51 protein-coding genes and 2 pseudogenes (1 of these 53 running past the window's edge) are annotated in these 57,485 nt (G+C 70.9%); 28 read left to right on the top strand and 25 right to left on the bottom strand.

All coding sequences use genetic code 11. The annotated features are described in order from the left end of the window. The 6 genes from VGW35_13070 to VGW35_13045 all read left to right on the top strand — a co-directional run. Positions 1-262, top strand: partial view of a peroxidase-related enzyme gene (locus VGW35_13070; protein ID HEV8308586.1) — the 3' portion only. The gene continues 332 nt to the left of window position 1, outside the view; the window shows 262 of its 594 coding nt (coding positions 333-594); its start codon lies beyond the left edge, outside the window; it ends in the stop codon at positions 260-262. Positions 263-285: 23 nt separating this feature from the next. Beyond that, positions 286-1,878 (top strand): ABC transporter substrate-binding protein, encoded by a 1,593-nt coding sequence (locus VGW35_13065; protein ID HEV8308585.1) that lies wholly within the window; start codon positions 286-288, stop codon positions 1,876-1,878. Positions 1,879-2,022: 144 nt separating this feature from the next. Further along, positions 2,023-2,949: an ABC transporter permease gene (locus VGW35_13060; GenBank protein HEV8308584.1), complete on the top strand. Its 927-nt coding sequence runs from the start codon at positions 2,023-2,025 to the stop codon at positions 2,947-2,949. Continuing rightward, positions 2,942-3,823 (top strand): ABC transporter permease, encoded by an 882-nt coding sequence (locus VGW35_13055; protein ID HEV8308583.1) that lies wholly within the window; start codon positions 2,942-2,944, stop codon positions 3,821-3,823. Before VGW35_13060 ends, VGW35_13055 begins: the two co-directional genes overlap by 8 nt. A gap of 3 nt (positions 3,824-3,826) precedes the next feature. Continuing rightward, a complete protein-coding gene (locus tag VGW35_13050; GenBank protein HEV8308582.1) occupies positions 3,827-4,930 on the top strand; it encodes a hypothetical protein in 1,104 nt (367 codons plus the stop codon). A 38-nt stretch (positions 4,931-4,968) separates the two neighbouring features. After that, the gene (locus VGW35_13045) at positions 4,969-5,814 is read left to right on the top strand and encodes a hypothetical protein (GenBank protein HEV8308581.1); all 846 of its coding nucleotides are present in this window, start codon (positions 4,969-4,971) and stop codon (positions 5,812-5,814) included. A 121-nt stretch (positions 5,815-5,935) separates the two neighbouring features. Here VGW35_13045 and VGW35_13040 read toward each other — a convergent pair whose 3' ends face one another. From VGW35_13040 to pqqA, 6 genes and pseudogenes are all read right to left on the bottom strand, one after another. Further along, entirely contained in the window at positions 5,936-6,967 is a 1,032-nt protein-coding gene (locus VGW35_13040) for an LLM class flavin-dependent oxidoreductase (GenBank protein HEV8308580.1), read from the bottom strand. A 32-nt stretch (positions 6,968-6,999) separates the two neighbouring features. Then, positions 7,000-8,100 (bottom strand): pyrroloquinoline quinone biosynthesis protein PqqE, encoded by a 1,101-nt coding sequence (pqqE, locus tag VGW35_13035; GenBank protein ID HEV8308579.1) that lies wholly within the window; start codon positions 8,098-8,100, stop codon positions 7,000-7,002. Further along, positions 8,097-8,378 (bottom strand): pyrroloquinoline quinone biosynthesis peptide chaperone PqqD, encoded by a 282-nt coding sequence (gene pqqD / locus VGW35_13030; GenBank protein HEV8308578.1) that lies wholly within the window; start codon positions 8,376-8,378, stop codon positions 8,097-8,099. Before pqqD ends, pqqE begins: the two co-directional genes overlap by 4 nt. Then, entirely contained in the window at positions 8,375-8,926 is a 552-nt protein-coding gene (locus VGW35_13025) for a pyrroloquinoline quinone biosynthesis protein C (protein ID HEV8308577.1), read from the bottom strand. The genes pqqD and VGW35_13025 overlap by 4 nt, the downstream gene beginning before the upstream one ends. Before the next feature lie 53 nt (positions 8,927-8,979). After that, positions 8,980-9,231 (bottom strand): annotated as a pseudogene (locus VGW35_13020) (MBL fold metallo-hydrolase). Between the two features lie 205 nt (positions 9,232-9,436). Further along, positions 9,437-9,535, bottom strand: coding sequence for a pyrroloquinoline quinone precursor peptide PqqA (gene pqqA, locus VGW35_13015; GenBank protein HEV8308576.1), 99 nt, complete (start codon positions 9,533-9,535; stop codon positions 9,437-9,439). Between the two features lie 221 nt (positions 9,536-9,756). Between pqqA and VGW35_13010 the strand changes: the two genes are divergently transcribed. After that, positions 9,757-10,896, top strand: coding sequence for an iron-containing alcohol dehydrogenase (locus tag VGW35_13010; GenBank protein ID HEV8308575.1), 1,140 nt, complete (start codon positions 9,757-9,759; stop codon positions 10,894-10,896). Here VGW35_13010 and VGW35_13005 read toward each other — a convergent pair. The 5 genes from VGW35_13005 to VGW35_12985 all read right to left on the bottom strand — a co-directional run bounded on the left by VGW35_13005 (position 10,893) and on the right by VGW35_12985 (position 15,618). Next, positions 10,893-11,828, bottom strand: a complete 936-nt coding sequence (locus VGW35_13005) for a DNA-formamidopyrimidine glycosylase family protein (GenBank protein ID HEV8308574.1) — start codon at positions 11,826-11,828, stop codon at positions 10,893-10,895. The two genes, VGW35_13010 and VGW35_13005, sit on opposite strands and share 4 nt — an antisense overlap. 74 nt (positions 11,829-11,902) lie before the next feature. Then, entirely contained in the window at positions 11,903-12,958 is a 1,056-nt protein-coding gene (locus tag VGW35_13000; GenBank protein ID HEV8308573.1) for a tartrate dehydrogenase, read from the bottom strand. 103 nt (positions 12,959-13,061) lie between these two features. Continuing rightward, positions 13,062-13,475: a VOC family protein gene (locus tag VGW35_12995; GenBank protein HEV8308572.1), complete on the bottom strand. Its 414-nt coding sequence runs from the start codon at positions 13,473-13,475 to the stop codon at positions 13,062-13,064. Positions 13,476-13,532: 57 nt separating this feature from the next. Next, entirely contained in the window at positions 13,533-13,919 is a 387-nt protein-coding gene (locus tag VGW35_12990; GenBank protein HEV8308571.1) for a carboxymuconolactone decarboxylase family protein, read from the bottom strand. Positions 13,920-13,974: 55 nt separating this feature from the next. Further along, complete coding sequence (locus VGW35_12985; GenBank protein HEV8308570.1) at positions 13,975-15,618, bottom strand: isovaleryl-CoA dehydrogenase; 1,644 nt, start codon at positions 15,616-15,618, stop codon at positions 13,975-13,977. Between the two features lie 490 nt (positions 15,619-16,108). On the opposite strand from VGW35_12985, the gene VGW35_12980 reads away from it, so the two are divergent. The 15 genes from VGW35_12980 to VGW35_12910 all read left to right on the top strand — a co-directional run bounded on the left by VGW35_12980 (position 16,109) and on the right by VGW35_12910 (position 31,517). Further along, positions 16,109-16,627, top strand: coding sequence for a gamma-glutamylcyclotransferase family protein (locus tag VGW35_12980; protein HEV8308569.1), 519 nt, complete (start codon positions 16,109-16,111; stop codon positions 16,625-16,627). Positions 16,628-16,725: 98 nt separating this feature from the next. After that, positions 16,726-16,926 carry a hypothetical protein gene (locus VGW35_12975; GenBank protein HEV8308568.1) on the top strand — a complete coding sequence of 67 codons (201 nt, stop codon included), beginning with the start codon at positions 16,726-16,728 and terminating at the stop codon, positions 16,924-16,926. An 86-nt stretch (positions 16,927-17,012) separates the two neighbouring features. After that, positions 17,013-17,444 (top strand): hypothetical protein, encoded by a 432-nt coding sequence (locus tag VGW35_12970; GenBank protein HEV8308567.1) that lies wholly within the window; start codon positions 17,013-17,015, stop codon positions 17,442-17,444. Positions 17,445-17,504: 60 nt separating this feature from the next. After that, positions 17,505-18,407: a hypothetical protein gene (locus VGW35_12965; protein HEV8308566.1), complete on the top strand. Its 903-nt coding sequence runs from the start codon at positions 17,505-17,507 to the stop codon at positions 18,405-18,407. 124 nt (positions 18,408-18,531) lie between these two features. After that, positions 18,532-20,037, top strand: a complete 1,506-nt coding sequence (locus tag VGW35_12960) for an ATP-binding protein (protein ID HEV8308565.1) — start codon at positions 18,532-18,534, stop codon at positions 20,035-20,037. Further along, positions 20,034-20,402, top strand: coding sequence for a hypothetical protein (locus VGW35_12955; GenBank protein ID HEV8308564.1), 369 nt, complete (start codon positions 20,034-20,036; stop codon positions 20,400-20,402). The genes VGW35_12960 and VGW35_12955 overlap by 4 nt, the downstream gene beginning before the upstream one ends. Positions 20,403-20,415: 13 nt before the next feature. Continuing rightward, a complete protein-coding gene (locus VGW35_12950) occupies positions 20,416-20,796 on the top strand; it encodes a response regulator (protein ID HEV8308563.1) in 381 nt (126 codons plus the stop codon). A gap of 9 nt (positions 20,797-20,805) precedes the next feature. Continuing rightward, positions 20,806-21,690, top strand: a complete 885-nt coding sequence (locus VGW35_12945) for an MBL fold metallo-hydrolase (protein ID HEV8308562.1) — start codon at positions 20,806-20,808, stop codon at positions 21,688-21,690. Further along, positions 21,687-22,490 (top strand): SDR family oxidoreductase, encoded by an 804-nt coding sequence (locus tag VGW35_12940; protein ID HEV8308561.1) that lies wholly within the window; start codon positions 21,687-21,689, stop codon positions 22,488-22,490. The genes VGW35_12945 and VGW35_12940 overlap by 4 nt, the downstream gene beginning before the upstream one ends. After that, positions 22,490-23,941 carry an amidase gene (locus tag VGW35_12935; GenBank protein HEV8308560.1) on the top strand — a complete coding sequence of 484 codons (1,452 nt, stop codon included), beginning with the start codon at positions 22,490-22,492 and terminating at the stop codon, positions 23,939-23,941. The genes VGW35_12940 and VGW35_12935 overlap by 1 nt, the downstream gene beginning before the upstream one ends. A gap of 87 nt (positions 23,942-24,028) precedes the next feature. After that, entirely contained in the window at positions 24,029-24,937 is a 909-nt protein-coding gene (locus tag VGW35_12930) for a peptidase U32 family protein (protein ID HEV8308559.1), read from the top strand. Between the two features lie 13 nt (positions 24,938-24,950). Next, the gene (locus VGW35_12925; GenBank protein ID HEV8308558.1) at positions 24,951-25,859 is read left to right on the top strand and encodes a peptidase U32 family protein; all 909 of its coding nucleotides are present in this window, start codon (positions 24,951-24,953) and stop codon (positions 25,857-25,859) included. A gap of 25 nt (positions 25,860-25,884) precedes the next feature. After that, on the top strand, positions 25,885-26,955 hold the full coding sequence (locus VGW35_12920; GenBank protein ID HEV8308557.1) for a U32 family peptidase: 1,071 nt from the start codon (positions 25,885-25,887) through the stop codon (positions 26,953-26,955). Positions 26,956-27,135: 180 nt separating this feature from the next. After that, positions 27,136-28,608: a radical SAM protein gene (locus tag VGW35_12915; protein ID HEV8308556.1), complete on the top strand. Its 1,473-nt coding sequence runs from the start codon at positions 27,136-27,138 to the stop codon at positions 28,606-28,608. Between the two features lie 1,736 nt (positions 28,609-30,344). Then, positions 30,345-31,517, top strand: coding sequence for a tetratricopeptide repeat protein (locus VGW35_12910; GenBank protein ID HEV8308555.1), 1,173 nt, complete (start codon positions 30,345-30,347; stop codon positions 31,515-31,517). A gap of 31 nt (positions 31,518-31,548) precedes the next feature. Here the strand turns inward: VGW35_12910 and leuD are convergent, their stop codons facing one another. Next, on the bottom strand, positions 31,549-32,160 hold the full coding sequence (gene leuD, locus VGW35_12905; protein HEV8308554.1) for a 3-isopropylmalate dehydratase small subunit: 612 nt from the start codon (positions 32,158-32,160) through the stop codon (positions 31,549-31,551). Then, positions 32,157-33,560 (bottom strand): 3-isopropylmalate dehydratase large subunit, encoded by a 1,404-nt coding sequence (leuC, locus tag VGW35_12900; protein HEV8308553.1) that lies wholly within the window; start codon positions 33,558-33,560, stop codon positions 32,157-32,159. Before leuC ends, leuD begins: the two co-directional genes overlap by 4 nt. 115 nt (positions 33,561-33,675) lie before the next feature. Between leuC and ald the strand changes: the two genes are divergently transcribed. Further along, entirely contained in the window at positions 33,676-34,785 is a 1,110-nt protein-coding gene (gene ald, locus VGW35_12895) for an alanine dehydrogenase (GenBank protein HEV8308552.1), read from the top strand. A 51-nt stretch (positions 34,786-34,836) separates the two neighbouring features. On the opposite strand, the gene VGW35_12890 is transcribed toward ald, so the two are convergent. The 9 genes from VGW35_12890 to VGW35_12850 all read right to left on the bottom strand — a co-directional run bounded on the left by VGW35_12890 (position 34,837) and on the right by VGW35_12850 (position 43,846). Next, on the bottom strand, positions 34,837-36,627 hold the full coding sequence (locus tag VGW35_12890; protein HEV8308551.1) for a glycoside hydrolase family 15 protein: 1,791 nt from the start codon (positions 36,625-36,627) through the stop codon (positions 34,837-34,839). Positions 36,628-36,775: 148 nt separating this feature from the next. Further along, positions 36,776-37,714, bottom strand: a complete 939-nt coding sequence (locus tag VGW35_12885) for an XdhC family protein (protein ID HEV8308550.1) — start codon at positions 37,712-37,714, stop codon at positions 36,776-36,778. Positions 37,715-37,787: 73 nt separating this feature from the next. Next, positions 37,788-38,366 carry an SRPBCC family protein gene (locus VGW35_12880; GenBank protein ID HEV8308549.1) on the bottom strand — a complete coding sequence of 193 codons (579 nt, stop codon included), beginning with the start codon at positions 38,364-38,366 and terminating at the stop codon, positions 37,788-37,790. 27 nt (positions 38,367-38,393) lie between these two features. Continuing rightward, complete coding sequence (locus tag VGW35_12875) at positions 38,394-38,828, bottom strand: type II toxin-antitoxin system VapC family toxin (GenBank protein HEV8308548.1); 435 nt, start codon at positions 38,826-38,828, stop codon at positions 38,394-38,396. Beyond that, entirely contained in the window at positions 38,825-39,079 is a 255-nt protein-coding gene (locus VGW35_12870; protein HEV8308547.1) for an antitoxin, read from the bottom strand. Before VGW35_12870 ends, VGW35_12875 begins: the two co-directional genes overlap by 4 nt. Before the next feature lie 61 nt (positions 39,080-39,140). Further along, on the bottom strand, positions 39,141-41,510 hold the full coding sequence (locus VGW35_12865; protein HEV8308546.1) for an aerobic carbon-monoxide dehydrogenase large subunit: 2,370 nt from the start codon (positions 41,508-41,510) through the stop codon (positions 39,141-39,143). Beyond that, on the bottom strand, positions 41,507-41,980 hold the full coding sequence (locus VGW35_12860) for a (2Fe-2S)-binding protein (protein ID HEV8308545.1): 474 nt from the start codon (positions 41,978-41,980) through the stop codon (positions 41,507-41,509). Before VGW35_12860 ends, VGW35_12865 begins: the two co-directional genes overlap by 4 nt. A 5-nt stretch (positions 41,981-41,985) precedes the next feature. After that, complete coding sequence (locus VGW35_12855; protein ID HEV8308544.1) at positions 41,986-42,861, bottom strand: xanthine dehydrogenase family protein subunit M; 876 nt, start codon at positions 42,859-42,861, stop codon at positions 41,986-41,988. Positions 42,862-43,072: 211 nt separating this feature from the next. Continuing rightward, the gene (locus tag VGW35_12850) at positions 43,073-43,846 is read right to left on the bottom strand and encodes an aldolase/citrate lyase family protein (protein ID HEV8308543.1); all 774 of its coding nucleotides are present in this window, start codon (positions 43,844-43,846) and stop codon (positions 43,073-43,075) included. Positions 43,847-43,903: 57 nt separating this feature from the next. On the opposite strand from VGW35_12850, the gene VGW35_12845 reads away from it, so the two are divergent. Genes VGW35_12845 through VGW35_12835 form a run of 3 tightly spaced genes read left to right on the top strand, consistent with a single transcriptional unit; the run spans position 43,904 to position 48,171 of the window. Continuing rightward, the gene (locus tag VGW35_12845; protein ID HEV8308542.1) at positions 43,904-45,019 is read left to right on the top strand and encodes an aminotransferase class V-fold PLP-dependent enzyme; all 1,116 of its coding nucleotides are present in this window, start codon (positions 43,904-43,906) and stop codon (positions 45,017-45,019) included. 28 nt (positions 45,020-45,047) lie between these two features. Continuing rightward, positions 45,048-46,589, top strand: a complete 1,542-nt coding sequence (locus VGW35_12840) for an ABC transporter substrate-binding protein (GenBank protein HEV8308541.1) — start codon at positions 45,048-45,050, stop codon at positions 46,587-46,589. 19 nt (positions 46,590-46,608) lie between these two features. Next, positions 46,609-48,171: an ABC transporter substrate-binding protein gene (locus VGW35_12835; GenBank protein HEV8308540.1), complete on the top strand. Its 1,563-nt coding sequence runs from the start codon at positions 46,609-46,611 to the stop codon at positions 48,169-48,171. Between the two features lie 9 nt (positions 48,172-48,180). Here VGW35_12835 and VGW35_12830 read toward each other — a convergent pair whose 3' ends face one another. After that, complete coding sequence (locus VGW35_12830) at positions 48,181-49,854, bottom strand: mucoidy inhibitor MuiA family protein (protein HEV8308539.1); 1,674 nt, start codon at positions 49,852-49,854, stop codon at positions 48,181-48,183. Positions 49,855-50,126: 272 nt separating this feature from the next. On the opposite strand from VGW35_12830, the gene VGW35_12825 reads away from it, so the two are divergent. Further along, the gene (locus tag VGW35_12825; GenBank protein ID HEV8308538.1) at positions 50,127-50,576 is read left to right on the top strand and encodes a DUF2214 family protein; all 450 of its coding nucleotides are present in this window, start codon (positions 50,127-50,129) and stop codon (positions 50,574-50,576) included. Positions 50,577-50,578: 2 nt separating this feature from the next. Beyond that, a complete protein-coding gene (locus VGW35_12820; GenBank protein HEV8308537.1) occupies positions 50,579-54,724 on the top strand; it encodes a tetratricopeptide repeat protein in 4,146 nt (1,381 codons plus the stop codon). Between the two features lie 30 nt (positions 54,725-54,754). Here VGW35_12820 and VGW35_12815 read toward each other — a convergent pair whose 3' ends face one another. Both VGW35_12815 and VGW35_12810 read right to left on the bottom strand, forming a co-directional pair. Then, complete coding sequence (locus tag VGW35_12815; GenBank protein HEV8308536.1) at positions 54,755-55,525, bottom strand: enoyl-CoA hydratase/isomerase family protein; 771 nt, start codon at positions 55,523-55,525, stop codon at positions 54,755-54,757. Further along, a pseudogene (locus VGW35_12810) lies at positions 55,522-57,165 on the bottom strand (thiamine pyrophosphate-requiring protein). The gene VGW35_12815 and the pseudogene VGW35_12810 overlap by 4 nt, the downstream one beginning before the upstream one ends. Positions 57,166-57,485: the final 320 nt, after the last annotated feature.

The following is a 57,485-nucleotide window of genomic DNA, read 5'->3' as shown; positions in this document are numbered from 1 at the left end:
CGGCCTCGAGCCGGCCGATGTGGCGATGCTCGACTTCGCCGTCAAGGTGACCGAGGCCTCGGACCGGGTCACCGCCGACGATGTCGAGGACCTGCGCCGGGCCGGCTTCGACGAGACCCAGATCCTGGACATCATCCTGGTGGCCGCCTACCGGAACTTCATGAGCCGCGTGGTCAACGCGGCCGGCCTCACGCTCGAGGGCCCGGCGCGGGCGCTCCCTGACACCTTCAAGGCGGCGCTCGCCACCGGGCGCCCGATCTGACCGGATCACACGAGGAGGAAGCCATGGGGCGACGGCCCTTCACGACGATCCTCGTCCTGCTCGCGGCCCTCGGCTCGTCCGGCCTCGCCTCGACGGCGGCGGCGCTGCCCGGCGTGCTGCGCGTCGCGATCTTCGGCGATCCCGACGCCTTCGACCCGCCGGTCGGCACGAGCCTCCCGGCCGACACGATCGTGAGCCACGTCTACGACAGCCTCCTGGCCGCCGACGCCCAGGGCCGGGACGTCGCGGCGCTGGCCGAGCGCTGGGAGGTCTCGCCGGACGGCAAGGTCTTCACGTTCGGCCTCCGGCGCGGGGTGAAGTTTCACAACGGCCGCGAGCTCACCGCGGAGGACGTCAAGTACTCCTACGAGCGGGCGCTCAAGCCGGAGCTCAAGGCGCCGGCCGCCTCGTATCTCCTCCCCATCGCCGGCGCCCAGGAGTTCCGCGACGGGAAGGCCAGGGACGTCACCGGCATCACGGTGCTGGACCGTGCCCGCGTCCGGATCGAGTTCACGCGGCCCAACCCCCTGTTCGTCAAGCATGCCCAGAGCGCCCGCCTCGCCATCGTGAACCGCGAGGCGACCGAGGCCGCCGGTGGCAAGATCACCGAGAAGAACCTGGTCGGGACCGGGCCGTTCGTGTTCAAGGGCGGGCGGACCAACTACCAGTGGCTGATGGAGGCGTTTCCGGACTACTACCAGGGGAAGCCCCGGATCAGCCGCCTCGAGCTCTGCGTGGTCCCGGACGAGAACACGCGGCTGGCCCAGTACGAGAACGGTGAGCTCGACCTGATCGAGCCGCCCGTCAGCGCGCTGGAGCGGATCCGCAAGGACCCCGCGCTCGCCCGGGAGCTTCTGGTGAAGCCCCGGGCCCGCTCGGTGGTCTTCGGCCTCAACTACGCGGTCCAGCCGGTGTTCCGTGATCGGCGAGTGCGCCAGGCGCTGGCCCTCGCCTTCGACCGGAAGCTCATCGCCCAGGTCATCCTGCAGGGAACCGTGGAGCCGGGACGGAGCATCGTCCCACCCTCCGTCTACACGATCGACACCTCAGCCCTCAGGGGTCCCGGCTACGAGCCCGACCGGGCCCGGAAGCTCCTGGCCGAGGCCGGGTTCCCGGACGGCAAGGGTTTCCCGTCCCTCGAGCTGGTCACGCGGCCTCAGACGGTCTACGTGAGGGCCTCCGAGGCGGTCGCCAACATGCTGCAGAAGAGTCTGGGCATCGCCGTCCAGGTCCGGAGCGTCGAGTTCGGCAAGTACATCAAGGACCTCAACGCCCGCAATGTGACGGCCTTCTTCCTCCATGCCTGGACGGCCGAGTATCTGAGCCCGCAGTATTTCTTCGGCGACCTGATCCACTCCCGGGGGCCCCGGAACCGATTCAACTACGCGAGCCCCCAGGTGGACGCCCTCCTCGACCGGGCCGACCAGACGGTAAACACGGAGGAGCGCCAGCGGCTCTACCTGGAGGCGGAGAAGCTCACCATCGACGACGTCGCCGTCCTGCCCTTTTACAACGACACCTACAGCTTCCTGGTGAAACCGTATGTGACGGGGCTCGAGTTCACGCCCACGGGGCCCGGCTATCTGCCGGTGAGCCGCGTCTCCGTCGAGCGCTAGGGCCGTGGCCGATAACCGTCGCAGCCCGTCGTCTTCAGCCGGCGCCCATCCTCGACGTACAAAGGCGTACGCCTCCGGTGGGCGCCGGCCTGCGTCCTAGGGCTGCCCGGTTCTCGGCCGCGGCCCGCAATCCTGGTTGAGCGCTTGCTCCGGTACGTCTGCCTGCGGCTCGGTCTCACCGTCCCCGTCCTGCTGGCGGCGTCGCTCGTCATCTTCGTCCTCGGCCGCCTGGCCCCGGGCGATCCCGTCGCGCTGATCCTGGCCGAGCAGCAGAGCAACCCCGAGATCGTGGATCGGATTCGGGCCGAGTTCGGGTTCGACGAGCCGATCCCGGTGCAGTACCTCTACTGGCTTCGGCAGGCCCTGCGCGGGGATCTGGGCATCTCGTTCTTCCGCTTCGGCCGGCCGGTGACGGCCATCCTCGCCGAGGGGCTGGCGACGACCGTCAAGCTCGCCGCCGTCGCGCTGGCCATCGCGGTCGTCTTCGGCGTGGGGCTCGGCGTCTGCGGCGCCGTGTGGCGCTGGACCTGGGTCGACAGCCTGAGCCTGCTGGTGGCCCTGCTCGGTGTGTCAGTCCCGCGCTTCGTGCTGGGGCCGGTGGGGATCCTCGTCTTCGCCCTCACCCTGCACGTGCTGCCGGTCGCCGGCTGGGGCCGGTGGGAGCACTACCTCCTCCCGGCGGTCGTCCTCTCGGCCCACGGGGTCGCCACGATCTGCCGCCTCACCCGCTCCTCGCTGCTGGAGACCCTCGGACGTGACTACGTCCGGACGGCCCGCGCCAAGGGGTGCCCCGAGCGGACGGTGATCCTGCGCCACGCCCTCCGGAACGCCCTGGTCCCCGTCGTCACGCTGGTAGGCACGTCCTTCGGCTTCCTCCTGTCGGGATCGTTCATCGTGGAGACCATCTTCAACGTGCCGGGCCTCGGTCGGTTGGGCGTCACCGCCATCTTCCAGCGCGATTACCCCGTGATCCAGGGCATCACCCTGGTCATGGTCTTCCTGTTCCTGCTCATCAACCTCGCCGTCGACCTCACCTACTCGGTCTTGAATCCCCGGGTCCGCTATGAGTGAGTGGGTCCTGGCGAGGACCGCCGCGCCCGGACGCAGCCGGATCCAGGCCGGTCTCGGCCGGCTACGTGGCAAGCTCCTCGTCTCGAGCCTGGTGATCCTGGCTCTCGCCGCGGTCGCCGGGCTGGCCCCGTGGCTCGCGCCGTACAGCCCGAGCGAGCAGGATCTCCTCCAGTCGAACCGCGCCCCTTCCGGAGCCCACTGGCTCGGGACCGACGTGCTCGGGCGGGACGTCCTCTCCCGCATGATGTGGGGCACCCGCGTCTCGCTCGCGGTCGGGGTCGCGGTGGTCGCCATGGAGATCGTCATCGGGGCCGGCCTCGGCCTCGTGGCCGGCTACCGGGGTGGCTGGCTGGACCTCCTCGCGCTCCGGATGGCCGACGTGACGCTGGCCTTCCCGCCGCTGCTGTTCGCCATCCTCACCGTGGCGCTCCTCGGCCCGAGCCTCCTGAACATCCTGGTGGCGCTCATGCTGGTGGGCTGGCCGGAGCTGGCGCGCCTGGTCCGGAGCGAAGTGCTGGGGCTCCGGGCGCTCGAGTTCGTGGAAGCCGCCCATGCGCTGGGAGCTCGCCCCACGCGGGTCCTCGGGGTCCACCTCGTCCCGAACGTGGCCAACAGCATCCTCGTCCAATCGAGCCTCCGCGTCGGCCAGGTCATCGTCGCCGAATCTGTCCTGTCGTTCCTCGGGATCGGCCTCCAGCCGCCGACGCCCTCCTGGGGCTCGATGATCAGCGAGGGCCTCGAGTACATCCGCACCGCGCCCCATCTCACGGTGTTCCCCGGGGCCGGGCTCGTCCTCATCGTCCTGGCCTTCAACTTCCTCGGCGAGGGGCTCCGCGATGCCCTGGACCCCCGGCTGGCCCGCACAGAGAGGTGACGCATGCCGGTGCCCTACGATTTCCAGACCGATTGGCCGCGGATGGCCAGGCTCATCGTGCACCAGGCGCTCCGGACCGCGCCCGGCGAGCGGGTGCTCATCCACGCCGACCCTACCTACTTCCCCGCCCTGACCGAGGCGGTGCGCATCGAGGTCAACCGGGCGGGCGCGGTCGAGCTGGCCACCGTGATGCTGCACCCCCCCGGGCTCGAGCAGGTCCGCCGCCAGCTCCGGCGGCGCGAGGATCCCGCGCTCAAGGCGCTCGAGGACCGGGCCGTGGCCGGGCTCTTCGACCTCGCCGACATCTATATCTGGCTCCCGACCACCTGGGCCTACAACGTGGGGCAGACGGAAGAGATTCTCGAGAGGTGGCGGGGCCGCTCGATCCACTTCCACTGGATCATGGACGCGGCCACCATGGACACCGGCCTCTTCCGCATCCTCTCCGAGACCTACGACGCGGCGCTCTACATCGACTACGCCGCGCTCACTGACCACCAGAAGCGCCTCATCGAAGCCCTGCGGAACCAGACGGTCGAGATCACGGATCCCCGGGGGACCCGCCTCCGCTTCGAGCTGCGGGACCCCCACTTCCACGTGGGAAACGGGGACGCCTCCCGGGCCTTCATCGACGGGTACGCGCGGCCCGGCAGCGCCCGCGACCGTGAGGTGGAGCTTCCCTGCGGGGCGATCCGGACCATCGACGTCTCGGATGCCGAAGGGGTCTTGATCACCCCCTCGGAGACGTTCGCCGGCCGCCAGGTCGGCAGCCTGCGTGTCGAGTTTCGCGCCGATCGGATCACGCGGATCGCGAGCGAGCACCACCAGGCCTACGTCGAGGCGGCCTGGAGCACCGAGACCGGCGACAAGGACCGGATCGGCGAGTTCAATGTCGGCGCGAACCCCAAGCTCACGATGCGGCCCGGGATCCCGTACGTCCCCTACTACGGCTACGGGGCGGGCATCGTCCGCTTGAGCCTCGGCGACAACGCGGAGTCGGGCGGACGGAACCGCTCCAGCTACCACCAGTGGCTCTTCCTCACCGACGCCACCGTGGCGGCGAACGGGCGGCGGATCATCGAGCAAGGCAAGCTCGTGCTCCCGTGACTCTCGGCTTCCCCGCCGCGCTCGGAAAGAGGTCTCGCATGAACAGCTGGCAATCCGGCTTCGGGTCGGTCCTGGCCGTGATCACTCTCCTGGCCGCACCCCTCCCCGCCGCGCCCGCTCAGGAGCGGACGCCCCGGACCGGTGGGGTTCCCCTGACGGTGAAGCAGACCCGGCATTGCAGCGCCTTCGCGCCGGCGGACTGGGCCTTCACCACGAATCCGCAGGGCTCGACCGCGGAGGCACTCAGCGCCGATCGAACGATGTACGCCGGCTGGGGCGTCGTCGCCATCAACCGAGCCCAGCAGCCCTTCTACGGCGACCTCTACGGCGATCCGGAAGCCTCGATCCGCTTCCTCACCAACCAGCTCCTGGCCCTTCAGATGGGCGACGCCAGCGGCCTGCGCTACACCGGGGCGCCCGAGCCCTTCCTGGGCTACTTCGCCTTGCGGCGCTTCGAGTCGGCCCGGCACGCGGGATTCGTCTTCTACAGGATCTACCCCGGACCGAACCCGGCGTCATACGTCGAGTCCGTCTACTTCGCGATCGCGGCGAAAGCGCAGTGGAAGACCAAGATCCGGACGGCCGCCGGCGTCGTGGTCTCGATTCGGTGCGTCACCCAGCTCGTGTCGACCGGCTCCGGCTCGGCCCGTCCCAAGCCCAACCCCGGCAGCTCGCCGCGCGCGGGGTGCGGCGCCGGCGGCGACCTCCGCGGCTACCAGAAGGAGCTGGGAACCCAGTACGCCTACTCGCGCAGCACGGGCCAGAACTTCCTGCTGGACCCGAGCACGGACTGGAACGAGAACGGCCCGCAGGGTCCCGGCTATTACCGGCGGGTCGGGACCGACTACGAGAAGCTCGAGCTGGGGCGATCCGACGACTGCTGAGTTCAATCGGAGGGGGTGTCGGAACACCCCCTCCGAGGCCTCCCCCAAGATCGTTGCGGCGGCAAAGCCGCCGCTCGGAGCGGAGTGCCGGCGGGCGCGCGCGGCGCCGTCGGAAACCTCCTCAGGGCCGCGTTGCCGGAACGTGCTCCCGCAGGGCGGGCAGGACCGTCTCCATCGCCCGGCGCATCTGCCCCATCGGGTCCCAGCTCGCGAAGCGCAGGATCGGGAGAGTGCATCCCGCGTCGAGGAAGCGGGCGATGCGCTCGGTCACCTCGGTCGGCGTCCCCGTCACCAGGCGCCACCGGAGATACTCCTCGGGGAAGCTGCCCAGGTGGTACGCCTCGTAGAACCGCCGGGCCTCGTCGAAGGCGGCCTGGCTCCGGTCCTGGACGTTCACGTAGAAATGGATCATCGACGTCGCCGGGAGCGGATGGCGCCCGGCCGCAGCCGCGTGGGCGAGGATGCGCTGCCAGCGCGCCCCGAACTCGTCGGGGGTGCTCATCTCCACCTGCCAGCCGTCGCCCACTTCGCCGACGCGCTTGAGCGCCCGCTCGATGGTCGCCTCGTCGGCGTAGGGCGCCTGCGGATTCGAGGCGATGGCGATGGGACAGGGGCGCTGGACCGGGGTGACATTGAGCCGGACGTCGTCGAACCGGTAAAAGCGGCCGTGGTGCGACACGGCTTCCCCCGTCCACAGGGCGCGCAGGATCTGGATGCCCTCCACCATCCGGCCCACCCGCTCGGCGGTGGTCGTGCCCATCGCCGCGAATTCGACCTCCCAGCGCGCCCCGCTCGGGGAGCGATGCCCCGTCTTCGTGCTCGGCCCGCCGCCGAGGCAGGCCACCAGGAGCGTGCGGCCCTCACTCAGCAGGTCCAGGGCCGCCCACTGGTTCGCGAGCACGATGGGGTGGCGAAAGATGAAGCTCGCCATGCAGGCGGTGCCGAGCGTCACCCGGCGTGTCCGGCCGGCCACCAGCGACAGGAAGACGATGGCGTCGAGGCGGGGCTTCGAGATGAGGTTGTCACCCGTGAACACGGCGTCGAAGAGCTCCGAGCGGTCGGCCAGCTCGCACATGGCCACGAGGTCCTTCGGGTCGGCGGCGCCGATCACGACGCCCCGGTTCGGGACGCTCAGCCCCCAGCGGATCCTCATCGCGGGTGCCGTCGAGCCTTCAGTTCGACGCTTCACGTCCGCGCCGGCGCCCGGGCGGCCCGGTACACGAGGGGGACGTCTCCCTCGACCGCCTCGGACTCCCGGCGGGCGGTCTCGATGAGGCCATGGTCGGGTGACAGCGAGCACGCGGGATCCGTCGCCGCGGCCCCGCCGGTGAGGTGGAAGGCCTGGCAGCGGCAACCGCCGAAGTCGATTCCGCGTCGCTCGCAGCTCCGGCAGGGCTCCGGCATCCAGGCCTCGCCCCGAAACGCATCGAGCGCCGGGGAGTCCCGCCAGATCTCCCCGAGCGCTCGGGCGCGGATGTCGTCGAAGGTGAGGCCGGGCAGCGTGTGGGCGGCGTGGCAGGGCAGCACGAGCCCGCCCGGGCTCACCACCATGAACCGCCGCCCCCAGCCCTCCATGCAGGCCTTGGGGAATTCCGCGTAGTAGTCCGCGGTGACGAACAGGACTTCCATTCGCCCGCGGAGCCGTCGCCGCGCCTCGGCGGCAACCGCCCGGACCCGCGCGAGCTGCTCCCGCGTGGGCAGCAGCGCCCGCCGGTTGACCAGCGCCCAGCCCACGTACTGCGTGTTGGCCAGCTCCAGCCGATCGGCGCCGAGCCGCTCGGCGAGCGCGACGACGTCGGCGATGCGGTCGAGGTTCGCCCGGTGCAGGACCGTGTTGAGCGTGAGCGGAAAGCCGAGCTCCTTCACCCAGGCGGCGACCTCGAGCTTGCGGTCGAAGGATCGGAGCCCGGCGATTCGATCCGACGGTGCGCCGGCGACGTCCTGGATCGAGAGCTGCACGGCGTCGAGCCCGAGCTCCCGGAACGCGCGCAGGCGCTCGCGAGTGAGCGGGATGCCGCTGGTGATGAGATTGGTGTAGAGGTCGAGGCCTCGGGCGCGGGCGATCATCGTCTCGAGGTCCTCCCGGACGAGCGGCTCGCCACCGGTGAGGTTGAGCTGGACGACGCCGAGCTCCTCGGCTTCGGCGAAGACGCGGAGCCAGGTGGCCGTGTCCAGTTCCTCGGCGTGGCGCGGCCAGTCGAGCGGGTTCGAGCAGTAGACGCAGCGCAGCGGACACCTGTAGGTCAGCTCGGCGACCAGGGTGTAGGGCCGATAGTGATCGGTCATCGCGCGTCGCGCACGAGCCCCCGGGCGGCCATCGACGCGAGAAACTCCCGCACCTGGCGCTCGACGACCTCTCGAGGTTCCGTCCCGTACTTCGCCGCCAGATGATCGACGATGGCCTCCACGGTGTGCTCGCCGGTACAGAGCTGGAGAATGTCGCTCGCCGTCGCGTTCAGGACGAGTCCCCGCTCCGGGTAGAGCAGCATGTACTGGCCCGACTTCCGGTCGAAGCGGAGCCGCGCCTTGGGGGCCAGCCGGGGACGCGTGTCGGCCGACGTCACGCCACGCCCCCGGCCGGCCCCCAGCCCGGCTCGACGTACGCCGCGTAGAGGCAGTCGAGGAGGTGCCCGAGGATCTCCGTCTTGCGGATCAATGCCGCCACGCACCGGGCCTGCAGCTCGTAGGTCGTGGCCTGGCGCACGACGAAGTCGATCGCTTCCTCGGCGTCGCGCCGGGCTCGCGGCACCCGCGAGCGGAAATACTCCAGCATGTCCTGGCTGACCCACGGGTAGTGCCGCTCCCAGGCCAGCACGCGCTTTTGCATCAGGTCGGGAGCGAAGAACTCGGTGAGCGACGCGGCCACCGCCTCGACCAGACTCCGCCGGCTGACCAGCTCCACGTAGCCGTCACAGGCGAACCGCACCCCGGGGAGCACCGAGCGGCAACTCGCCACCTCGTCGCGATCGAGCCCCACGCCCTCGGCCAGTCGCAGCCAGAGCTCGAGACCTCCCTCGCCCGGCCCGTCGCCGTCGTGATCGCGGATGCGATGGATCCACATCCGGCGGAAGGCCGGATCCTCGGACCGGGACAGGATGATGGCATCCTTGATGGGAATACGTGTCTGGTAGTAGTACCGGTTGAGGACGGGAACCGCTCGAGCGTGCGGTAGAGCACATTCCCTTCCGTGAAGCCACGCCGCACGGCCTCGGTGGCGTAGATCACGAGCGGATGCGACTCCCGGAGGGACAGCAGCCCCAGGCAGTGGTCGAGATCCCCGTTGGTGAGGACGATGCCCGCGATCGGTGAGTGGCGCGGCCCGCGAGGGTGGAGCGGCGGGAAGCTCTCGATCTGAGTCCGGACCTCGGGAGACACGTTGAGGAGAAACCAGGTCCGGCCATCCGCGCTCAGGGCCACCGACTCCTGGGTGCGGGGCCTCGCCCGGATCGCCCCGTCGCGGACTCCCCGGCAGTTGCCGCACCCGCAGTTCCACTGCGGAAAACCGCCCCCGGCGGCCGAGCCCAGCACTCGGATCAGCACGATCGACCCCCGGAGACGGCGCAGCCCTTCCCGTCGGCCCGGGGCCGATCAGAAGGGCCGTCTCTCGATGCGCGCTTGGCGGTTAGGAGCCGTCGAGATCGTCCCGGTCGAAGTCGTCCTGATACGAGTTGATCTCCGCGTCCATCTTCACTTCTTCGAAGGCCGGGGTCTCCCAGGTCATCGCGCTCACCTCCCGTCCCACGTGAAGCGGTTGGGTCAACCTGGGCCGGAGTGTAAGAAGTCCCGGGCGACCCTGTCAAGGGTCTTGCCGGTCACCACGGAGCCCTTGCCCGTCCGCCCGGGTCGGCGGGGCATCGGGGCACCGGCTCTTTCTCACGGACCCCGGTTGATCTCCACGGCGGCCGGCCCCATCATAGGGCGCTGGACGCAGAGCCCGAGCCGATGCCGCCATCGTGGGCGCCCTTCACGTGGTTTCACCCGACCCGGATCGTTTTCGGGGTCGGCGCACTCTCGCGGCTGCCTTCCGTCATCGACGACGCGGGGGAACCCGGCGCGCGCGTCTTCTTGGTGACGGGCCGGCAGAGCCTGCGGGCCCGGGGTGTGCTCGACCGGGTGCTCGAAGCCGTCGGCCCGCGGCGGATCACCCTGTTCGACGCGGTCCCGCCCTTCCCGGCGCCCGGCGTCGTCGATACCGCAGTCGACGCCTGTCGGCGCGGCGCGGCCGAGGTGATCGTCGGGATCGGCGGGGGCAGCGCCCTGGACGTCGCCAAGCTCGTGGCGCTCCTGGCGATCCACCCGGGGACGGCGCGGGATCTGGCGGCGCGGCTGGCGACGATCGGGCAGCCGGGACTCCCCGTGGTCACGGTGCCGACGACGTCCGGGAGCAGCAGTGAAGTCACGCCGTTCGCGACGCTCTGGGACATGGCAGGGAAGCGCTCCATACATCACGCGAGCACCTTGCTGTTCCCGCGAGCGGCCATCGTCGACCCCGACCTCGCCATGGCGATGCCGCGGCGCCTGGCGGCCGTGACCGGCCTGGATGCGCTCACCAGCGCCATCGAGTCCTACTGGTCGCGGGAGGCGGCGCCGGTCTCCGACGCGCTGGCCCTGACGGCCATCCGGATGCTCGCCGAGAACCTCGAATCGTCGTGCAACGGCGGCGACGCGGACGCCCGGTCGGCCTGCGCCCTGGCCGCCACGGTCTCCGGCGTCGCGTACACTCACAGCCGCCCCAACGTCTGTCACGCCGTCGGAAGCCCCCTCACGCTCTTCTGGGACGTGAGCCACGGCCAGGCCGTCGCGATCACACTCCCGTCGTTCCTCCGGTGGACCGCCCCCGCAATTCCCGAAAAGCTCCCGGCGCTCTGGCGCGCCCTGGGAGTCTCCCACCTGGACGACGGCGTCGCCCGCCTCGCCGACCTCATGGAGCGCTGCGGTCTCGACACGCGCTTGCGCGCGCTCGGTCTCGGTGCCCCCGATGTCGAGACCGTGCTCGAGCACACGCGTTGGGAGCGGGTGGCCATGCTTCCTCGTCCGCTCGGGCGCGACGAGGCGCGGGCAATCCTCCAGGCCCTGCTTTAGCTCCGACGCGTTGGGGAGGCCGCGCCCGACGGCCCGCCCCCGCGCAGCTCATCCTGCTCCTCGAGGGTTCGCGGCCAGTCCTGCTTGAGGAGGCGCGAGAGGGCGCGGTCGGCGAGGAGCCGGCCGCCGGTCTGACAGCGCGCGCAGTAATTGGTCTCGTTCTCGGCATAGACGATCCGCTGCACGGGCGGCCCGCAGTTCGGCCACGGCTGGCCGTAGCGGCCATGGACGGCCATCGCCGGGTGGAATGCCGTGACGTGCTCGGGAAAGCCCTGCCCGGCCTCGCGCCGCAGGCGCTCGGTCCACTCGGTGAGCGTGGACCGCGTGGCCTGGAACAGCCGTGCGATCTCGGCCTCGGTGAGCTGCCGGGTCAGGCGCACGGGCGAGAGCTTCGCCCGGTGAAGGATCTCGTCCGAGTAGGCATTGCCGATTCCGCTGAAGAGCCGGGGGTCGGTGAGCACGCGCTTGAGCGTGTGGCTCTCGCGCGTGAGCGCGGCCCGGAAGGCAGGAAGGTCCGCCTCGAGCGCCTCGAGGCCCCCGGGGTCGTGTTCTCGGAGCCCGGGCTCTCCACGCACGACGTAGAGGGCCGCCCGCCGCGTCGAGCCCGCCTCCGTGAGGAGGAGGGTGCCCGAGGAAAAGTCGAAGGCGGCCAGACCGATCCTGGCCGGCACCTTCGCGGCGGCCGGCTTCCAGTGGAGGCGCCCGGCGATCATCAGGTGGAGGATCAGGAAGAGCTCGTCCTGGAAGCCGATGGCGATGCGCTTGCCGAGTCGGCGGAGGCCGCGCACCGTCTGCCCGACGAGCGCCGACCAGGGCGGATCGACGGAGCGGAGGACGAACGGGCTCACCAGGCGGACCCGCTCGAGCCGCCGGCCGACGATCCGCGGCGCGAGAGCCTCGATGTAGACGGTGACGTCCGGCAACTCGGGCATGGCGGCTCCCCGCGAGAGGTTCCGGACGAGCGGGACCTTCCGCGGGTCGCGTGACGAAGTCGGTTGGGCCCGCCTTACAGGAGGGCCGCGATCGCCTGCCCCACCTCGGTCGTCGAGGCCTTGCCACCCAGGTCGCGCGTCACGACCTTCCCGTCCGCCACCACCTGCTCGATCGCCTGCACGACGGCGCGGGCGGCGTCGGGGTGCCCCAGGTGCTCCAGCATCATGGCGCCCGTCCAGATCTGCGCGATCGGGTTCGCGATGCCGCGGCCGGCGATGTCCGGCGCCGAGCCGTGTACCGGCTCGAACATCGAGGGGTACTGCTTCTCCGGGTTGATGTTGCCGCCCGGCGCCAGCCCGATGGAGCCGGCGATCGCCGGGCCGAGATCGGAGAGGATGTCCCCGAAGAGATTCGACGCCACCACCACGTCGAACCAGTCCGGGTGCTGAACGAAGTGGGCGGCCAGGATGTCGATGTGATACTGGTCGGTTCGGACGTCCGCGTACTCGCGCCCCATGGCGGCGAAGCGCTCGTCCCAGTACGGCATGCTGTGGATGATGCCGTTGGACTTGGTGGCCGAGGTCAGGTGGCGAGCCGGCCGGGTCCGGGCCAGCTCGAAGGCGTAGCGCATCACGCGATCGCACCCCTTGCGGGTGAAGATCGACTGCTGTACGGCCAGCTCCTCCTCCGTGCCACGATAGAGTCGCCCCCCGATCTCGGAGTACTCCCCCTCGTTGTTCTCGCGCACGATGACCATGTCGATGTCGCGCGGCGTGCGGCCGGCCAGCGGCGAGCGGACTCCTTTCAGGAGCCGCACCGGCCGCAGGTTGACGTACTGGCGGAAGGTCCGCCGGATCGGAATCAGGAGGCCCCACAGCGAGATGTGGTCGGGCACGCCGGGGAAGCCGACGGCGCCGAGGAAGATCGCCTCGACGCCCCGGAGCTGGTCCAGCCCGTCCTCGGGCATCATCCGGCCGGTCTTGGCGTAGCGCTCACAGCTCCAGTCGAAGTGCGTCCAGCTGAGCTCGAAGCCGAACCGGCGGGCGGCCGCCTCGAGGACGCCGATCCCCTCGGGCACGACCTCCTTGCCGATCCCGTCGCCGGGGATCACCGCGATGCGATGTGTCATGGTCCTCTCCTCACGGCGCCGGGCCCGGCTGGCAGTGTGTCCGAGTAACCCGGCGCCGACCCCCGAGCATCGGGGGGGTCTTCCGAGACCACCCCGAAATGACCTAGCACGCGCCGCCGGCCTGCTTGACCGGCTGGATCAGCTCGATCCGCGTGTCGTCGGGCGCCCGCAGGAATGCGATGAGCGGGCCATTCGGCACCTGGATGGGCCCCTCGAGGAGCTTGGCCCCGAAGCCTTCCAGCCGCCGGATGTCCGCCCCGATGTCGGTGGAATCGAAGCCGAAGTGCTCGAGCCCGTGGTGCGGGGTGGCGTCCCCCGGGCCGAGGTGCTCACCGGTCCGCGCGCCCGAGATGTTGACGAACATGCCACCGTCCTCGCTGGCGCAGCGGATGAAACGGTCGCCGAAGACGCGCGTCTCGTCGCTGAGGATCCTGAAGTTGAGGGCGCGCACGTACCACTCCGCGGTCTTCCGCGGATCGGGCGCCTTGAGGTGGATGTGATTGATCCGGTATGGCATGAATTCCCTCCGTCGAGACATCGCTCCCGGGGGGGCCGCCGAGGCCCCCTCCGGCTGTTAGTCGGTCCACTCCCCACGCTCGATCAGCACCTCGCGAAGCGCCACCAGGCCGTCGACCACCACCGGCATCCCGCCGTAGGTGACCATCTGGAAGATCACCTCGGCCACCTCCTGGCGCGTCGCTCCGACGTTGAGGGCGGCGTGGAGGTGGGCTCGGAGCTCCGGCCCCCGGCCGAGCACCGTGAGGGCCGCCACCGCACAGAGCTCGCGCTGGCGCTGGGGGAGCACCTCCCGGCTGTAGAGCTTCCCGGTGAAGAACATGGAGAGCTCCCGGGCCAGCTCCTTGTCGAACTTCCGCCACAGCTCGTAGCCGACGCCGCCCTTGACCGAGTGGAAGAGCATCGCCGCCGTGCGCCTGGTCGTCTCCTTCAGATCCTCGCTCATGCTCGCCTCCCCGGCCGCCGGTCGGCGCGGCCTCACGTCCTCTGGCGCGCGTCGATCAGGGCCGGGCGCGGTCGATGATGGCCTTGGCGTCGGCCCCGGCGGGCAGCGTCCCGAACGCGCGCCCCCAATCCCCCGCGAGCCGGGAGGCGCAGAACGCGTCCGCCACCGCCGGGTGGCCGTGCCGCACCAGGAGCGAGCCCTGCAGAGCCAGGGCGAGCCGCTCGACGAGCCGGCGGGCCCCGGCCTCGGCCTCCTCACCGTCGGCCCGGGCGGCCCGCAGCTCGGGCTCCAGCACGGCCGCGTAGGCATCGAGGCGCCGGTCGGCCCCGAGGCTCCGTCGTACCTCGGCCCACACCGCCTCCACCGTCTCCGGCTGCCGCGTCATCGCCCTGAGCACGTCGAGACACATGATGTTCCCGCTGCCCTCCCAGATCGAGTTGAGCGGCGCCTCGCGGTAGAGCCGGGGCAGGGCCGATTCCTCGACGTAGCCGTTTCCGCCGAGGACCTCCAGCGCCTCGACCACGGCGCTCGGGGCGCGCTTGGTGACCCAGTATTTCGCGACGGGGGTCGCCAGCCGCCGGAAGGCCGCCTCCTCGGGTTCGGCCAGCCGGTCATACGCCCGGGCGAGCCGCAGCGCCAGCGCCGTCGCCGCCTCCGACTCCACGCCGAGGTCGGCGAGCACGTTCCGCATCAGCGGCTGATCCACGAGGCGTCGCTGGAAGGCCGAGCGGTGCGCGGCGTGGTGAATCGCCTGGGCGACGGCATGCCGGACCAGGGCGGCCGAGCCGAGGGCGCAGTCGAGCCGGGTCAGGTTGCCCATCTCGATGATCGTCGGAACTCCTCGCCCTTCTTCTCCGACCAGGCGTGCCCAGGCGCCGTCGAACTCGACTTCGCTGGAGGCGTTCGACCGGTTCCCGAGCTTGTCCTTGAGTCGCTGGAGGTGGAAGCGATTCTTCTCGCCGTCGGGCGTGAAGCGCGGCAGCAGGAAGCACGAGAGTCCGCCCGGGGCCTGGGCCAGGACCAGGAAGGCGTCGCACATCGGCGCCGAGCAGAACCACTTGTGACCCGTCAGGCGGTACTCGGCCCCCGGCCCGCCACCGGCCACCGGGACGGCGCGCGTGGTATTGGCGCGAACGTCCGAGCCGCCCTGCTTCTCCGTCATCGCCATGCCGAGGAGCACTCCCGCCTTCTCGGGCGCCGGCCGGCAACGGGCGTCGTAGATCGTGGTGAGCATCCGGGGTTCCCACTCGGCCGCCAGCTCCGGCTGGCGGCGCAAGGCGGGAACGGCCGCGTAGGTCATCCCGATGGGGCAGCCGACGCCCGCCTCCACTTCGTTCAGCAACATCATCGCCGCCGCCCGAGCCACGTGGGCGCCCGGCCGGGGCTCGCGCCAGGGGCCACTGTGGAGCCCCTGGGCGACGCCGAGCCCCAGGAGCGCGTGCCAGGCCGGGTGGAACTCCACCTCGTCCCGCCGCCGGCCGAAGCGGTCGAAGGCCTGGAGGACGGGCGGATGCCGGTGGGCCTGAATGCTCCAGTCGAGCACCTCCTGAGAGCCCACGCGCTGCCCGAAGCGTTCGAGCGCCGCCGCCGCCCAGCCGGCGCCCTCCCGGTGGAGGGCCTCGACGAGCGCCCGGTCAGTGGTGAACAGGTTGACGTCGACGAGCGGCGGGGGCTGGTTCTGCACCTCATGGGTCGCCATGCCGGCAGCATAGGGTACCGGCCGGGCGGCTGCAACACCCCGTCTCACGCCCGTCGCGGAAGTCGCCGCCAGTCGTGCTACGGTATTGGAGGCCATGCGGCTTGCCCTCGAGATCTTCCTGGCCAACTCCCTGGTCATCCTGATCACATCGAGGCGTACTCAGAAGGCGGAGGACACGGAGAGGAGAACTTCGCGACTGCCTGTAACAAATGCAACCTACGCAAGAGCAATCGGCGGGCAGAAGAGTATGCGGAGGAGAAGCCCGGTCGGCCGGTCAAAGGAAGGTACGGGGAGCCTAAGTACTGGGATGCCTTCGCGTCGCTTTTCGTGGTGCTTGCCGACAAAGAGCCAAGCGCCCTCACCGTGAACGAGAACGCCTGGCGGCAGGCCCTCTGGGCTCACCTTGGGCGTGAGCACCCCGAGCCGTCGCAGCAGCCGGGCGGCTCCCGCGCCCGCAGCTGAACGGCGCTCGTTAGCTGCCGAGGGGGCGATGACCGGCAGAACGAACGAGAAGTTCCTCTACTTCGCCTACGGCTCGAACATGCTCTCCCGACGGCTGCTGTCGCGGACCCCTTCTGCGATTGCTGTCGGAGTTGGCTATACGACCGGTCGGCGTCTCACGTTCGATAAGGTGAGCTCCGACGGATCGGGGAAATGTGACATCGAGCCCACGGCGAACCCTACTGATCGTGTCTACGGCGCGCTATTCGAGATTGTGTCCGCTGAGAAGCCGGCGCTCGACGACGCCGAGGGCCTCGGAAAGGGCTATCGCGAAGCGAGAGTCACTGTCTTCACCTCTGGCGCTAACCGCGAGGCGCTCGCGTATGTCGCCACAGCTAAGGAACCTGCCCTGCGTCCCTACCATTGGTACAAGGCTCTTGTAGTTGCCGGGGCGACCGAGCATGCTCTCCCACGGCCGTACGTCGAGTGGCTTAGAACGGTCGAGTCCAAGCAAGATCCGAAGGCAAAGAGGCGTGCCGAGAATGAAGCGCTGCTGTTTGGCAGCTAACCCCGCGCTCGGGCGGACACGTTTCGCTCGCCGCTTACCGCGCGCGTTAGCCGACACCGATCTCGAAGGTGCTATAGTGACCGGACAAGGAGGGGGGAATGGGAAAGATCGAAAACCTCGAGGAACAGATCCTGGCGCTATCCTCCGAGGAGCTAACCAGGTTTCGAGAGTGGTTCGCGCAGCTCGATGCCGAGGCATGGGACCGGCAGCTAGAGGCTGACGCGAAGGCTGGGAAGCTCGATCGACTCGCCGAACGTGCCCTCCGGGCACATCCGGCGGGACAGTCTACCGAGCTTTGATCCAGCCGCACTAAGCGCGCGCGCCAGCGGACTGGAGGCTCGCGGTCCTCGCACTCCGGTCGCTGACCCCCATCGTTGGACTCGGTATGAGACGAGACATTCACGGATCCATCGCCGCTGGACTCGCGATTCTCACGTTCAGCGCTGCCGCCGCGGCCGCTGAACTCTTCCAGGCGGACTCCAAGTGGCTGGTCAATGCGAAAATGGACGTCGTCGTGAGAGAAGTCGAGCGACGACCGAGATCTTCGGTGGTCGAGATCGAGGTCAACTCACGCGGCTCCTCGGTAGGCGGGTCGTTCTTCATCATGTGTAGCCTTCGCCAACTCGCCCGGCTGCGGGGTGACTACCGCCACATCGTGAAGGTCGACGACCAGCCGAAGCCAGGTCAGATGCTCGTCGGCTTTCTCCGGAGTCCCGACGATGATCTGCGGCAGGTCGGCCCCGAGTTCCAGGTCCTCGCGTCACGCGACATCCTTCATCTGGACCAGTTCGCCGAGCTCTGCGCCTCGATGAAGTAGACGGTCCGTTCACGAGTCTCGGGGCTCCGGCACCGCCGCGGGTCTGCGTCAGGACAACGCATGGTTTGGTCGAGGCTCGGTGACGTCGTCGGCGCTCTGGCCGCGGCCGGCATCCGCCTGTGGGTCCGGCTGACGGGCCGGCGCGTGTCGAAGCATGCGGCGCCCTGGTTGCAATGCCCGATGGGGCCGCGCGGGCGCATCGGCGCGGAGTTCTACGAGCACCTCGCCCACCGAGAGCACCTTCAGGTCCGGCGGTCGCCCGCCGCGGGGCTGCTGACCGATTTCGATGCCCTGAAGGGAAGCAGCTTCGATCCCGCCTCCGTCCGCCCGGCCATCCGCGACTTCTACGAGCATACTTCCTGTTACCACCTGGAGGCCTGGAGCGAGGCGGGCCTCTTGACCCGGTTCTTCCTGTGGGCACTGACCGAGTTCGTCAGCCGGCGCATGGATCAACTGAACTTCCCGGTGTCGTCCCTCGAGCTGGCCGGGGGGATGACGAGCAGCGTGCTCCCCATGTTCGATGCGTCTGGGCGATGGGTCTACACCGGCTGGCTCCGGCGGCTCGTGGCGGCCGATCGGGTCATCTACACGGGCCTCTATTCCACGGAACGGCCGGCCGCCTTCCCGGACCCGTGTGTCAAAGTCAGTTTCCCGTTGCCCCTGGGGAGCGCGACCGTCTTCCTGCGGCCGGAGGCCCAGCCCGACGGCTCCTTCAAGCTGATCTCGTCGGGATCGCGCTTCGGCGAGCCCGGCTTCTACCGGATGGTCGAGGTGGACGCCGATCATTGGAAGGTGCGCTATATCCGTACCTTGCGCGAATCCTTCCATGTCTACGTCGATCGGGAAGGAACCCTGCGTACCGAACACATGGTCCGATTTCTCGGTCTCGCGGTGCTCCGGCTGCACTACAAAATGGAACGGGCTCGTCAAGGCCTCCCGGCACCGCCGAGACCGGGAGCCTAGGAGCTTCACCCGTGCTTCCGGGCACCCGGCCGGCGGTACCGCCGTCACGACCACCGAGCGAGAGCCCCCCGGAATGACCTAGCCCTGCCGGCCGCCGGCCAGTCGTGCTAGGGTATTGGACGCCATGCGGCTCGCCCTCAAGATCTTCCTGGCCAACTCCCTGGTCATCCTGATCCTGGTAGGAGTGGCCGCCTGGACCCTCACCGAGGTGGCCCGGCTGATCGCCGCCGACCGGCAGATTGCGATCCGCGGGGCCGATGCCCTGCGCCTCGAGGCGTCGCTGCGCGAGCGGGTCGGCCAGGCGCACCGCCTGGAGATGCGGCATCTGATCTTCGGGGACCGCGAGTACGCGGAGGTCTCGAGCCTCGAAGCGCTCCGCATCCAGAAGGGACTCGAATTGCTGGGAAGCCTCCTGGCCACCGAGCCCGAGCGAGCCCAGTGGCACGAAGCGGTGCAGGCGTTCGGACGGTATCGCGCGGCCGTGGCCAGGGGTCACGAGCTCCGCGCGCGAGGCAACCTGCCTCGGGCGACGCGGGTGCTCGAGTCCGAGGCCGGGCAGGCGGCCGACCGCGTGATCGCCGCGCTCGACCGCCTCATGGACCTGACGCAGGCGGCCCTCAACGAAGGCCAGCTCCAGGCCACCCTCGCCCTGGGCCAGGTGCAGAGCGACGTGACCCGGTTTCGCGAGCACACCTGGACGGCCGTGGTCGTTGCGCTCATCGTGGCCGTCCTCGTCGCGCTCCTCGGCACGGCGGCCATCGCCGTGCGCATGACGCGCTCACTCCGCCGCCTGGCCGCCGCCACCACCGCCCTGGCCGAGGGCTCGTTCGGGGAGCCGGTGCCCGTCGAGACGGGTGACGAGATCGGCGCCCTGGCCCGGTCCTTCAACAGCATGGCCGCCCGGCTCCGCGAGGTCGACGCCCTCAAGGAACAGTTCTACGCGACCATGTCACACGAGCTCCGGTCGCCGCTGACCTCGGCCCGGGAAGCGGCCCACCTCCTCCAGCAGGGCGGCCCCGGGCCACTCACGGCGAAGCAGGAGAAGCTCCTCGCCATCATCCACGGGAGCGCGGACCGCCTGCTCCGGCTCGTGAGCCAGGTGCTGGATCTCTCCCGGCTGAATGCGGGGATGCTTCCGCTCGACCGCCGTCCGTTCGACCTGGAGCGGACCGTCCGGCACGCGGTGAAGGAGCTGCGCATCCAGGCCCGGGAACGCGGGGTCGCCCTGATCCACGACAGTGGACCGGGCCCGTTCGAGCTGTTCGGGGACGAGGACCGGATCGTCGAGGTCCTCGTCAATCTCATGGCCAACGCGATCCGCTTCACCCCGACCGGCGGCACGGTCGCCGTGCGGCTTCAGGACGCCGGACCCGAGATGCGGCTCGAGGTGGAGGATACCGGGGTCGGCATCCCGGCCGACGCGCTGCCATTCGTCTTCGACCGGTACCGGCAGGCTCACTCCGGCCGCGGGGGCACCGGGCTCGGCCTCGCCATCGTCCGGGGCGTGGTCGAAGCGCACGGCGGACGGGTCGGCGTGGAGTCGGAGGAAGGCAAGGGCTGCCGCTTCACCGTCATGCTCCCCCGGCACGCCGCCAGCAGCGTGCCGGGGGAGGGGCCGGGACACCCATGAACACTCGGGTTCCGTTGATCGCCGTCTGGCTGCTCGCGTGGGGGTGCGCCGCCGCCTCCGGCCCGCCGGCCTCCTCCCCCGCCGCGTCGGCGCTTCTGGCGCGGGCCGACGACCAGCTGGTGGCCGGCCAGTACCGCGGGGCGGTGAGCCTCTACGACGAGCTCCTCCGGGCCCATGTCGCCGATCCGGCCACGGCCCGCGCCCGGGCGACGCGGGCGGTCCTCGACCGGCTCCTCCTGGCCCAGGGCGAGATCGAGCGCCTCCACCGCGAGCTGGCCTCGCGCCAGGTCGAGATCGACCGGCTCCGCGCGGACCTGGACCGCCTGCGGAGCATCGACCTCCGCCAGCCCCCGCGCACCCGCTGAACGGACGACCGACGTGGCCAAGTCGATCCTCATCATCGACAACGACGCGAGCCTGGTCGCGTTCCTGGCCTTTCTCTTCGAGGAGCAGGGGTTCACCGTCTACACGGCGCTCGACGGCGACGAGGGCGTCACCCTCGCCGCCCGGCACAAGCCCTCGGTCATCATCTCCGACATGATGATGGGGCACATGCATGGCTTCGAGGTCTTGCAGCGGATCCGCTCGGACCCCGAGCTCAACCGGACCGTGGTGATCGCGATGTCCGCGAAGTCCTTCAAGCCCGACATCGACCGGGCCCGTGAGCTGGGGGCGACCGAGTACGTCGTCAAGCCGTTCAAGACCGAGGAGCTCGTGGCCCTCGTCGCGCACCACCTCTCGGCACCAGGGCTCGAGTAGATGCCCGCCATGAGGGCCACCTTCTGGGGCACGCGCGGCTCCATCGCGACCCCGGGCCCGGCCACCGCCCGATACGGGGGCAACACCTCGTGCGTCGAGGTGCGGTGCGGGGAGAACATTCTGATCTTCGACGCCGGCACCGGCGTCCGGGAGCTCGGCCTCACCCTCCTGCGGGAATTCCTCGGCAACCCCCTGACGCTCCACCTGTTCATCAGCCACACCCACTGGGACCACATTCAGGGATTCCCCTTCTTCATGCCGGCCTACGAGGCCACCACGACGCTTCACGTGTACGGGTCCCCCGGGCAGGGCCGCTCCCTGGAGAAACTCCTCCGCGGCCAGATGGATCCCGACTACTTCCCGGTGGCGTTCGGCGACCTGGAGTCTTCGATCCACCTGCACGAGTTCCGCGGCGCCGACTTCCACATCGGCGACACGACGGTATCCGCCATGTACCTGAACCATCCGGGCATGAACCTCGGCTACCGGGTGACACGGGCCGGCAAGTCGCTCGTCTACGCCACCGATCACGAGCCCTACCGCTCGACCTTGCCGTATGTCGGCCAGCGGGGCGAGGAGGGCTGGGAGTACGGGCAGGTGCTCGATGAGGAGCTCGTGAAGTTCACGGCGGCGGCCGACCTCTACATCGGCGAGGCGCAGTATACCGACGAGGAGTACCGCGGGCGCGTCGGGTGGGGGCACTCGTCGCTGAGCACGACGGTGGGCGTCGCGCTGAAGGCCAGGGTCAAGTCGCTGGCGCTCTTCCATCACGATCCGATGCATTCGGACGCGATCGTGTCGGACATGGTCGACAAGGCGCGGCGGCTCATCGCCGCCCAGCGGTCGTCGCTCCAGTGCGTGGCGGCGGCGGAGGGCGACCTGATCGAGCTGTGAGCGCACGGGCGATGGCCGTGCGCGAGAGGGGTGGCGGGATGAAGCTCAAGGACAAGGTCGCGATCGTGACCGGTGCCGGCTCGGGTATCGGGCGCGCCTCCGCCCTGCTCTTCGCTCGCGAGGGCGCCAGGGTCGCCGTGGTGGATCTCCGCGACGACGCCGCCAAGGACGCGGCCCAGGAGATCGAGGGCGGGGGAGGCCAGGCTCTGGCGATCAGGGCCGACGTCTCCCGGGCCGCCGACACCGAGGCGGCCGTCAATCAGGCGGTCGCCCGATGGGGGCGGCTCGACATCGTCTACGCCAACGCCGGGGTGCCGCAGTGGCCTACCAGCGTGGAGAACGTGGACGAGGCCACGTTCGACCGGATCATGGCGGTCAACGTCAAGGGCGTCTTCCTCGCCGCCAAGTACGCGGCGCCGATCATGAAGCGGCAGCGGAGCGGGGTCATCCTCATCACGGCGTCGACCTCCGCCGTCCGGCCGCGCCCGCGGGTCCAGTGCTACTCGGCCTCCAAGGGGGCGGTGATCACCCTGACCAAGAGTCTGGCCCTCGAGCTGGCGCCCTTCGGCATCCGGGTCCTGGCCGTCGCGCCGGTGGCGACCGACACCCCGATGCTGCCGACCTTCATGGGCAAGCAGGCCATCGACGACGAAGGCCGCGCGCGCTACGTCGCGACGATTCCCCTCGGGCGTCTCAACACGCCGGAGGACATCGCCCGGACCGCCCTGTTCCTGGTCTCCGATGATGCCGCCATGCTCACCGGCACCTGCGTCGAGATCGACGGCGGCCGGTGCATCTGATGGACCTCCCCTACCTCGGCATCGCGGACCTCGGGCCGCGCCTCAACCGGAGGGAGCTCTCGCCCGTCGAGCTGTGCCGCGCGCTCCTGGCGCGCTGCGAGGCTCTCGAGCCGCGTCTCAACGCCTTCATCACGCTCGCCCCCGACCGTATCCTGGCGGAGGCGCGAGCCGTGGAGCAGGAGCTGACAGCGGGGCGAAGCCGGGGTCCGCTCCACGGGGTGCCGATCGCCGTCAAGGATCTCTGCCGGACGGCCGGCGAGCGGACGACCGGGGGCTCGAAGGTGCTCGCCGACTCCGTCCCCGCCGAGGACGCGAGCGTGGTCGCGCGACTCCGGGCGGCGGGGGCCATCGTCTTCGGGAAGACGAACACGCCCGAGTTCGCCTACGGTCCGCTCAACGAGTATCACTACGGGCCCTCCCGCAACCCGTGGGACCTCGATCGTTTCACCGGCGGGTCGAGCATGGGGGCGGCGGCGGCCCTGGCGGCCGGGCTCGTCCCCGGCGCGATCGGCAGCGACACCGGGGGCTCGATCCGCGGCCCGGCCCACTGGTCGGGAGTCACCGGGCTCAAGCCCACGTATGGCCGGGTGCCGCTGCGCGGCGTGATCCCCCTGGCCACGTCGCTCGACCACGTCGGGCCCATGGCCCGCTCGGCCGAGGACGCGGCGCTGCTCCTCGGCGCCATCGCCGGCTACGATCCGGCCGATCCGACGTCGGCCGAGGTGGCGGTGCCCGCCTACATGGCCGAGCTCGGCCGGCCGGTCCGCGGGCTCCGGGTCGGCGTGCCGCGCCCCTATTTCTGGGACGCGCTGCCCGCCGACATCGCCCGGGCGGTGGAGGCGGCGCTCGACGGTCTGCGGGGACTCGGTCTCGTTCAGGTCGACGTGGCGATTCCCGAGTGGCCGGCCGCCGCCGACGCCAGCCACGTCCTCGTCCGGTGCGAGGCTGCGGCCGAATACCGCGCGGTGCTCGCGGAGCGCGCCGCCGACCTGATCCCCCAGGTCCGCGAGCGCCTCGAGGCGGGCGCGGCCACCCCGGCGCCCGACTACGTCGACGCGCTGCGAGCCGCCGGACGCCTGCGCACGGCGCTGGGGCCGCTCTTCCGGCGGGTCGACCTTCTCGCCCTGCCGGGCCGCGATCAGCCCGCCCCGCGGATGGACGCGGGTGGAAAGCTCCTCGAGCCCTTGTCGAAGCGGAACTACATGGCCCCCTTCAATCTGGTGGGGCTGCCGGCGCTCACCATCCCGTGCGGCTTCGACCCCGGGGGCCTTCCGATCGGGCTTCAGCTCGCCGGGCGCGCCTGGGGGGAAGGCACGCTCTTCGCCGTGGCCCACGCCTACCAGCAGGTCACGGACTGGCATCGGCGCCGTCCGATCCTGCCGGCGGTCGAATCGGCTCGGGCCGGAGTCCGCGTGTCAGGGGGCGCCGGGCGGCCGCGCCCGTCTCGCTGACCCGCGGCCGCGGGCGCGGCAGGCCGTCCCCGGGGCAGCCAGTCCCTCTTGACTTCTCGCGGCCTTTCCCCGAGTCTGGCGGGCAGGATGGCCATCCTGCTGGCGCCTGCCGGTAGCCCCGAAGCCCTGAACGCCACGCTCGAGGCGGGCGCGGACGCCGTCTACGTCGGCCTCAAAGGCTGGAGCCGCGGCGGCGCCCGGGGAGAGCTCGACTGGGACGAGCTGGCCGGTGCGGTCCGCCTGGCCGCGACCCGTGGCGCCGAGATCCAGGTCGCGCTGAACACGATCCCGAAGCCCCGCGAGCGGGCGGCCCTGCTGGCCGAGATCCCGCGCGTCGCCCGGATGGGGGTCCGCACGCTCATCGTCAACGACATCGGGATCCTCGACACCCTGCGCCGGCGCTTTCCGGAGCTCGCCCTCACGGCCAGCATCGGGTGCGGAGCCCAGACGGCGGCCGACGTCGCCTTCCTCGCGGAGATCGGCGCCGCCGCCGTGGTGCTGCCCGGGACCCTCGACTCCGACGAGGCCGCTGCCTGCGTGGCGGTGGGCGGCGTCACCATCGAGATCATGCTGCACATGGTCGAAGAGTTCGTGCTCCTCGGGAAGTGCTCGATGCCGAGCTACGTCCACCTCAGGCCGACGGCGATGCCCGGTGGCCTCCCCGAGGCCACGCGGCAGACCGGCAGCATGAAGCGAGGCGGCGTGGGCGCCTGCTTCCGGATCTGCCAGCAGCCGTGGGTGCTGGAGGACGGCGCCGGGCGGCGCGAGACCCAGATGTTCCCGAGCCGGCAGCTCGCGCGACTGCCGGAGGTCGCCGGCTACGTGGCGGCCGGCGTCGGCGTCCTGAAGCTCCAGGGCCGGAGCCTGCCTCCCGAGCGGCTGGGGCCGCTGGTCGGACGCTACCGCCGCGCGCTCGACGCCGCTCAGGCCGGTGAGCCGGCACCCGAACAGCCGAGCCTCGGCCTGCCGCCCTCATGGACCGTGGTGGGCCGGTAGGGATGCTGGTCACGTGACGGCGACCTTCGAGCTCAACACCTCCGTCTCGAACCTCCGGCATCTCGCCGCGTCCGACCTCGCGCCCTACGACGCCGTCTATCTCGGGAACATCTACTGCCGCGCCTACGAGGGGAACCTCCTGGAGCGGCCCGTCGAGCTGCAGGACGCGATCCGGTTCGTCCGCGACCGGGGGAAGCGTCCGTACCTCACGACCTACGCGGCGCCGCGAACCGACGGCCTGGCCGCCCTCCGCCGGGCGCTGGAGGTCGCGGCAGCCGAGGGCGTCGAGGCCGTCGAGGTCCACAGCCTCGGTCTCCTCAAGCTGGTCCACGACGCCTTCCCCGGCCTGGCGATCCACGTGGGCAGCTTCGGCAACGTGTACACGGATGCCGGGGTCGAAGTGCTCAAGGCGTTCGGCGTGCGCCGAATCACGCCGAGCCACGAGCTGACGCTCGACGAGACCGACGAGATCGCGCGCGATACGGGCCTGTCCGCCGAGCTCCTGGTCCATGGCAAGATGCCGCTCGGCGTCTCGGAGTTCTGCTTCTTGCTCGACTACGAGGCGAAATGGGATGCCCGGTGCCCGGATCTCTGCCAGCAAGACGTCTTCCTGCGGAGAGAGGACTGGGGCCTGAAGTCCGTGGGCAAGGGGATCCTGAGCGGGCGGGACGTCTGCATGCTGGAGCACCTCCCGCGGCTCGTGAGCCGGGGCCATCGCCACTTCCGGATCGAGGCGGCGTCGGAGAGCCCGGCCTATCGCCAGGGAGTCGCCGCCGTCTATCGCGAGGCCCTCACGCGGGCACTGGCCGGAGAGTACGCCATCGAGCCCGCCTGGTGGCGCACGCTGCGCGCCCACGCCCGACTCGGGTTCTGTAACGGCTTCTACTTCGGCAAGAGCGGGATGCAATACCTGAGCGCCTGAACCCCCCACCAGGATGGAGAGCCTTATGACCGAGCTATTGTCGCCGGGCGGGTCCCTGGAAATGGTCCGAGCGGCCGTGCGGGCGGGCGCCGACTCCGTCTACGTCGGCCCCCTGGGCTGGAGTCGACGGGACCCGGCCTACGAGCTGGCCCACCATGACGTGCTGGCGGCGCTCGAGCTGGCCCATGACCACGGCACCCGGCTGCGGGTGGCCCTCAACACGGACATCGACCCGGCCGACCACGCCGACATGCTGCGGAAGGTGGAGGGCTATGCCGAACGGGGCGTCGACGGCTTCATCGTGCGCTCTCACGACGCCATGCGCCAGATCCACGCCCGGTTTCCCGAGATCACCATTCACGCCAGCGTCGCGTGCAACATCCGCGATCGAGCGTCGATGGAGCAGGCCCGGGCCGCCGGCGCCACCCAGTTCGTCGCCTCCACCGCCCTGAACACCTACGAGCGCATCGCCGCGCTCAAGCACACCGCGGACGAGGTCGGAATCGGCGTCGAGCTCCTGATCCACTCGAACCGCTGCGTGACCGGGGTCGGGGGCTGCAAGCTCTTCGACTACTTCGCCCCTTACTTCGAGGAGCAGGTCGTGCAGGACTCGGACGGGAGCCGTCGAGTCAGGCTGGTCGGGAACCCCGACAAGGGTGGTGTCTGCTACCGGCCCTGTCTGGGCAACCACGTCCCCCAGATCGCCGAGAGGTTCCCGGCCAAGGTCCTGACCTACCTGGAACGGTCCAACAACGAGATCTACCACTTGCTCGAGGACGTCCCCCGCTACCTCGCGCTCGGGGTGACGACGCTGAAGATCCAGGGACGCGAGTATCCCGCCCCCCTCATCGCGGAGCTGACGCGGATCTACCGCCGTCTCATCGATCAGACCCGCGACGGGGCGCCCGACATCGAAGGAGCGCGGGCGGCGCTCGACCCCGTGCTGGCCGAGCGGAACGGCTGCCGGACTGCGACGACCCAGCGCCTCCACGAGCGCCTCCTCGGCCGGATGGCGGCGGTGGGCGCGGCGCGGACGACCGACTGGGATCCGCACGCCGAGGAGGCGCGCTTGCGGCGCGCCGAGGCGACGGGCTAAGCCCTGGGAGGGGGCCTCGACGGCCCCCTCCCACACCCACCCCCCCGGGAGAGGTTGCGGCGGCACAGCCGCCGCTCGGAGCGGCGCTCGACGCATCCCCGCGCTCGGGGCGAGCTGCCGGGTTACTCCGACACCCTGTTCGGAGGGGGCCTCTGCGGCCCCCTCTGAGACCTGCGGCCGGTGCTACAATTCCAGTACGCGATGCCGAAGCACGTCTACCTCCAGACCTACGGCTGCCAGATGAACGAGCGGGATTCCGAGGAGATCCTCGGCCTGCTGACGGCGCAGGGCTATGCGCTCGCCGAGCGCGAGGACGACGCCGACGTGATCCTCCTCAATACCTGCTCGGTGCGGGAGCATGCCGAGGAGCGCGCCTTCGGGAAGATGGGCGCGATGCAGCGGCTCAAGCAGACGAGGCCCGACCTCGTGCTCGGGATCCTCGGCTGCATGGCGAAAGCTCAGCGCGAGGAGATCTTCCGGCGGCTCCCCCAGGTCGACCTCGTGGCCGGCCCGGCCGAGATCTACGATCTGCCCGATCTCCTGGCCCGGGTCGCCGAGAAGCGGCAGCGCCCCGGGCCGGCGGCGGTGGGCGGCGCCCAGGTCATGGCCATCGACCGGAAGGTCCGGCCTCTCGACATGCGGCCACCGGGGGACTTCCGCCGGGGCGGCGCCACCGCGTTTGTCACGATCATGGAGGGCTGCGACAAGAAGTGCGCCTACTGCATCGTGCCGACGACCCGAGGCCAGGAGGTCTCGCGTTCGCTGCCGGAGATCCTCGAGGAGGTGCAGCAGCTCGCTCGCACCGGGTACAAGCAGGTCACCCTTCTCGGACAGAACGTGAACTCGTACGGCAAGCGCTTCCCGGATGGCTCGGGATACCAGGGCCCGGGGATGCGGCGCCGACTGCTCGCGCTGGCCGGCGAGCGGGAACCCGCCGACCCGGGCGTGGCGGATCCGGACGGCGAGCGGCCACGGCTGATCGATTTCACCGTCCTCCTCCGGCAGATCGACGCCAGGACATCGATCGACCGCGTGAAGTTCACGACGAGCCACCCGTTCGATGCGCATGAGGAGCTCTTCCACGCGATGGCCGAGTGCCGGTCGGTCTGCGAGTTCCTGCACCTGCCCGTGCAGTCTGGCTCGAACCCGGTGCTCAAGGCGATGCGCCGAGGGTACACCGTGGAGTCCTACCTGGCCAAGGTGGGCTGCCTGCGCGAGGTGGTTCCCGGGGTCGCGCTCTCCACCGACATCATCGTCGGCTTTCCCGGCGAGACCGACGAAGACTTCGAGGCGACGCGGGCGCTGATGGCCCGGGTCGAGTACGACAGCGCGTTCATCTTCAAGTACTCACCGCGGCCGGGCACCGAGGCGGCCCGGGGCCCGGACGACGTCCCGCGGACGGTGAAGGAGGCGCGCCACCGAGAGCTCCTCGGGCTCCAGACGGAGATTTCCCGCCGCAAGCTCGAGAGATGGGTGGGGCGCGAGGTCGAGGTGCTGATCGAGGAGCGGAACCGGCGCGGCCAGCTCGCCGGTCACACCCGGGGGCACGTGAACGCCGTGTGCGACGGCCCGGACGCCTACCTCGGGGAACTCGTCGCGGTCCGCGTCCAGCGGATCACGGCAACCACCCTGATCGCCGACCCCCTGCCCTAGGCATCCCCGGGGACTCCTGGCCCGTTCGAAGCACCGAGGCGCCGCTGGGCGAGCCGGCCGGTGGCGCGCCGCGGATCTGCTTGGGAGTGGACCGTGCCGCGGTTCCCTCCCCCTCCTCCGCCGTGGGACGCCCGGCCGTGCGCTGCTCGGCCGTCCGTCGCTCGGCCGCCTGGCGCTCGGCCGCGGCCCGCCGCTCCGCCTCCTGCTGCTCGGCCGCGCGCTGCTCGGCCGCCTGGCGCTCGGCCGCGGCCCGCCGCTCCGCCTCACGCTGTTCAGCCGCGCGCTGCTCGGCTCCAGTCTGGTCCACGGTCGGCGCGGTCACCTGACCTGGCGCCCTCCCCTGCCCCTGCAATGCCGGCAACGGTGGCGCCGGCATGACCGGAGCGGGCGCGCCATCGACCGAAGCCACCGCATCCTCGGACGTGTGCCCGTCCCTCGGCGACGAGGCGCTGCCCACCGCAGCCGCCGGGGTGACCGGTGCCTCAGCGGAGGAGGCGTTCCCGCTGCCCTCCGGCGTCCGGGTCGGCGGAGCGGCCGGCGCTGATGCCAGCGGTGCGCGCCGGGCCTCCGGGTCCTCGGACGGCCGCCCGCGTGTCTGGGCGCGTGCCGTCACAGCCGGGCGCGCAGCCGGGTCGGCCGCGGCCCGCGCCCGAGCCGGCGGCGACTGCGTCACGGGTGGCGCAGGGCGTGTCTCCGCTTGCCCCGACTCGGCCACTGGCGCAGCCGGGCGGGCCTTTCCCCCGGTGGAGACGGTAGCCGCCTCCTGCGCGCGAGGAGCCGAGAGCTTGTTCTGCGACGAGCCCGCCGGCAGCGCCGCCGGGTCCTGCCCGACTCGACGTGCCGGTTGCGGCGTGGACGCGAGCCAGGCGATGGCGAAGGCCGCGAAACCGGCCATGATGACTGCCGCGCCGACCCGCGACCAGCGAGAAACGACCTCCCGGCTCCCCTCTTCCCGAGCCGGAGGAATGAACCGTATCATCTGGTCGACCTCGTCGTCATAGCGAACGCCCTCCGCTGCGCCGTCCGGGGCGCCGCCTGGTGTCCAGGTTGAAACAATGCCGCGCGATGCCTTCGAATTCGGGAGTAGCCACGCCCCATACGCTCATGCAAGACAACGGCCTGACGCGCGCGGGCCCGGACCCTAGGCGGCATCTGGCTTGCTCCTCGCCATAACTGCGCCACGGTCTCGTCCGTTCGCGGTCGTGACGGAGAGTCCGAGCGAGACTTGGGAAGGAGGGCGCCGCATGTCGTCGAGCCGACCCTGGCTGAATGTCGTTCTGGTGCTTTCGGTTGCGGTCTATTTCGGCACCGTTGCCGATCTGCACGTCCCGTTCGGTGCTGATTCGGCACTGGCCGCGGGCGGCGGGGATGGCGGCGGGAAGGGCGATGGCGGAAAGGGTGACGGCGGCGGGGGAAAAGGCGACGGCGGCGGCGGAAAAGGTGACGGCAAGGGTGACGCCGGCGGGGGGAAAGGCGACGGCGGGAAAGGCGACGGCGGGAAAGGTGACGGCGGGAAGGGCGACGCCGGGAAGGGCGATGCCGGCAAGGGGGATGGCGGGCAAGGCGGTGGCGGTTCCGGCGGCGGATCCAACTCGGGTGGCGGCGGGAGCGCCGGCTCTGGGTCCGGCATCGGTTCCGGGAGCATAGGGAGCGGCGGCAGCTCACAAGGCGCCGGCTCCAGCATCGGCGGGTCGGCCGGAGCGTCGTCGGGGAGCAGCGCGCGTGGCGCCGGGGTCGTGGCCGCTGAATCCGAGGGCCATGGCAGCATGGTCGCGGCCGTCTCGGGCTCCGATCGGGAGCTGCCGCGCTCGCCCTCGGCCCGGCCCGCGATCAGCGCCCGCGAGCTCGAGCCCGACGCGGCCGCCCGGGCGGCAGAGGAGGCGGCCCGCGCGGCGACCCGCGCCGCCGCTGACGCGACCCGCTCGACAGGGCCACCCCGCGAGCCCACGGCGCGCGCGGTCGCCGAGGCGGCCCGCGACGCGGCCCGGGTCGCGATGGATGCCGCCCAGGAGGCCAGGACGGCGGCCGACGAGACGACAGCCGTCGCGGCCCGTGCGGCGAAGAGTCCTACGCCCGAAGCCGACGCGGCCGCCAGGCGCGCCGCCGACATTACCCGGGCCGCCGCCGAGCGGGCGCGCGAAGCCGCCGAGGAGGCGAGCGACCGGCCCGAGGACCCCGTGGCGCCGAAGGAAGCGTCGGGGGGGCTCTTCCAGGGATTGCGTCGTGGCAGCCGGGCTCAGGCGGCCTTCGAGCAGGGCAAGGCGCTCTACGAGACCCGTGACTACTCGGGAGCTCGCGCGCGCCTCGCGAACGCGGTGAGCCTGGACCCCGATCACGACGACGCCCGGGCCCTGCTCGGCTGGTCCGAGTACTTCCTGGGACACCACCGCGCGGCGATCATCGTCTTCAAGACGACGCTGCGCCGCCAGCCGATGTGGGAGGGCCTGTACGACGGCCTCGGGTGGAGCCGTCTGCGCCTCGGTCGGCTCCATCTCGCCGGCCAGGCGTTCCTCAGCGCGCTTTACCGGAATCCGAGCTACGTCGACGCGCTCATCGGTCTCGGCATCGCCCGGTTCGAGCTCGGCCGATACGACGAGGCCCTCGGACCGCTCGGCAGCGCGCTGGAGCGCCTCGAGCGCCAGGCGGCGGACACCTCTCCGGAGCTCCCTGCCGTCCGCGTCAAGGTCGCGTGGAGTCTCTATTACGTGGGGCGCTACCACGAGGCGCTCGGCATGTTCGAGAAGGCCATTCAGGCCCGGCCCGACTGGTACGGGCTCTACAACGGCGTCGGGTGGGTCCACCTGAACCTCGGACAGAAGACGGAGGCGCGCGCGGCGTTCGAAAAGGCGCTCACGCTGCGGCCCGGCTATGCCGACGCGCTCGAAGGACTGAAGCGGACGAGCGGCTGAGCCCGGTGGCGTCCCGGCTCAGAAAGTCGACTCAGAAGCCGGCGACGTAGGGAAGACGGCCGGCCACCTGCTCGATCGCGCCGCCGGCCTCCAGGAGGACGCCGGTCGCGTCCCAGGTGCCGCCGAGGAGCTGCTGCCGGGCCCCCTCGGGCATCCGGACGGGAATCGTTCGCCCGCCACAGCGGACCTCCAGGCGCTCCAGATCGAGCACGATCTCCTGCCCGGGCTCCCGGCCGACCGTCTTCATGAGACCGTCGATGTCGGCCATGTCGGCGGTGACGCACGGGATGCCGAGCGCCGTGCAATTCCCGAAGAAGATCTCGGCAAAGGACCCTCCCACGATCCCGCGAATGCCCCAGCGTCGGAGCGCTTCCGGCGCGTGCTCGCGCGAAGACCCGCAGCCGAAGTTCAGGCCGGCGAGGAGGATCGCGGCGCCTTCGTAGGCCGCCTGGTTGAAGGGGTGCTCGGGGTCCTGGAGGCGGGCATCCCCGAAGACGTGCTGCTCGAGCCCCTCGAAGGTCACGCTCTTCAGGTAGCGCGCGGGGATGATCCGGTCGGTGTCGAGATCGTTGCCCGGAAGCGGGATCGCGCGACCGACGATCTGGCGCCGGATGTGGCCCGCGGTCACGGGTGTACCGCTCACCGGAGCATCTCCCGCACGTCGGTGACCGCGCCGGCGATGGCCGCCGCCGCCACCATCGCGGGGCTCATCAGGAGCGTCCGCCCGGTCGGGCTCCCCTGCCGCCCGATGAAGTTGCGGTTCGACGAGGACGCGCACACCTCGCGCCCCTCGAGCTTGTCCTCGTTCATGCCGAGGCACATCGAACAACCCGCCTTCCGCCACTCGAAGCCGGCCGCCTGGAAGATCTCGTGGAGCCCCTCGGCCTCGGCCGACTTGGCGACCGCTTGGGACCCGGGCACCACCAGCGCGCGCACCCTTCTGGCCACCCTCCGGCCGCGCGCGATCTCGGCGGCCGCCCGGAGATCGGACAGCCGGGCGTTGGTGCACGAGCCGATGAAGGCCACGTCGATGCGGGTTCCGGCGATGGGCTGTCCCGGGCTCATGTCCATGAAGGCCAGGGCCTCGCGCCACGTCGCGCGCTCGGACTCCGGGGCCCGGGTCGGCTCGGGAATGAGCTCGCCGACCCCGACCGACTGGCCAGGGTTGATCCCCCACGTCACGACCGGCTGGATGGCGTCGGCATCCAGGCGGACCACGTCGTCGAAGTGGGCGTCGAGGTCCGTCGCCATGCTCCGCCACCACGCGACGGCGCGGTCGAACGCGGATCCCGGCGGCGCGAAGGGGCGGCCTCGGAGGTACTCGAAGGTCGTCGCATCGGGGTTGACATAACCCGCCCGTGCCCCGCCCTCGATCGACATGTTGCAGATCGTGAGGCGCTCCTCCATCGACATCGCCTCGATGGCCGACCCCGCGTACTCGTAGGCATACCCGACGCCGCCCTTCACGCCGAGCCGTTGGATGATCGTCAGGATGACGTCCTTGGCGTACACGCCGCGGGCCAGTTTTCCCTCGACCCGGATCTGCCGGAGCTTCGGCTTGGTCATCGCCAGGCACTGGGTGGCCAGAACGTCCCGCACTTGGCTGGTGCCGACGCCGAATGCGAGGGCCCCGATGGCGCCGTGGGTCGAGGTGTGGCTGTCCCCGCAGGCGATGGTCATCCCCGGCTGGGTGAGTCCGAGCTCCGGGCCGATGACGTGGACGATCCCCTGCCGACCGCTCTCGAGATCGAAGAGCGGGATGCCGAAGTCCCGGCAGTTCCGGACGAGATGGACCGTCATCTCCTCCGCCAGGGTGTCGCCGAAGGGGCGGCGCTGGGAGGCGGTCGGGACGATGTGGTCGACAGTGGCGAACGTCCGCTCGGGCATCCGGACCCGCAGCCCCGCCTCGCGAAGCATCTGGAAGGCCTGAGGACTCGTCACCTCGTGGACGAGGTGAAGCCCGATGAGGAGCTGGGTCTGTCCCGAGGGAAGGACACGGACCGTGTGGGCGCGCCAGACTTTGTCGAGCAGTGTGTCAGCCATGGTAGGGGCCATTTTGGCAGATCGCGGCGTAGCGCGCAATCCTCGGGGCCCGCCGGCCTCGGTCGGCGTGGATTTCCGAGCCCCTCAGGAGTAGAACAGGTGAGGAGGGAACGGTATGGTCGTCGGGGTGCCGCGCGAGATCAAGCCTGGCGAGCAGCGAGTCGCCCTCACGCCGGCCGGCGCCCGCGTGCTGGGCGAGGCCGGGCACCGCGTCGTGGTCGAGCGAGGGGCGGGCCTCGGCAGCAGCATCCGCGACGAGGACTACGCCGGCGTCGGCGCTTCCCTCGGCGACGCCGCCGAGGTCTGGGGCGCCGAGCTCGTGGTCAAGGTCAAGGAGCCCGTCGCCGAGGAGTACCCCCGCCTCCGCGCCGGCCAGGTCCTCTTCACGTACCTGCACCTCGCCCCCGCCCCGGAGCTCGCGGACGCGCTACGGCGGGCCCGCATCGTGGCCATCGCCTACGAGACCGTGGAGCGCGCGGACGGGAGCCTTCCCCTGCTGACCCCGATGAGCGAGGTCGCGGGCCGCCTGGCCGTCCAGGAAGGCGCGTTCTATCTCGGGAAGGCCCACGGGGGCCGCGGGATCCTCCTGTCCGGCGTGCCCGGCGTCCCCCGCGGCAACGTCGTGGTCCTGGGCGCCGGAACGGTCGGCCTCAACGCCGCCAAGGTCGCCGTCGGGCTGGGAGCCGACGTTTCGGTCCTCGACGTGAATCTGGATCGGCTTCGCTACGTGGACGACCTCTTCCGGGGGCAAGTGGTGACGATCGTGTCCAACAGCTTCAACATCGCCCAGGTCGCCCAACGGGCGGACCTGCTCATCGGCGCGGTGCTGATCGCGGGGGCCCGAGCGCCGGTCCTGGTGACAGAGGCGATGGTGGCCCGGATGAAGGAGGGAGCCGTGATCGTGGACGTCGCCGTCGACCAGGGAGGGTGCGTCGCCACCATCCGGCCGACGACGCTGCTCGAGCCCGTCTACCGGGTGGACGGCGTCCTGCACTACGGCGTGGCCAACCTCCCCGCCCTCGTCCCGCGCACCTCCACCTTCGCCCTGGCCAACGCGACGCTGCCCTACATCATGGAGCTGGCGGACAAGGGCGTGGCGGCGGCGGCGCGCGAGAACCGGGCCCTGGCGAGCGGCGTCAACGTCTGCGGCGGGAAGCTCACGCATCCCGCTGTCGCGGAGGCGCTCGGCGAGGCCCCGACCCCCCTGGCGGCGTGCCTCCCGTGACGGCCGCCTCGGCGCCGAGCTGCGCCGGAGGCCGCTGAAGGCTCTGGCGGCTCAGCTCTGGGGTCGCCGCTCGGCCGGGCCGGCGGCGGCGGAGAGATTACAGGCGGTGTTGATGAGGGAGACGTGAGAGAAGGCCTGGGGGAAGTTGCCCAGGAAGCGCCGCCCCTCGGGATCGTATTCCTCGGAGAGGAGCCCCACGTCGTTCCGCAACGCCAGGAGCCGCTCGAGGCACTCGCGCGCCTCCTGGTGGCGGCCGAGGAGGGCGAGGTTGTCGGCCAGCCAGAACGTGCAGGCCAGGAACACCCCCTCACCCCGCGGGAGCCCATCGACCTCCGGGATCGTCGGATAGCGGGCCACGAAGCCGTCCCGTACCAGCTCGCGCTCGATCGCCTCGACGGTCCCCCGGACGCGCGGATCGGTCGGCGGCAGGAACCCCACGAGCGGAAGCATCAGGAGGCTGGCGTCGACCTCTTTCGCGCCGTAATACTGCACGAACGTGTTCCGGGCGGGATCGAAGCCCTTCCGGCAGACCTCGTCGTGAATCGTCTCGCGTAGCCGGCGCCACCGGTCGACCGCCCCCTGCAGCCCGAAGCGCTCGACTCCCTTGATGGCGCGGTCCAGCGCCACCCACGCCATCACCTTGGAGTGGGTGAAGTGCCGCCGCGGGCCCCGCACCTCCCAGATGCCCTCGTCCGGCTGGTTCCAGATCGATTCCAGGTACTCGAGCAGCTGCCGCTGGACCCGCCAGGCGTTCTCGTCGTCCTGGAGTCCCTCCTGGCGGGCCACGTGGAGGGCATCCGAGACCTCGCCGAAGATGTCGAGCTGGAGCTGGCGGTGGGCGGCGTTGCCGATGCGGACGGGTTTCGCGCCCCCGTATCCGGGCAGCCAGGGCAGCTCGAGCTCCGTCAGGCGGCGCTCACCGGCCAGTCCGTACATGATCTGGATCTGGGTCGGATTCCCGGCCACCGCGCGAAGGAGCCACTCCCGCCACGCCAGCGCCTCGTCCGTGTAGCCGCCCATCATGAGCGCGTAGAGGGTGAAGGTGGCGTCCCGGATCCAGCAGAAGCGGTAGTCCCAGTTCCGTACCCCGCCCGGCCATTCCGGGAGCGATGTGGTGGCGGCCGCCACGATGCCGCCGGTCGGCGTGTAGGTGAGCGCCTTCAGGGTGATGAGCGACCGGAGGACCGCGTCGTGCCACGGTCCCTCGTAGGTGCAGCGGGCAGACCACTCCCTCCACCACGCCTCGGTCTGTTGGACCGACTGGTCCGGATCACGCTCAGGTGGGCGCTCCTCGTGAGAGGGGCACCACGTCAGCGCGAACGGCACCCGCTGGCCCTCCGACACGGTGAAGTCGGCAATGGTGGTCAGATCTTCGCCGCGGAGGTCGACGGGCGTCTGGAGGAGGAGTGTGTCCGGACCGGCGATCGCCCGGATGCCGCGGTCGACCCGGCGGACCCAGGGCACGATCGAGCCGTAGTCGAATCGGATGACGAGCTGCATCCGCATCGGCACCTGCCCGCGCCGGCCCACGACCATGCGGACGACGTCGGGCAGCCCACTGCGGGGCGGCATGCAGTCCACCAGCGTCACGGCGCCACCCTCGACCTCGTAGTCCGTCTCGAGCACGAGCGTGCCCGGCCGATAGCGGCGTCGGACCTGGCGGACCTCGGCCACCGGAGTGAGCAGCCACCGGCCGTGCTCGGGCGTCCCCAGCAGCGCGGCAAAGCAGGCGCCCGAGTCGAAGCGCGGGAAGCAGAGCCAGTCGATCGAGCCGTCGCGGGCCACCAGGGCAGCGGTCTGGCAGTCGCCGATCAGCGCGTAGTCTTCGATGGGGGACGGCATGGCAAGTCCTCATCATTCACTATAACGCCCCTACCCCGCGGCGGCGCCGAAGGACGGGAGGCGTCAGACGTGCACATGGCCACGCGCGGGGGGATCGGATCTCGACGAGGCGAGGGCGCAGGGGCTCGGCAGGCGGGGGAGCGGGATCTCAGTCGCGCGTGCCGACGGCGTACGGGGTCGGGTTCCGGTCGAACCGCTCCTTGCAGCCGGCGCCACAGAAGTAGAACCGCTGGCCCGCGACCTCCGAGGTGGGCGGGGCTCCGGCGACGGCCACGGTCATCCCGCAGATCGGGTCGCGGGCCGTGCCGGCCGCGGTCGGCTCTTCGACGGGCGCCTCCGCTCGGGCGTCGGCCCAGGCGCGGCGGGCGCGGACGATCTCGGCCAGGATGCTCACCGCGATCTCCTCGGGCGTGACGGCGCCGAGATCGAGCCCGGCCGGCGCCTTGAGCCGCTCGAGGGCCTCGAGCGGAACGCTGCGCCCCCTCAGGGTCTCGACCAGCGCCCGGGCGCGCTTGGGGCTCGCCACCAGGCTGACGTAGCGCGCCCGACTCTGGAGGGCCTGCTCCAGCGCATCCTCGTCGAAGCGCCCGTGGGTGGCCACCACGACCGCGGTTTCTGCCGTGATCGAGACGGGCCAGAGGTCCTCCGGGCCGGCCACCACCACCGCGTCGAAGCTCACGGCCCGGCCGAGGGCGGCCAGGGTCTCGACGACCGGGCCGCTCCCGACCAGCACGAGCTGGGGCTTCGGCAGGACGGGCTCGATGAAGATCTCCAGGGTCCCGCCGCTGTGGCAACTCATGGTGTACTCCCGCACGCCCTCGCGGCGATCCGGCTCGCCGCCCTCGCCGACGAGCGCGATCAGTCGCGGCTGCCCGTCCCGGAGCGCCTCGAGGGCCTCGCGGACGGCGAGGGGCTCGGCGCAGCTTCCGCCGATCCACCCCGTCATCGAACCATCCGATCGGATGAGCGCCTTGGCTCCCGGCTTGGCCGACGTCGGCCGCTCGCAGTGGACCACGGTGGCCAGGGCGAAGGGCTCGCGCCGCCGGGCCAGGTCATAGACCAGCCCGAGCAGATCGTCGCCGCTCATCGCTCTCCCCCGGCGGCCACGACGCGAGCCTGGGCGGGACCACCCGGAGCAACGGGCATTGGCGGGAGAGGGTTCACGGGTTCTCCGCCTCGCCGCCCAGAGCGCGCTTCACCGCCTGCCCCACCGCCTTGGCCCCTAGCGAAAGGACGTTCAACGGCTTGGGCTCGGCCGGCGTGGCCCCGGCGTCGGCCTGGCCGGAGCCGGCGGCCGTCGCCAGCTTCTGCTGCATGGCGGCTGCGAATTGCCGGAAGATCTGGGTCGACACGCTCTCGATCATCCCGCGGCCCAGCTGGGCGAGCAATCCGCTGATGCTCACCTCGGATACGACGGTGATCTCCGTGCCGTGGTCGGTCGGGCGGAGGCGGCTCTGCATCCGCATCTCGGCCCCACCCCTGCCCTTGACGTCCTGGCCCTGGCCGAGTAGCTCGGCTTCCCACCGCTCGCCGTCGAGCCGCTCGAATCGGATCGTGCCCTTGTAGCTCGTGGTCACCGGCCCGACCTTCACCGTGATGGCGCCCCGCCAGGTTCGGTCGTCGATCCGCTCCGTGATCGCGGCGCCCGGCAGGCAGCTCGCGACCTGATACGGGTCGGTCAGGAAGGCCCACACGCGGTCGGGGGCCGCCTCGAGGACGAATGTCTGCTCGATCTTCACGGCCGGCGACTCCTCAACAACCCGGTCTCATGAGAAGGGGTCGCGGACGTCCAGGAACGCGAATCGCCGGAAGTCGGCATCCCGGGTGTAGAACCGGCGGACCCCGTGCTGGAATAGAAGCGCCGCCACGTGCGCGTCGGGCACCAGGTTTCCCCGCACGGTGAGGCCGTCGGTCGCCCGGCGATAGGCGTCCCAGAATCCCTCTTCTTCGCCCAGGAAGCGCGCGTGGGGCAGGCGCAGGAGGGCCTCGATGTTCCGCATCGCCTCTTCCGGCGGCAGCGGAGCTTCGAAGACCGCCGGGTGAGTCGCGATCCGCAGGTATGCCATCGCCGTGGGCCAGGCGACGTAGAACACTTCGGCCCGAGACGAGCAGTCGCCGAGGAATTCGACCGCGCGGCGATGAAACGGACTCTGCCGGTCGGAGGCGTACAGCAGGACGTTGACATCGAAGGCGTAGCTCACCTCGAGCGCTTTCCCGCCTTGTCCTCGAGCGCCAGGTAGAGGGCGTCCTTGTCCGAGACGTCGATGCGGGCGCGCATCGGACGTGAGACCCACCGGAAGGGAGCCGGCTGGCTTCTGGCCGCCCGATGACGGGCCAGGGCCTCCGCGAGGAGATCGGAGATGAGCCGCCCCAGGGGTTTTCCTTCCTGCTTCTGCAGGCGCTTGAGGTCCTTCAGGATGGGGGCATCGATGTCGACGGTGGTTCGCGCCATGATGAGAGATGATATGATCGAACGCATCAGATGTCAACCAGCTGGTCCCGCGCGCGATCGGCTACTCGGTGACGCCGTGCTCCCGGAGCAGCTTCCACACCTTGGCCGGGGTGATCGGAATGTCCACGTGACGCACCCCGAGGTGCCAGAGGGCGTCCACCACCGCGTTGGCGATGGCGGCCGGCGCCCCCACCGTGGCCGACTCCCCGACGCCCTTCGCCCCCAGCGGATGGTGAGGGGACGGCGTGCACGTCTTGTCGGTCTCCCACTTCGGAGTCTCGACCGCCGTCGGCACCAGGTAATCGATGAAGCTGCCGCCCCGGATGTTGCCCTGCTCGTCGTACGAGATCTCTTCGTAGAGCGCCGGCGCCAGCCCCATGGTGAGCCCGCCGTGGATCTGCCCCTCGACGATCATGGGATTGATGATGTTCCCGCAGTCGTCCACCGCCACGAAGCGCCGGACCTTGACCTCCCCCGTCCCCTTGTCGACGTCCACCACGCAGATGTAGCTGCCGAAGGGATAGGTCAGGCTCGGCGGGTCGTAGTAGGAGACCGCCTCCAGCCCGGCCTCCATCCCTTGCGGGTGGTTCGTGTACGCCGCGAACGCGATCTCCTGGATGGTCTTGGCGCGGCCGGGGGCGCCCTTCACCGAGAACTTCCCCGGCTCCCACAGGAGGTCCTCTTCGGCCGCTTCCAGGAGGTGGGCAGCGAGCTTCCGGGCCTTGTCCCGGATCTTGCGGGCGGCCATCGCGGCCGCCGCGCCGGCGACCGGCGTCGAGCGGCTCGCGTAGGTGCCGAGGCCGTAGGGCGCGGTGTCGGTGTCGCCTTCCTCCACCTGGATGTCCTTGGCCGGGATGCCCAGCTCTTCGGCCAGGATCTGGGCGTAGGTGGTCTCGTGGCCCTGCCCCTGGGACTTGGTCCCGAAGCGCGCGATGGCCTTGCCGGTCGGGTGGATCCGGATCTCGCAGCTGTCGAACATCTTGAGTCCCAGGATGTCGAAGTGCTTCGACGGCCCCGCCCCCACGATCTCGGTGAAGCTCGAGATCCCGATGCCCATCAGCTCCCCGCGCTGACGCTTTTCGGCCTGCTCCCGCCGGAGGTTGGCGTAGCCGATCTTCTCCATGGCCTTCCGGAGGGCCCCGGCGTAGTCGCCGCTGTCGTACTCCCACCCGAGGGCCGAGCGGTACGGGAACTGCTCGGGCTTGATGAAGTTCTTGAGGCGGAACTCGGCCGGATCCATGCCGAGCTGGTGGGCCATGAGGTCGGCCATCCGCTCGATGGTGTGAACCGCCTCGGTGACGCGGAAGGAGCACCGGTAGGCGATGCCGCCGGGCGGCTTGTTGGTGTAGGCGCCGTCCACCTCCACGTGGGCCGCCTTGAAGTCGTAGGAGCCGGTGCAGATGTGGAAGAGTCCGGCCGGGAACTTGGAGGGGTTGGCGGCCGCGTCGGCGTAGCCGTGGTCGGCCAGCGTCTTGATCCGGAGCGCGGTCAGGCGGCCGTCCCTGGTCGCCGCCAGCTCGGCGGTGATGTGGTAGTCGCGGGCGAAGGAGTCGGCCTGGAGGTTCTCCATCCGATCCTCGATCCACTTGACGGGCTTGCCGGTGAGCACCGAGGCGGCCACCGCGATCACGTACCCCGGATACACGGGCACCTTGCCGCCGAAGCCGCCCCCGATGTCGGGCGAGATGATCCGGATCTTGTGCTCCTCGAGGCCGACGTGCCCGGCGACGAGGGCGAAGACCGTCCGGATGGCGTGGGGCGCCTGAGTGGTCATCCAGACCGTGAGCTTCCCGGTCACCTTGTCGAAGTGGGCCACGCAGCCGCAGGTCTCGATCGAGGCCACGTGGATCCGGGGAAGGTAGATGTCTTCCTTGACGGTGACGTCCGCCCCCTGAAAGGCGCGGTCGGTCGCGGCCCGGTCGCCCCACTCCCAGTGCCAGATGTGGTTGTCCTTCTTGTCCTTCTTGTCGGTCCGCAGCACGGGGGCGCCGGGCTCGAGAGCCTTCCTCGGATCGACGACGACCGGGAGCGGCTCGTACTCGACCTCCACGGCGTCGACCCCATCGGCGGCCAGGTAGCGGTCGGTGGCCAGGACCGCCGCCACCTCCTGGGCCTGGTACATCACCTTCTCCACCGGCAGCACCATCTGCGTGTCGGACATCAATGTCGGCATCCAGTGGAGGTTGTACTTGGCCAGGTCCTGCCCGGTGATGACGGCCAGCACCCCGGGAACGGCCAGGGCCCGGGAGGCATCGATCTTCTTGATCCGGGCGTGAGCGAAGGGGCTCCGGACGATGTCGAGATAGAGCATGCCCGGGAGCTGGACGTCGTCCACGTACGTGCCCTTGCCCCGGATGAAGCGGGGATCCTCCTTCCGCTTCAGCGAGTGCCCCATCCCGCCGATCTCGGGCGTCGTCCTGGGGGGCATCATGTCCCTCCCTGCCGCAGCCTCGCGGCTGCGTGCTGGATCGCCTTGACGATATTCACGTAGCCGGTGCACCGGCAGAGGTTGCCGGAGATGGCGAGGCGGATCTCGTCCTCGGTGGGATCCTTGGCCTTTCGCAGGAAGGCGTAGCTCGTCATGAGCATGCCGGGCGTGCAGTATCCGCACTGGAGCCCGTGCTCCTGCATGAAGCCTTCCTGGACCGGATGGAGATTGCCGTCTTGCTCCAGGCCCTCCACCGTCATGAGCTCCCGCCCGTGCGCCTGGACGGCGAAGACCGTGCACGACTTGACGGGCCGTCCGTCGAGGAGCACCGTGCAGGCTCCACAGTGCGTCGTATCGCAGCCGATGTGGGTGCCGGTCAGCCGGAGGACGTCACGGATCAGGTGGACGAGCAGGAGTCGCGGCTCCACGTCGCTCGCGTACCTCTCCCGGTTGATCGTGACTTCGACGCGCATGGCCTTCACCTCCCTCCACCGGCCCGTTCCAGGGCGCGCCGGATCGCGCGGGCCGCCAGCACGCGGACGAGGTCCCGCTTGTACTCGGCCGGGCCCCGGAGATCCGACGTGGGCTGGGACTCTTCGGCCGCCAGCTCGGCCGCTTGCCTGATCACCGCGTCGTCCGGCCGTTTGCCGGCCAGGAAGCGTTCCGCTCGGCCCGCCTCGATCGGGGTGGCGCCGACGTTGGTCAGGCCGATGCCGGCGCGCTGACAGGCTCCGTCGGGGCCGAGCGTCAGCTGGGCAGCCACCGCGGCCGTGGCGAAGTCCCCGACCTTTCGCTCGAGCTTCAGGTAAGCCCCGCCGCTGCGCGCCGGAGGGGCCGGAACCCGGATCTCGACGATGATCTCGTCGGGGGCCAGCGTCGTCGTGAAGGGACCCGTGAACAGGGACCGGACGGGGATCCGCCGCTCCCCGTTCGGCCCCGCCGCCACCACCTCCGCCCCCAGGGCCAGCATGGTCGCCGGGTGGTCGTTGGCGGGGTCCGCGTGGGCCAGGTTACCGCAGACGGTCGCCAGGTTGCGGACCAGCGGGTCGGCAATGACCCGGCTGGTGTCGGCCAGGATCGGATATCGCGTGCCGATGAGGTCGGAGTCCTCGAGATCCGATTCCCGGGCGAGCGCGCCGATCTGCAGGACGCCGTCGGCCTGCCGAATGTAGGCGAGCCCGGGAATGCGGTTGATGTCGACGAGATGCCGGGGCGTGGCCAGCCGCAGCTTCATCAGCGGGATGAGGCTCTGACCCCCGGAGACGACCTTCGCGTCGTCGCCGAGTCGAGTCAGCAGAGCGGTGGCCTCGGCGATCGAAGTCGGGACGTGGTACTCGAACGCGGCAGGGATCATTAGGCGTCCCCTTCTGAAGCAGAGGAGTATCCGGACGTCGGGGAGGTGCTTGGCCGGATACTAGGAGCCGCCGGACGGCTTGTCAAGCGCCGGCGACGCCTCCCGGGGCGGGACGCGCCGACCGGACTCGGAAGCGGTCAAGAGTCCATCCGGCGTGGCTGGCGGAGCCGGGCGGCGACCGGCTGGCGCGGCCGCGGCGGCCGGGTGTCGTTCAGCCGGCCGGCCCCAGTTTGGCGAGCTCGGCGACCGTCTCGCGGGTCAGCTCGATCCCCCACTCGAGCGTCGAGACCGTGATGAGCTGGCAGCCGCCCTCGATCTGCCGCCGGAGGTCGGCCCGGTCACGCGGCACGGTGCCGAACGGCAACCCGAGGGTCCGGCAGGTTTGACGGACGCGCTCGACGACGGCCTGGACGTCGTCGCGCCACGGCTGTCCCGGATATCCCATCGAGGCCGCGAGATCGTAGGCGCCGACGTGGAGACCGTCGATCCCCGGCACGCGGCCGATCGCCTCGACCTCGCCGAGCCCGGCCACGTCTTCGAACAGGGCGAGCACCACCGTCTCGTCGTTGGCGCGCCGCACGTACTCCGCCGGGGAAAGCCCGTGGCGCTCGGCGCCGCGCCCGAGCGCGAAGCTCCGTTCCCCCTCAGGCGGATACTTGACCGCCCGGACGGCCTGCTCGGCATCGGCCCGCGTGGTCACGTGCGGGACCAGGATGGTGGAGGTGCCGATGTCGAGGTAGCGGAGGATGACGTGCGCGGCATTGACCGGCACCCGGATCGACACCGGCACGTCGAAGAGGTCGGCCGCGCGAACCATCTCCTCGCACTCGCGCTCGGAGAGCGGCCCGTGCTCGGCGTCGAGGAAGATCTGGTCGGCCCCGCTCCGGGCCAGCATCTCGACCAGGCGCGGCGCGTGGAATTTGAGGCCGACCGTGAATACCGGGCGGCCCGCCCGGAGCTTCTCCCTGATCTGCCTCCCGCGCATGGCGCCTCCTCTTCACTCGGGGTTGTGCGGTCGCCCGTCCATGGTACAGTCTACCGCGTGACCGACATCTACACGCGGCTCGGTGTCCGGCCGATCGTCAACGCGCGCGGGATGAACACGATGGCCAGCGGCTCGCTCATGCCCAAGCCCGTCCTCGACGCCATGGCCGAGGCGGCCACGGCCTTCGTGGACATGGCGGAGCTGAACGCCCGGGCGGGCGAGCACATCGCCCGGCTGATCGGGGTCGAGGCGGCCCACGTGACCTCGGGCTCGGCGGGCGGCCTCCTGCTGGCCGCGGCGGCCTGCATGGCGGGAACCGATCCTGAGCGCATCCGGCGGCTCCCCGACACGAGCGGCATGCCGAACGAGCTCGTCATCCAGCGGTGCCAGCGGATCCAGTACGACCAGGCGCTGCGGACGGCCGGGGCCCGCCTCGTGGAGGTAGGCAGCGCCGAGGCGTGCACGCCCTCCGAGGTCGAGGCCGCCATCGGCGACCGGACTGCCGCCCTGGTCTTCATCGTGTCGCCGCGCCTCGGCGGGCGCGGGGTCTCCGACGAGCGCATGGCTGAGATCGCCCACGCTCACGGCCGGCCGCTGATCGTCGACGCGGCATCCACCCTTCCCCCGGTCGCCCACCTCACCCGATGGACGGCCCTCGGCGCCGACCTCGTCATCTACAGCGGCGGCAAGGGCATCCGCGGCCCCCAGGGCAGCGGTCTGCTGCTCGGGCGGGCGGAGCTGATCCGGGCGGCGGCCGTCAACGGGGCGCCGAATGCCGCGATCGGTCGGCCCTGCAAGGTGAGCAAGGAAGACATCGTCGGCCTCGTCACCGCCCTCGAGCTCTTCCTCCACGAGGACCACCGGGCCGAGTGGGACCAACACCTGGCCGAGGCCCGGCTGATCGCAGAGGCCGCCGCGGGACTGCCCGGCGTCCGCGTCCGCCTCGAGGACGACTGGTCGGTCTGGACGGCGCCGACGGTGCTCGTCGAGCTCGACCGCGGCCTGACCGGGCTCACTCCGGAAGCCGTCATGGAGGCGCTGCGCCGGGGCGAGCCGCCGATCATGGTGCGCGTCTTCCAGGACGCGCTGCTGCTGGATCCCCACTGCCTGCGCGAGGACGAGGCGGCGATCGCCGCCCGGCGGCTCCGCGAGGAGCTGGCGCCGCGGGCTTGACCACGACACGTTCGGAGGGAGAACGGACATGGACAGTCGTCGCGATTTTCTGAAGACGCTCGGACTCGGGGCCGCGGCGGCCGGCGGCCTGCTCGGCGAGGGGCGCCCGGGAGCCGCCCAGACCACCCAGAAGCGGGAGCTGGTCGTCGCGCAGGGAGGTGACATCTCCAAGCTCGACCCCCACTTCTCGACGTCGTCGAACGACATCCGGGTCTCCTTCAACGTCTTCGACAACCTGACCAACCGCCACCCGGACGACAAGCTGAATCCCGGGCTGGCCCTCGAGTGGAAGAACAGCACCCCGACGTCCTGGACCTTCAAGCTCCGGCCGGGCGTCCGCTTCCACAACGGCGATCCGTTCAGCTCGGCCGACGTCAAGTTCTCGATCGAGCGGACCTACGACCCCAACGTGAAGACGATGGTGTCGAGCGTCTTCACCACGATCGACCGCATCGAGGCGCCCGATGCCTCCACGGTGGTCTTCCACACCAAGAAGCCGGACCCGCTCCTCCCGGCCCGCCTCGCCTTCTACGGGGGCCAGATCGTCCCCAAGAAGTACCTCGAGCAGGCCGGCGCCGACGCCTTCAACGCGAAGCCGGTCGGCACCGGTCCCGTGCGGTTCGCCTCCTGGACCAAGGACGACAAGCTCGTGCTGGAGGCCAACCCCGATTACTGGGGGGGGAAGATCGACGTGGACCGCGTGATTTTCCGGCCGATCCCGGAGACGGCGCCGCGGGTGGCCGGGCTGGTCAAGGGCGAGCTCGACGTGATCACCCAGCTCACCCCCGACCACTGGGACCGCGTCAATCAGAGCCCCACGACCAAGGGCGCCTCGGCGCTCTACGCCGGTCTCTACGTGCTGGGCACGAACTCCAAGGTGGCGCCCCTCAACAACTGGACCCTCAAGAAGGCGATGCAGCTCGCGGTGGACCGGGAGGCGATCGTCAAGGAGCTGTGGCGCGGGCGCGGCGTGGTGCCGAACGGGCCGATCGCCAAGGGCGACAACCACTACGACGTCGGCCTGCCGCCCCTCAAGTACGACCCCAAGGAGGCGCGCGAGCTGGTGAAGAAGTCCGGGTACAAGGGCGAGCCGATCTACCTCGAGACGACCGTCGGGCTCATTGCCAACGACAAGCCGATGTCCGAGGCGATCGCCGCCATGTGGAAGGACGTGGGGATCAACGTCGTGGTCGAGGTGATCGAGTTCTCGGTGCGGGCCCAGAAGAACCGGGAGCGGACGTTCAAAGGCCTCTGGTGGTCCGATCCGACCTCGACGCTCCGCGATCCCGACGGCATGATGTGGCGGCTCATGAGCCCCGGCGGGCCCCACGATTACTGGCGGCACCCGGAGTTCGACGAGCTGGGCAACGCCGCCCGCTTCTCCATCGACGAGAAGTTCCGGAGCCAGGCCTACAAGCGAATGACCGAGCTGTTCCTCGAGTACAACCCCTGGATCCTCGTGATCCAGCCCTACGAGGACTACGGGCTCCAGAAGCACGTCGAGTTCACGCCGAACCCGAACCAGGCGCTGGAGCTCCGGCGCTTCAACCTCCGGATGCGCCGCGCCTGACGCCCCCTCGGGGAGCGCCGTGATCGAGTCGGTGGTCGACATGGAGAGCCGTCGCGATTTTCTGAAGGCGCTCGGACTCGGGGCCGTGGCGGCCGGCGGTTTGCTCGCCGAGGGCCGGCCGGGAACCGCCCAGACCACCCCGAAGCGGGAGCTGGTCGTCGCGCAGGGGGGTGACATCTCCAAGCTCGACCCCCACTTCTCGACGTCGTCGAACGACATCCGCGTCACCTTCAACCTCTTCGACAACCTGGTGAGCCGCCATCCGGACGGCAAGCTCCAGCCCGGGCTCGCGACCGAGTGGAAGACCACCGGCCCGACCACCTGGCAGTTCAGGCTTCGCCCGGGTGTCCGGTGGCACAACGGCGACCCATTCAGCTCGGCCGATGCGAAGTTCAGCCTCGAGCGGACCTACGACCCGGCGGTGAAGGCGCGCGTCAACACCGTGTTCACGGTCATCGACCGGATCGAGGCGCCGGATCCGTCCACGCTCGTCATCCACACCCGGCAGCCCGACCCGCTGCTGCCGGCCCGCCTCGCCTTCTACGGCGGCCAGATCGTGCCCAAGAAATACCTGGAGGCGGTCGGCGGCGACGCCTTCAACGCGAAGCCCCTCGGCACCGGCCCGGTCCGCTTCGTCTCGTGGGTCAAGGACGACAGGCTCGTGCTGGAGGCGAATCCCGACTACTGGGGCGGGAAGATCGACGTGGACCGCGTCGTCTTCCGCCCGATTCCCGAGACGGCGCCGCGGGTGGCCGCGCTCCTCAAGGGTGAGGCCGACGTCATCACCCAGCTTCCGCCGGATCACGGGGAGCGCGTCGCGACCCATCCCTCGACCCGGGTGGTGGGCGCCCTCTATGCCGGGCTCTACGTGCTGGCCGTCAACTCGAAAGTCCCGCCGCTCGGCCACCCGCTGGTGAAGCAGGCGCTGTCGCTGGCCATCGATCGCGAGGCGATCGTGAAGGAGCTCTGGCGGGGCCGCGGGATCGTGCCCAACGGCCCCATCGCCAGGGGCGACGTCCATTACGATGCGGCCCTGCCTCCGCTCGCCTACGACCCGAAGGAGGCCAGAGAGCGGCTCAAGAAGGCGGGGTACCGGAACGAGCCCATCTACCTCGAGACCACCGTGGGCTACACCGCCAACGACAAGCCCATGTCGGAGGCCATCGCCGGGATGTGGAAGGACGTGGGCGTCAACGTCGTGGTCGAGGTGATCGAGTACTCGGTGCGTGCCCAGAAGAACCGCGACCGGACGTTCAAGGGCCTCTGGTGGTCGGACCCCACCTCGACGCTCGGCGATCCCGACGGCATGATGTGGCGGCTCCTGGCCCCGGGCGGACCGCAGGACTACTGGCGCCATCCCGAGTTCGACGAGCTGGGACAGGCCGCCCGCTTCAGCCTGGACGAGAAGTTCCGGGGGGAATCCTACCGGAAGATGACCAAGATCTTCCTCGAGCATCACCCCTGGATCGTCGTGATCCAACCCTACGAGGACTACGGGCTCCAGAAGTACGTGGAGTTCACGCCGAACCCGAACCAGCAGTTCGAGGTGCGTCGCTTCAACTTCCGCCTGCGGCGGACCTGAGGCCCGGGGCTACCGCCCTCCGGCGACCGGCAGGCCCTTCGGGTGGCGGACGGCGTACTCGAGGACGATCTCCTTCTTCTGCCGCGGGCCGAGCGGGACGTCCCATTCCAGGACACCCGGGCGATCCCGCACCTCGCGAAAGCCCGGGGTGGTGCCGTCGCCGCGCTTCACCGTGATCCGCTCATCCTCGCTCACCGGCACCTGGTCCTCGACCACCACGGTGACCGCGCGGTCGCGCAGGTTTTCGATCTCGGTGCGGAAAGCGTGGGCGACCTGCTCATCCCGGCCCGTGAGCCCCTCGCGGGTGCGCCGCGGCGTGAGCACCACGCGCTTCACCCGCACGCGGTTGTCGGCTCCGAAGGGCAGCTCGAGCTCGGCGCCGGGCCCCGCTTCCTGGAGGGCGAACTGGCCGACGTAAGCGGCCCCGGCGAACACTCGCATCGGCCCGGCCAGCAGCGGGTAGTCGGCCGGCGCGGTGGCCCTGGCGACGACATACGCCTCCTCGCGCGCCGCGGGGACGATCCGGTAGCCCAGGGTGGCCGCCAGATCCTGGTTGCGCAGCACCACCCGGTGGTCACGCCCGTCGGCGGCAATCGACGACCGACCCGGCACGACGAAGGTCGTGTTGTAGGCGGTGTGGACGACCTCGGCCTCGAGGGCCTCACCGGGCGTCGCCGTCTTGGGCGGGACCGCGGCGGGGGCGGCCGGCGCGCTGCGGAGAGCGTCCCGGGCAGCGCCTCCCTCCGATTTCGATCCGAGCTCGCCCCCGAGGACCCGCGACCTCGCCTCGATCACGCGAAGGACGACCGGGCTCAGCGCCGGCGGCTGGACGCCCCGCGCGGGCGCCGACGTGGAGAGCTGCAGCTCGACGTCGTCCCAGTCCTCGCCGGTCCGCTGGACCACGACGGCCTCGGACGTGATCGCGATGCGGGACCCCTCGGCGTCGAGCACGGCGCGGTAGGCGGGACGCCAGCGGGCCCCGGGAACGACGTACCCGAGGGTGACGTCGAGCGCGCCCGCCTGTCGGGCCTCCAGGGCGACCCGCACGGTCCGCGTGCGGATCGGGCCCCGCGGCCGGGCGGCGTCCCGGCGAGCCCGGGCGATCTGGAGCCGCTCCTGGGCGGCCTTCCGCCGCTCCTGCCGCGTCACCAGGCGCCGGCCGAGATCGTCGACCTGGGCCCGCACGAACTCGAAGAGGCCCCGGACCGCCTCGGGGTCAGGCCTGCCCTCGGCCAATCGCTCTCCCGCGCGCTGTCCGGTGGTCGCTCGGAGGGCCCGCAGGAATTCGGCCATCTCCTTGTCGGCCGCGTCCTCGGCGTCCAGCCCGGCGAGCTCCACCTCGAGCCGCCGGACCTCGTCGTCGGCCGCGGCGTACTCCGGCGACTTCGGCGGTTCCTGGACTTGCTCGCGTAGCTCGACGGCGCCGATGAGCGCCGGCACGCCACGGGTCGAGACGCGAAGCGAGTCGCGCTCGATCCCGGGTGGAACCTTCTCGAACACGATCTCGCCGGCGCCGGCTGGGACCGTGACGGATGCCCGGCGGGTCACCTCGGCCCGGTCGGGATAGACGACGACGGCGGCCAGGTGCGGGGCCTCGACGCGGATCTCCCCTCCCCGCGCCCCACCGGGCACGGCGAGGAGCAGGACCGGAATCACCACCATCGCAACCTGCTTCACACCCATGGTCGTTCCTCCCTGTGAGCGCGGTCGTCTTGGATGGATGCCTGCGACAGTTAGACGGGCTCACCGGCGCGCCGGTTCCCGGCCCATCCGATGGACGGACGGGGGGCGAGTCCGCGTCAGGCGGTCCCGCCGAGAAAGGCCTGCCGTATCACGCGGATCCGCCATCAGCCGCGGCCACGGCGCCAAGCCCGGCCAGGGGCTCGCCGTTGGGGTGCCGGCCGCGCCCGCCGCATCTCGTCCGGTCGATACGCGGAGGCGGGTATAGTGGACCCGTGGTCTCGGCCATCGTGTCCGCGCTCCACCTGCTGGCGCTCCCGATCGGCCTCGCCAGCGTCTTCCTGCGGGGACGCTTCCTCAAGGGGCCCGTCGATGTCGAGCGCATCCGGAGCCTCTTCGCGGCCGACACCGCCTGGGGTATCGCCGCCGGACTCTGGCTCGTCACCGGGTTGCTGCGCGCGTTCGGCGGACTGGAAAAGGGCACGCAGTTCTACCTCGGCTCGCCGCTCTTCTGGGCCAAGATGGCGCTGTTCGCGATCGTCCTCGGGCTGGAGATCTGGCCCATGCTCACCTTCATCCGCTGGCGCGCGGAGCTGCGCCGCGGCCAGATGCCGGACACGTCGCCGGCGCGGGCGCTGTACCTCGTCAACCACATCGAGATGGGGCTTGTGGTCGTCATCGTCTTCGTCGCCAGCTTCATGGCCCGAGGCTTCGGGCTCCGGTAGCGATGACCTGCCCCCACTGCGGTTACGACAAGAACACCGACGACGCGACCACGTGCGGCCGGTGCCAAGCGCTCCTCAAGAAGGCCGTCAAGCCGGCCAGCCCTCAAGACATCGAGGCCTGGAAGCAGCGGGGGCAAGGCCTCGTGGGGCGGGAACGTCACGAGGAGGCGATTCCCTGGTTCGATCGCGTCCTCCGGGCCCGCCCGGGGGACGGCGAGGCGTGGCTGTTCAAGGGGAACGCGCTCCTCCAGCTCGGGCGCTTCGCGGACGCGCTCGTCTGCTTCGACCGGTGCCTCGAGATCGACCAGAAGGACACGCCGGCCATGGTGGCGAAGGCCGTCTGCCTGCAGAACCTCGGCCGCGCGGCCGAGGCCAACGCGATTCTCACCCGGGGGACCGCCGTGGCCAACGCCAACAAGGCCCGGGATCTCGCCGCCAAGGATCAACTCGACGCCGCTCTGACGCACGCCGACCAGGCGGTGGCGGCCGACCCCGGCCTCGCCGCCGCGTGGTACATCCGAGGCGTCGTGCTGCAGCGCCTCAAGCGGCATCCCGAGGCGGTCGACAGCTACACCCGGGCCCTGGGGCTCGATCCGCGCCTCCTCGGCGCGTGGCTCTCCAAGGGCAACGCCCTGATGGCGCTGGCGCGTCTCGAGGAGGCGCTCGCCTGCTTCGACCGCGCGGCGGAGATCGACGCGGACAATGACCGCGTCTGGCTCAACAAGGGCGTCGTCGAGCAACAGCTCGGGCGAGCCCAGGCCGCGATCGCGTCGCTCCGGCGCTTCATCGAGCTGGCGCGCCCGGAGCACGCCAAGCAGGTCGAGCAGGCCCGGCGGGTGATCGAGGATCTCTCCGGCGCGAAGCCTGGGCCGGCGGGCGCGGCCGCCAGCCGGCCGGCGGCCCCGGCTGTCGGGCCCGTGACCGCGGCGGTCCTCGAACTGGCGACACGGCTCCTGGCCGAGGGGCGGGTCCAGGAGGGCCTGCGGCACCTCGACCGGGTGCTCGCGGCCGATCCCGGCAACGTCCCGGCCCGGGTCAACAAGGGGATCGCGCTCTCCGGGCTCGGCCGCCTCGACGAGGCGCTGGCCGTGCTCGACGAGGCGATCCAGCTCGGTCCCGGGCTGGCCGGCGCGTGGTTTGCCAGGGGCGACTGTCTCCAGGCCGCCGGGCGGCCCCAGGAGGCTCTCGCCTGCTACGACAAGGCCGTCGAGCTGGAGCCCGCGATCTCGGTGTTCTGGAACAACCGCGCCGCGTGCCTCAACGCCCTCGGCCGGCGCGAGGACGCGGTCCAGAGCTGCGAGCGGGCGATCGCCGCCGATCCCGCCAACGTCGTCGCGTGGCTCAATAAGGCCCGGACCGAGGACGCGCTCGGGCGCGTCCGGGAGGCGGCCGCCTCGCTGCGCCGGTTCGTCGAGCTGGCCCCTCCGGAGCTGGGCGACGCGGTCGCGCAGGCGCGCCAGCGGCTGCGCGAGCTGGAGGCGGCGCCCGCGGCGGAGGCGCCGGCCGGCGCGCGCGACATGACAGCTCCCCCGCCCGGAGCGGTCACGCCTCCGGCGGCTCCGGCGCCGATTCCCGGCACGCCGTACCGGAAGGGCGACCTGATCGGGCAGGACTACCAGGTCCATGGCATCCTCGGCAAGGGCGGTTTCGGGGTGGTCTACCTCGTCTACTCACTGGGGGCCCACGAAGTCTACGCGTTGAAGACGTTCCGCGACGAGTACCTGGCCGACGCCGAGACGCGGGCACTCTTCCGACGGGAAGCCCGGGTCTGGATCGACCTCGACCGGCATCCCTACCTCGTCCGGGCCTACCTGGTGGACGAGATCGGCCAGCGGCTCTTCATCGTCACGCAGTACGTGGCGCCCGGGGAGGACGGCCTGAACTCGCTCTCGGGCTATCTCAAGCGACGGCCGCCGGACCTGGTCCAGAGCCTCACCTGGGCGATCCAGTTCTGTCACGGCATGGAATACGCCGGCTCACGCGGCGTGCGGTGCCACCGCGACATCAAGCCCGACAACATCCTCATCGACGCGCAGAAGAGCGTGAAGATCTCTGACTTCGGCCTGGCGGGAGTCATCGCCGCCCGCCAGGGTCGCGACGTCACGCTCCACGTCCACGGGGACACGGTGGGCCTCTCCGCCCAGACGATGGAGGGAAAGGGCGCCGGCACCCCCACCCACATGCCACCCGAACAGTTCACGGACGCCGCCGCCTGCGACGAGCGCAGCGACGTGTACGCCTTCGGCGTCGTGCTCTACCAGATGGCTTCCGGCGGCCGGCTCCCGTTCGTGGCGCCCCTTCCCACCACGGCCGACGCGGCCGGGCGCTTCTGGGCGGCCATGCACCGCCTCCATCGGGAGGCGCCGGTGCCGCCGCTCGACTCGCCGCTCTTCCCGATCATCCGGCGCTGCCTCGAGAAAGAGCCCGCCCGGCGGTATCCAGGCTTCGCGGCGTTGCGGGCGGAGCTGGAGGCGCTCCTGGCGCAGCGGGGGGGCGCCGCCGTGCGGCCGCCGGCGACGGCCGAGCTCGACGCCCGGGAGTGGATCGACAAGGGCATCAGCCTCGCGCACCTGGATCGCTTCGAGGACGCCGTCGGCTGCTTCGACCGGGCGCTCGCGCTCGATCCTGGCAGCGACGTCGCCTGGAACAACAAGGGGAACGCGCTCGGCCGCCTGGGTCGGCGGGAGGAGGCGCTCGCGGCCTACGACCGGGCGCTCGCCCTGGATCCGCAGAACCCGCGCGCCTGGCGGAACAAGGGGATGTGTCTGGGCGACCTGGGCCGGCTCGACGAGGCGCTCCAGTGCCTCGACCGCGGCCTCGAGCTGGACCCCTCGAGCGCGCTCGGCTGGAACAACCGCGGCCGATGCCTCCACCGCCTGGGGCGACTCGAGGAGGCGCTCGCCGCGTTCGACCGCGCCGACGGGCTCGACTCCGAGCTTCCGGTGTCGCGGCGGAATCGCGGTGACACCCTGGTCGCCCTCCGGCGCCCGGCGGAGGCGCTCGAGGCCTACGAGCAAGCGACCCGCCTCGACCCCCTGGATGTCGAAGCCTGGAGCCGCCAGGGAAGCTGCCTGAGCCAGCTGGGCCGGCACGAGGCGGCGCTGGCCTGTCTGGTCAAGGCGGCCGAGCTGGCGCCGGATCGGGCCATGGTCCACAACAACGTCGGACACGCTCTCAACCAGGCGCGGCGCTTCGAGGAGGCCCTCCCGAGCCTGGACCGCGCCCTCGAGCTGGACCCCCGGCTGGTCCTGACGTGGCGGAACAAGGCGGTGGCGCTCAGAGAGCTGGGCAGGCGTGACGACGCGCTCGCCTGCCTCGAGAACGCCCTCGCCATCGACCCGAACGACTCGGCGTGCTGGTACTTCAAGGGCATGACGCTGAAGGACCTCGGCCGCTTCGCCGAGGCCGTCCCCGCCCTGGAGCGGATGCTGGCCCTCGAGACGCGCAACACCCGGGCCCTCGCCATGGGCTGGTTCCACCGCGGGGAGTGCCTGGAGCGACAGAGCCAGCCGGACGACGCCCTCCGCTCATACGAGCAGGCGCTCGGGATCGACCCCGCGTATGCGGACGCGGCGCGTGCCGCCGAGCGGTGCCGACGGCCTCGGCCACCTGCCGCCCCCTCGCCCTCGGAACCCGTCCCCCCGGCGGCGGCCAGGCCGGCGCCGTCGCCGGTTGCGCGGCCAATCCCGCCGCCGGTTCAGGAGGTGGCCGACCGGGGGCTCCGTCTCGCGCGACAGGGTCAGTTCGAGCGCGCTCTCGTCGCCCTCGACCACGCCCTCGGCCAGGCGCCGTGGTTCGGGCGCGCCTGGAACGACAAGGGCGGGTGTCTCATGGCGATGGGGCGCCTGGAGGAGGCGATCAACTGCTTCGACCGGGTGCTCGAGCTCGAACCGGCCTGCCACGGGCTCGCCCTCGACAACAAGGCCCAGTGCCTCGAGGCGCGGGACCGGCTCGAGGAGGCGCTCGCCTGTTACGGGCGAGCGGTCGAGCTCCTGCCCGGGAACGCTACGGCCTGGTACCGCAAGGGCATCGTGGAGGAGAAGCTCGGACACGGCGCGGAGGCCATCGGGTCGTTCCAGCGGTTCCTCGCAGTCGCGCCGCCCGAGCTCGCCAAGGAGATCGCGGACGCGCGGACGCGCGTCGGCTGAGCACCGCCCAGGCTATGTCCGGCAGACGTATCAGCCCCGGAGGCGGCTTCGGGCCTCCCCGATCCGCCGGCGCGCCTCGGGCGAGAACCAGGCGTCGACGAAGGCCCGGCGCAGCTCGTCGAGGGCGGCGGACGCCCGGCGAACCGCGGGGTCTTTGAGCGCGCCCTTGATGGTCGCGAAGGCGTCGGTCGGCGCCTCGCAGAGCCGCCGGCAGAGGACCAGCGCCTCCGCCCGGACGTCTCCGCCGGAGGCCAGGCCATCGATGAATCCCCGACCGAGCGCCTCGGCCGGGCGGTAGAGGGCGCCACCGTAGAGCACCGATTCGAGGGCCGCTGTCGGGATGGCCTGGCGGGCGATCTCCAGGGCGGAGGCCGGGAACGGGAGCCCGAGGCGGATCTCGTTGAGGCCGATGCGGACGTCATCGTCCTCGCGCACGAGTCGCGCGTCGCACGCCAGGGCCAGGATGCATCCGCCGGCGACCGCGTGCCCGTTCACGGCCGCCACCACCGGCCGCGGAAAGGCGAAGACCCGGAGCATCGTCCGATCGAACTCGCGGACGAAAGCGTCCATGGCCGGCCGCTCGAGGTCGTAGAGCGAGACGAGGTCGAGGCCGGCCGAGAAGTAGCGATCGTACCCGGTGAGGACCACCCCGCGGGAGCCGGCGTGCTCCGCGTCCTCGAAGGCCCGGGCGACGGCGCTCACGCTCCGCGGATTCAGCGCGTTGGCCTTCCCGCAGCCGAGCCGGATCTCCGCGACCCCGTCGGTGAGCGCCAGTTCGTAGCCGGGCGCCGTCGGATTCACTTGAAGAGGGAGAAGCCGATCTCCTTGGCGGTGATGAACTCGAGGAGCGCCGGGCGACCTTCCCGGGTCTCGCGGATGGCTCGCCGGATGGCCGGGACGATCTCGCCCGGCGCGGTCACGCGCTCCCCGTAGCCGCCGAAGGCCCGGGCCATCTCCGCGTAGTTGCCCGAGATGTCGGTGCTCCGGTACTTTTCGGTGGCCACCTGCATGATGGGAAGCTCGATGGCCATGCAGAAGTTGTTCAGCAGGATGGAAAGGATGGGGATGCGCTCCCGGACGGCGGTCTCGAAGTCCATGCCGGTGAAGCCGATGGCCGCGTCCCCCCACACGTTGACGCAGAGCTTCTCCGGCTCGGCCAGCTTGGCTCCCAGGGCGAGCCCCAGGCCGTAGCCGAGCTGGGTCGTCTTCCCCCACCCGATGTAGCTCAGCGGCGCCACGCACTCCCAGAAGGGCGAGAGCTGGTCGCGGGGACTGCCGGCATCGTGGGTGATGATCGTGTCGGCCACGTCGACGGTGTGGAGGAGATCCCAGATGACGCGGTAGGGAGAGAGCGGCACCTCGTCGGAGGTGAGCTTCGGCATCCACTGGGCGAGCCACTCGGTCTTGACGGTCTTGATCTCCTGGGCCACGCGCGCCACCCGGCCCCGCGGGCTCCCGTGGAGGCGGTCCTTCACCTCGGCCACCATGGCCTCCAGCGTGAGCCCGGCGTCGCCGATGAGCCCGTGCTCGGCAGGGACGTCCTTGTTGAGATCGGCGGCATCGAGCGTGGCATGGACGATGACCTTGCCGGGCGGCATGGGCACCGCGTAGTTGCTGGTCGAGAAGCTGCAGCCGATCCCGAAGATCACGTCGGCCTGCTGGAGGAAGTGGTGGAGCGCTTTGGGGATGGAGCGGCCGCCCGAGCCGAGCGACAACGGATGATCCTCGGGGAAGGCGCTCTTCCCCTGGAGACTCGTGGTCACCGGCGCCTCCAGGAGCTCCGCCAGCTCGCGGAGCGACTGCCAGGCCCGCGCGTAGTGCACGCCCTGCCCGGCGTAGATGACCGGCCGCTCGGCGTTGACCAGCACCTGCGCCACCTCGGCCACCCCTCGGGGGTCGGGCGCCGTGCGGAGCCGGGGCGCCGGGCGATAGGCGAGCGGCTCGGGTACCTCCTCGGCGAAGACGTCGGTCGGGATCTCGACGAGGACCGGACGGGGTCGGCCGTTCTTCACCTGGGTGAAGGCCCGCCGCAAGGCATCCGGGATGACCGAGGCCAGCGTCACCTGCTCCACCCACTTGGTGACATGGCGATAGTTCAGGAACGAGTTGAAGTTGGGCGGGATGTTGGTCAGGCGCCGCGGGTAGCCGCCCGGGAGCACCACGATCGGCACCGAATCGCCGTAGGCCTGGGCGACGCCGCCGAAGGCGTTCTCGGATCCCGGGCCGTGCTGCATGGCGAACACGCCAATCCGACGCCCGGACGAGAGGCGGCTCACCGCGTCGGCCATGTGGAGGCCCACGCGCTCCTGGCGGACGATGATCGTCCGGATATCGGCCTGGGCAGCGGCCTCGATGATGGGGTTGACGGGATAGCCGATCAGGAACTCGATTCCCTCGCGCTTGAGGATCTCGGCGACGGCGGCGGCACCCTTCATGGCGCTCTCCTTCCCGCCCGGCGAGCCCGGTGCGTGTGGCCTGCGTGAGTCTCAAGAGTGACGGAGTCCCGCCCGGAAGTCAAAGGCCGGGTGGGCGGCGCCGTCCTCAGGGCACGGCCGTCCGCCCGGTGGCAGCCGCCTGCTCCACGGCTCCATGGGCACCTCCTCCTCCGACCGGCATCACCGTGGGGGACACCCGCCCGCGGCCGCAACCGGAATCGGCGCCGCCCGACCGTTGACGCCCGGGAGTCGCGTTGATATAAGGGGCCCACCGTGACGGTCGAGCGCGCGCGGGCTCCCCTTTCGCGGTCGTCATCGCCGGGCAC

The sequence above is a fragment of the Candidatus Methylomirabilota bacterium genome (assembly GCA_036005065.1).
Lineage (GTDB): Bacteria > Methylomirabilota > Methylomirabilia > Rokubacteriales > DASRDR01 > DASYQW01.
Note: the sequence above shows the minus strand (reverse complement) of the source record. Positions and strands in the feature narration are given on the sequence as shown.

Bases quoted from the DNA above. Each gene is read 5' to 3' on its own strand.
- VGW35_13055 (HEV8308583.1), top strand. From the start codon at position 2,942: ATGAGTGAGTGGGTCCTGGCGAGGACCGCCGCGCCCGGACGCAGCCGG.
- VGW35_12960 (HEV8308565.1), top strand. From the start codon at position 18,532: ATGCGGCTCGCCCTCAAGATCTTCCTGGCCAACTCCCTGGTCATCCTG.
- VGW35_12820 (HEV8308537.1), top strand. From the start codon at position 50,579: ATGACCTGCCCCCACTGCGGTTACGACAAGAACACCGACGACGCGACC.
- VGW35_12840 (HEV8308541.1), top strand. From the start codon at position 45,048: ATGGACAGTCGTCGCGATTTTCTGAAGACGCTCGGACTCGGGGCCGCG.
- VGW35_13045 (HEV8308581.1), top strand. From the start codon at position 4,969: ATGAACAGCTGGCAATCCGGCTTCGGGTCGGTCCTGGCCGTGATCACT.
- VGW35_12935 (HEV8308560.1), top strand. From the start codon at position 22,490: ATGGACCTCCCCTACCTCGGCATCGCGGACCTCGGGCCGCGCCTCAAC.
- VGW35_12930 (HEV8308559.1), top strand. From the start codon at position 24,029: ATGGCCATCCTGCTGGCGCCTGCCGGTAGCCCCGAAGCCCTGAACGCC.
- ald (HEV8308552.1), top strand. From the start codon at position 33,676: ATGGTCGTCGGGGTGCCGCGCGAGATCAAGCCTGGCGAGCAGCGAGTC.
- VGW35_12870 (HEV8308547.1), bottom strand. From the start codon at position 39,079: ATGGCGCGAACCACCGTCGACATCGATGCCCCCATCCTGAAGGACCTC.
- VGW35_12980 (HEV8308569.1), top strand. From the start codon at position 16,109: ATGACCGGCAGAACGAACGAGAAGTTCCTCTACTTCGCCTACGGCTCG.
- VGW35_12865 (HEV8308546.1), bottom strand. From the start codon at position 41,510: ATGATGCCCCCCAGGACGACGCCCGAGATCGGCGGGATGGGGCACTCG.
- VGW35_12860 (HEV8308545.1), bottom strand. From the start codon at position 41,980: ATGCGCGTCGAAGTCACGATCAACCGGGAGAGGTACGCGAGCGACGTG.
- VGW35_12995 (HEV8308572.1), bottom strand. From the start codon at position 13,475: ATGCCATACCGGATCAATCACATCCACCTCAAGGCGCCCGATCCGCGG.
- VGW35_12945 (HEV8308562.1), top strand. From the start codon at position 20,806: ATGAGGGCCACCTTCTGGGGCACGCGCGGCTCCATCGCGACCCCGGGC.
- VGW35_12920 (HEV8308557.1), top strand. From the start codon at position 25,885: ATGACCGAGCTATTGTCGCCGGGCGGGTCCCTGGAAATGGTCCGAGCG.
- VGW35_12965 (HEV8308566.1), top strand. From the start codon at position 17,505: ATGGTTTGGTCGAGGCTCGGTGACGTCGTCGGCGCTCTGGCCGCGGCC.
- VGW35_12990 (HEV8308571.1), bottom strand. From the start codon at position 13,919: ATGAGCGAGGATCTGAAGGAGACGACCAGGCGCACGGCGGCGATGCTC.
- VGW35_12850 (HEV8308543.1), bottom strand. From the start codon at position 43,846: ATGCGCGGGAGGCAGATCAGGGAGAAGCTCCGGGCGGGCCGCCCGGTA.
- VGW35_13010 (HEV8308575.1), top strand. From the start codon at position 9,757: ATGCCGCCATCGTGGGCGCCCTTCACGTGGTTTCACCCGACCCGGATC.
- VGW35_12830 (HEV8308539.1), bottom strand. From the start codon at position 49,854: ATGGGTGTGAAGCAGGTTGCGATGGTGGTGATTCCGGTCCTGCTCCTC.
- pqqA (HEV8308576.1), bottom strand. From the start codon at position 9,535: ATGACCTGGGAGACCCCGGCCTTCGAAGAAGTGAAGATGGACGCGGAG.
- VGW35_12985 (HEV8308570.1), bottom strand. From the start codon at position 15,618: ATGGCGACCCATGAGGTGCAGAACCAGCCCCCGCCGCTCGTCGACGTC.
- VGW35_13050 (HEV8308582.1), top strand. From the start codon at position 3,827: ATGCCGGTGCCCTACGATTTCCAGACCGATTGGCCGCGGATGGCCAGG.
- VGW35_13000 (HEV8308573.1), bottom strand. From the start codon at position 12,958: ATGACACATCGCATCGCGGTGATCCCCGGCGACGGGATCGGCAAGGAG.
- VGW35_12855 (HEV8308544.1), bottom strand. From the start codon at position 42,861: ATGATCCCTGCCGCGTTCGAGTACCACGTCCCGACTTCGATCGCCGAG.
- VGW35_12890 (HEV8308551.1), bottom strand. From the start codon at position 36,627: ATGCCGTCCCCCATCGAAGACTACGCGCTGATCGGCGACTGCCAGACC.
- VGW35_13040 (HEV8308580.1), bottom strand. From the start codon at position 6,967: ATGAGGATCCGCTGGGGGCTGAGCGTCCCGAACCGGGGCGTCGTGATC.
- VGW35_12975 (HEV8308568.1), top strand. From the start codon at position 16,726: ATGGGAAAGATCGAAAACCTCGAGGAACAGATCCTGGCGCTATCCTCC.
- pqqE (HEV8308579.1), bottom strand. From the start codon at position 8,100: ATGACCGATCACTATCGGCCCTACACCCTGGTCGCCGAGCTGACCTAC.
- VGW35_12970 (HEV8308567.1), top strand. From the start codon at position 17,013: ATGAGACGAGACATTCACGGATCCATCGCCGCTGGACTCGCGATTCTC.
- leuC (HEV8308553.1), bottom strand. From the start codon at position 33,560: ATGGCTGACACACTGCTCGACAAAGTCTGGCGCGCCCACACGGTCCGT.
- VGW35_12885 (HEV8308550.1), bottom strand. From the start codon at position 37,714: ATGAGCGGCGACGATCTGCTCGGGCTGGTCTATGACCTGGCCCGGCGG.
- VGW35_13005 (HEV8308574.1), bottom strand. From the start codon at position 11,828: ATGCCCGAGTTGCCGGACGTCACCGTCTACATCGAGGCTCTCGCGCCG.
- VGW35_13065 (HEV8308585.1), top strand. From the start codon at position 286: ATGGGGCGACGGCCCTTCACGACGATCCTCGTCCTGCTCGCGGCCCTC.
- VGW35_12955 (HEV8308564.1), top strand. From the start codon at position 20,034: ATGAACACTCGGGTTCCGTTGATCGCCGTCTGGCTGCTCGCGTGGGGG.